We start from the raw sequence: 53014 nt of genomic DNA on the forward strand, positions 1-53014 counted from the left end.
GGGATCGCGCACGCGGTCACACTGCTCGCCTACGGTCCCGACGTCGCACTGATCCTCATCACCGGCGGCGTCGTGTCCCGGAACCCCGCGCTGCGCGCAGCAGTCGCCGCCCGGCTCGAGCACGACGACCGCCCCCTCGTCGCCCGTGCCGTCCCGGTCGCGGACCGCGTGCGCTGGCTGCCCGAGGACGTCGCCGTCGGCACCCGCGGTGCGGCGCTGCTCGTCTCGGAAGGAGTGACCGACTGATGGAGGTCGTCGTCACCACGTCCCCCGGCGAGGTCGCCGCGGACGCGATCGCCCAGCACGTCCGCCCGGGCGCCGTGCTCGGCCTCGCGACCGGCTCCTCCCCCCTGCCGGTCTACGACTCGCTGCTGCGCTGGCGCGACGCCGGGCTGCTGTCGTTCGCAGGGGTGCGCGCGTTCACGCTCGACGAGTACCTCGGCCTGCCCCGCTCGCATCCGCAGAGCTATCACTCGGTGATCCGCCGCGACTTCACCGACCGTGCCGGCATCGAGGTCGACGGACCGGACGGCGAGGCGGCGGACGTCCCCGCCGAGGCCGCTCGCTACGAGGCGGCCATCGCGGCCGCCGGCGGGATCGACGTGCAGCTGCTCGGGATCGGCACCGACGGCCACATCGGCTTCAACGAGCCGAGCTCGTCGCTCGCCTCGCGCACCCGGACCAAGACGCTGACGCCCCAGACCCGCGCGGACAACGCCCGGTTCTTCGGCTCGATCGACAAGGTGCCGATCCACGTGCTGACGCAGGGACTCGGCACCATCCTCGAGGCCCGCCACGTCGTGCTCGTCGCCGGCGGATCCGCCAAGGCAGCGGCCGTGGCCGCCGCGGTCGAGGGCCCGGTGAGCGCGTCCTGCCCCGCCTCCGTGCTGCAACTGCACCCGCACGTGACGTGCGTCGTGGATCCGGACGCGGCGGCCGACCTGAGGCTGACCGACTACTACCGCTTCACCATGGCTCACAAGCCGGACGGGCAGCAGTGGTGACCATGACCGCAGTGACCATGACCCCAGTGAACGGAGCACCACCGTGGCATCGGTGACCATCGACAAGGCGACCCGGACCTTCGACGGCCAGGAGCGCCCGACCGTGGACGCGATCGACCTCGCGATCGAGGACGGCGAGTTCCTCGTGCTGGTCGGGCCCTCGGGCTGCGGCAAGTCCACGACGCTGCGGATGCTGGCGGGACTGGAGGACGTGGACTCCGGTCGCGTCCTGATCGCCGACCGCGACGTGACGCGCCTGGCGCCCAAGGACAGGGACATCGCGATGGTGTTCCAGAACTACGCGCTCTACCCACACATGACCGTGGCCGAGAACATGGGCTTCGCGCTCAAGGTCGCGCGAGTCCCCAAGGCCGAGATCCGCACCCGGGTCGAGGAGGCCGCCGCGATCCTGGATCTCGTGCCCTACCTGGACCGCAAGCCCAAGGCGCTCTCCGGCGGTCAGCGGCAGCGGGTCGCGATGGGGCGCGCGATCGTCCGGTCGCCGAAGGTGTTCCTGATGGACGAGCCGCTGTCGAACCTCGACGCGAAGCTGCGCGTCCAGACCCGCACCCAGATCGCGGCGCTGCAACGCCGGCTCGGGACGACGACCGTCTACGTCACCCACGACCAGGTCGAGGCCATGACCATGGGTGACCGCGTCGCCGTGATGGACGCCGGAGTGCTGCAGCAGGTCGCCACCCCTCGCGAGATCTACGACCACCCCGCCAACGTGTTCGTGGCGGGCTTCCTGGGCTCTCCCGCGATGAACCTGCTGGACCTTCCCGTCGTCGACGGCGGGGTACGGCTCGGCGACGCCGTGATCCCGCTCGAGCGGTCCGTGCTCGACCTGGCGGGTCCGGTCGTCACGCTCGGGGTCCGTCCCGAGAACCTCGGCATCGCCGAGCACGGGATGCCGATCACCGTCTCGGTCGTCGAGGAGACCGGAGCGGACGCGTACCTGTACGGGCACACCGAGAACCTGACCGAGAACCTCGTCGCCCGCACCGACTGGCGCCGTCCTCCCGAGAAGGGCAGCCGAATTCACCTGGCACCGCTGGACCCGGCGGACGTCCACGTCTTCGACCCCACGACCGGCAACCGACTCTGATTTGACAATCGTTGTCAACCGTCTTGAGAATGGTTGTCATGAAGCTGCTCGCCGGCGCCGCATGCGCCGCCCTCCTCGCCGGAACCCTCGTCGCCTGTGCCGGGGACGGCGGTGACGAGGGAGGAACCCAGGTCGTCGCCTCGTTCTATCCCGCACAGTTCCTCGCGGAGCGCATCGGCGGGGACGACGTCTCGGTGAAGACGCTGACCTCCCCCGGCGCCGAGGCCCACGACCTCGAGCTCACCGCCAAGCAGGTCGTGGACGTCAACGAGGCCGATGTCGTCGTGTACCTGTCCAACTTCCAGGAGGCCGTCGACCACGCGGTCGAGGATGCCGACCGTGATGCCGGCTCCACCGTCGACATGGCCGAGGGAGCTGTCGAGGTGGAGGGTGGCCACGACCACGACCACGACCACGGCGACGAGGGCCACGACCACGAGGGTCACGACCACGACCACGGCGGCGTCGACCCGCACGTGTGGCTGAACCCGGCCAACATGGTGACGGCCGCCGCCGGCGTGCGCGACGCGCTCGTCGAGGCCGATCCCGACGGCGCCTCCACGTACGAGGCGAACGCCGACGAGCTGATCGCCGAGCTCGAGGACCTCGACGCCGACTTCACGAGCGGCCTCGCCTCGTGCGAGCAGACCGAGTTCGTCACGTCGCACGCCGCGTTCGGGCACCTCGCCGCGGCCTACGGCCTGACGCAGGTCCCGATCAGCGGCATCGACCCGCAGTCCGAGCCCAGCACCGCCGCCCTGGCCGAGATCACCGAGCAGGTCAAGGAGCACGGCATCACCACCATCTTCACCGAGCGACTGGCGTCCTCGGCCCTGGCCGAGACGGTGGCACGCGAGACCGGCGCGACCACGGCCGTGCTCGATCCGCTCGAGGGCCTGTCGGACGAGACGACCGGGGAGGACTACGTTTCCCTCATGCGACAGAACCTCGACGCGCTGACGAAGGCGAACGGCTGCTCGTGACGTCCACCCCCATCACGCCCGTCATCGACGCTCACGGCGTCACGGTCGACCTCGGCGGCACTCCGGTGCTTCGCGGGGTCGACCTGCGTGTGCTGCCCGGTGAGTTCGTGACGATCCTGGGCGCGAACGGCTCGGGCAAGTCCACGCTGGTGCGCGCCCTGGTGGGCCTGCTGCCGCATCGCGGCTCGATCGAGCTGTTCGGCACGCCGCTCGGGCGCTTCACCGACCATCAGCGGATCGGGTACATGGCGCAGCGGCCGGAGGTGTTCTCGGGCGTCCCCGCCACGGTCACCGAGGTCGTGGTGAGCGGTGCGCTCTCGCGCCGGCCCCGCTTCGGCTGGCCGACCCGCGCCGACCGCGCCGCCGCCGCGGACCTGATCGAACGCGTCGGGCTGGCCAGGCTCGCCAAGCGACCGATCACCCACCTGTCAGGCGGCCAGCAGCAGCGCGCGCACATCGCGCGGGCCCTGGTGGCCGATCCCGAGCTCGTCGTGATGGACGAGCCGATGGCCGGCATCGACGCGCACAGCGCCGAGGTCTTCGCGGGCCTGCTGGGCGAGCTCGACCAGCGCGGGACCGCGATCGTCATGGTGGCCCACGAGCTGGGCCCGATGGCGCCGCTGGTGGACCGCGCGGTCCACCTCGACAGTGGGCTGGTCGAGTACGAGGGTCCTGCCCAGGGTCCGGGCACCCATGACCACGCGCACGATCACGCGCACAGCAGCGAGCCTGCCGTGACCCGGCCGGTGCCCTCCGAGGGCCCGCTCCCGGGAGGCAGCGCATGAGCATCCTGTCCTACGAGTTCATGCAGTACGCGCTGGTCGCCGCGGTCATCACCGGCCTGTCGGCACCGGCCGTCGGCACCTTCGTGGTGCAGCGGCGGCTGGCCCTGCTGGGCGACGGGCTGGGTCACGTGGCGCTCACCGGCGTCGCGCTGGGCCTGCTGACGAACGTCGCCCCGCTCGCCACGGCCGTCGTCGTCGCGGTCGGTGGCGCGATCCTGCTCGAGGTCCTGCGCAGCGTCGGTCGCACCAGCGGCGATCTCGCCCTGGCGATGCTGTTCTACGGCGGGCTCGCCGGCGGCGTCATGCTGACCAACCTCGCGGGCGAGAACGCCGCGACGCTCAATCAGTACCTGTTCGGCTCCATCATCACGATGAGCGGCGTCGACCTGGCTGTCGTGGTCGTGCTGGGCCTCGTGGTGATCGCGACGACGATCGCCCTGCGGCCGCAGCTGTTCGCGCTCTGCCAGGACGAGTCCCAGGCCCGGGTCATGGGCATCCCCGTGCGGCTGTACGGGATGCTGATCGCCGTGCTCGCGGCGGTGACGATCACGGTCGCGATGCGCACGGTCGGCCTGCTGCTGGTCTCGGCGCTCATGGTGGTGCCGGTCGCGGCGGCCCAGCAGCTGACGCGCAGCTTCCGCTCCACCCACCTCGCAGCGATGGGCATCGGCCTGTTCTCGGCCGTCTCGGGCCTGCTGGCGAGCGTCCAGATCGACACCCAGCCGGGGCCCACGATCGTCGTGATCGCCCTCGGCGTGTTCATCGTGGCGGCGTTGGCGCACGGGCTGACGCACGTCCGTTCCCGACAGGAGGCACCTCGTGGTTGAGGCACCCCGCAACACCCGCCAGCGGCGCGCCGTCGCCGACCTCATGGAGGACCTCGACGGGTTCCGGTCCGCGCAGCAGATCCACGCGCTGCTCGAGGACCGCGACCAGAACGTGGGCCTGTCCACGGTGTACCGGACGCTGCAGGCGCTGGCCGACGCCGACGAGGTCGACGCGCTGCGCGCCGACGACGGCGAGACGCTCTACCGGCGCTGCAGCCGCGGCCACCATCACCACCTGGTGTGCCGGGCGTGTGGGCGCACGGTCGAGGTCGAGGGCCCGACCGTCGAGCGCTGGGCCGATCGCGTCGCCGAGGAGAACGGCTTCGCGGACATCGCGCACACGCTCGAGATCTTCGGCACCTGTGGGTCATGCAGGTCCTGAGCCGAGCCGAGTGGAAGCCGCTGGCGGACGCGCATCGCGAGCGGGCCCGCCAGTACACGCAGCCGCACGTCGAACGTCGTGAGCGGGGCGAGAAGCACCCCGTCGCGGACTTCCTGTTCGAGTACTACAACCTCTCCCCCGGCGCGCTCGAGCGCTGGCACCCGGGGCTCGGTGCCGGGCTCGCCGATGCTCCGGAGTACGCGGCGCTGGGCGCGTACGTCGAGGTCGACGGGGTTTCCTCCGTCGATGAGGCTCGGTTGGAGAAGCGGCTGAACGGACTGCGCTGGACGCGTGAGCTGCTCTCGCGGACGGCTTCGCGACCGGCGCGGACCGGCTGCTTCGGCCTGCACGAGTGGGCGATGGTCTACCGCGACGCGGACGACCGCCGGCACCCCGCTCCCCTACGCCTGGGCGCCGAGGGCACGGACCAGGTCGTCGAGTCACACAAGCTGGCGTGCACCCACGTCGATGCGTTCCGGTTCTTCACCGACCCTGCGCGCCCCTTGAACATCGAGGAGCTCGGCCGCGAGCACCAGCTCGACCGTGAGCAGCCGGGCTGTCTGCACGCGACGATGGACCTGTACCGGATCGCGTTCCGGCTGCTGCCGTTCATCGAGGCCACGATCGTCCTCGACACCTTCGAGCTGGCGCTCGCCGTGCGCGAGGTCGACATGATGGCCTCGCCGTACGACCTGAGCGACCTGGGCTACGAGCCGATCCCCATCGAGACTGCCGACGGCAAGGCTGAATACGTCCGCCGCCAGCGCGGCTTCACCGAAGCCGCCACTCCCCTGCGGGCTCGGCTCCTCGAGTCGATCGAGAGTCTGCTCGCAGTTCCCGCTTCCAACTAGGCAGTGCGCTGGTCGAGTGCCGGCGAGCGAAGCGAGACGGTGTATCGAGACCAGATGACCGACGTGACGCGAACTCCGCAGGATCCGCGACTCCCTCCACAAGGAAGCGGTCACCAACGGCAGGGAGGCCGAGTGACCGCAGGGTGCGCTGACTAAAGTCGACCCGTGACGATCACCGCCCGCACGGGAGCCGAGCTCACGGCCCGCGAGGTCTACGAGATATGGCGCATCCGCGACGTCGTGTTCGCCGTCGAGCAGCAGTGCGACGAGCCTGACGTCGACGGCGTCGACATGCGCGAGGACTGCACCCACCTCTGGATCGCAGACGAGTCCGGAGTCATCCAGTCCTACCTTCGCACCTACGTCGCCGATGGAGACCGCAAGATCGGTCGCGTCGCGACGCTCAAGGAGGCCCGCGGCCGGGGCCTCTCGGGCCAACTGCTGCGCGACGTCATCGCCCGCTGGGGCGTTCAGGAGCTGAAGCTCGGCGCCCAGGCCTACCTCGAGAACTGGTACGGATCCTTCGGCTTCGTCACCACCGGCCCGCACTACATCGAGGCCGGCATCGACCACGTCCCCATGACTCGTAAGCCCTCTGCGTAGGCCGGGCCCTGCGGCATTCCGCCCACAGAGACGTGTCTCGAGCAGTCACTGAGCCGCGCGCCCTAGATAGCCGCTGTCGAGCGAGAGGAGCCAATCGAGCGCGCCTCGCTTCGCTCATGATGCGGGTCCATGCACGGACATCCGCCCCTCTGTTCACGCCCCGAAGAGTCGCCGCTTCTTTTTCGGCGGCGGCGCGTTCAGCAACCTGAGATCGACAAGCCTTTGGGTGACTGACTGCGGGAGCGCCTTACGGTGTCCTTCGGGTGCGGCGTTCAACTTCTGGCGCAGCGTTTGTGTATGTCCGTGTCCTGCTCCACCGGCCCACAGCACAAGTTCGGCTGCGGTGCGGAAGTCGCCGACCGTGTTCTTGCCAATGAGGTCCGAAGCGAGCGCGCTCACGGCCTTCCTTACGTTCCCGTCGACATCCGCAGCCGCCTTCGCGGCCGTCAGCTGACCCGCCAACGCCGAGCGGTCGGGCTCGCGCGTGGCGACGCCGATATCTTCGGCGACCTTCTCCACGGCCTCTACGCCCAGACCGCCCGAACCGGCAACACGGAGCGCTCCATCGGAGGCGTCAGAGCGACGGAGTGCCAGCCACAGGGCGGTGCGCTCTTCAGTGTTAAGCGCGGTGGAGTACCGAAGCATGGCGGCCGAAGTGAACTGTGCCGCAGGCAAGACGGCGCAGGCGTCCTCTGAGCTCGGCTCGAGGGAGAGCCATGCGTCGGTCAGCGCTGTCGTTCGCTGGTCGAGGGCGAGATCGGTAAACGCCGATGCCGCTGGAGCGGGCCCCCCGAAGGCACTTCGGATAGCGAGTCGAAGTCCGAGCACTGCGGGCTTTTCGGCTTCGCTGGGCTCGTACTCGTCAACCGTCTCCGAGAGGGCCTCAGCGGCGCCCTTCGGGAGCTGACCTGCGAGGTTCCGCCATCCCGACGTCGCGAACGGGGTGAGGCTGATTTCGTGGAGCATGTCGCCGAGATCGGTTACGAATGCGTGGAAGAGTGGCGAGTCGTCCCCGGTGGCGAGCTTGGCGGACATAGCAAGTAGCGCCTCCTTGCGGTCCCACAGGAGTTGCCCCGCGGTGTCGTCGGCGCTCGCGTCGTCCCAGCCGATGTCCTGTAGTGCCGACGCAACGCTGGCGGCAATGCTCTCATCGGACGCCGCGCCCCACCCGGCGACCGTAACAGTCAGGTTCGGAAGCGTACGTAGCCTCGAGTCGGCCGCCGTTGCGAAGGCACCTACTAGGTCGTGGAGAAGTTGTTCAGCGACGTCGGCGACGTCGGAATCCCATTGGGTCGAGTCGTCCAGCGCCGGGCCCGCGTCTCCGTCGCCGACGTCGGCAGGGTTGGGCAAGACCGCGGCCCAAGAGTCCCTGTGCTGGCCGCTGCAGCGCTTCATACCCAGGAGCGCGTGCCTGGCGCGACGCGTTGGAGAGGACATCGTGCCGACCAGGCTGTCAATGTTCTCGACGACCCAACCGCGCAGTTGGTCGTTCGCGGCCTCCGACTGGGCGGTCGCGATGACTGCCGAGAGCAGCGGCTCGTGGTCGGTCCGACTTCGGACGACGTCGACGAGCTCGGCGAGGAGCGAGACGCCGTCTCCGGTCGGCTTGGGATCTGCCGCGACGGCGGCCTGCGAGGCTCTTGCGGAAGTCGTGGCGGCACCGTTGTCTTCGTTGTCCTCCGTCAGCTCGAGGTGGTTCAGCACTTCCAGGACTCGATCGGAGACGCTGCTCCACAATTCGACGGCGCTGTCGACGGGGGCGTCTCGCAGCGCGCGAAGAAGGGGTTGCTGGTGCTCCCCAAACGAGTCGGCGAGCATCGCGACGAGAAGGAGTCGGCCATCGTCATCGAGGTGAGGCAGGAGCACGGTAAGAGCGGCGAGGAGCTTCTCGGATGGTCCGCGCCTCGCAGCGCTCCCCAGGGTCTCGTGGACGACGTCGTGCGCGCCGGACCACGACGAGACGAGCAGTGCACCCGGCAGCGACAGGTCGGACAGGGTGCCGGATGTCACGGCGGCGATGAGCGAAGGCGCGACCTGCTGCGCGACTGCGGCTCGGTCCTCCGGGTCGAGGCGTTCGATGAGCCTGCAGGCGGCCTCGAAGGCGAACTTCTGACCCGGGCCTGTCTCGTTGTCGGCTTCTGTGACCAGGAGCGGGATCGCGACCGTGAGGGTGGACGACGACTCGTCATCGAACGCCGCCACAACGGAGTCCGGGGCAGTGTCGGTGGCGAAGTCGATGGCATCGCCAAGTTTCGGGTCGGCTAGTGCCTCGCGACCCCCGGCAGCTTGGAGGTAAAGCAGGTCCGGTCGAGGGTCGCGGATTCCGGCCGCGGCAACCTTCGCGAGGTAGTTGGCCAAGTGGCGGCGCAGCGTCTCCCCGGCAACCTCGAGGTCCCGGGCGCCGGTGGTCGTACCGTCGTCGGAGAGCAAACGGCCGGCAGCTGTGTTCGCTGGGTCGTCCTCGTCAACTGCTCCTATGGTGGCCGCCTTGGTCGGTTCCGTAGTTGCGCTGGCGCGATAGCGTGCGACCACGTCGGAGAGTTCCCCGGTGGGTGTCTCGTCGCCCCGGAGGTAGACCAAGAGCCGGGGCGCTCGATGCAGCTCGTCGGCAACGTTTGGGAACTCGGTCTGGAGTACGGTCAGGACTGCGACTTCGTGGGCTCGGTCGAGCCAGTCGAGGCCGCGCGAGTGGGCGATTCGCGCGTTGGTCGCGAAGTTGTTCAGCAGGACTTTCACGCGGCGGGGGCTGCGAACGTGGACGGGAACGAGAGCGAAGACAGTTCGGTCGAACGTGTCCTTGCCGTCGGCGCGCAGTTCCTCCCAGATGCCGCCTTGATCATCGACCAGGTCATGAGCGAACTTGGTCAGCGCTCTCGACCGCAGCGGCGGCAGCGCGAGTTGGTGCTGGAAGATCTTGTCGAGGAACGCCCCCGGGGTCGCGTAGTACGGCTCATCTTCCCTAACCGGTTTCGCCTGGGGCACCTGGCGCAGAGCGCGTTCGATGACCTCACGGTCTGCCGCCACGATGAACGCGCAGTTTTCCTCGTCGAGAAACGTCTTGAGGTCGATGAGGGTCGCGACGACATCCTTTGGATCACATCTATCGAGTTCGTCGATGAAGACCACTAGACGCTCGTGCTTGCCCCGAAGCGCGGACTTGACGAGGTCCTTGAACCGCTTGGCGAACTGATCGGAGCCCTCCGGTGCGGCGGTGGTGTTGGTGATGACCGCCCCTTCGAAGGCCTTTGGGCCGACCAGCGACGCCACAAGCGCCAGTCCGAAGACCGTGCCTGCCTGCGGCAGGAGCAGTTTGGATGTGACTTTGAAGTTGCCGTCGGTGAACGCCCACGCGATGCCCGCCTGGACGAGGACCCACAAGGCGGCTAGGGCGGCTGCGAGACCGATGCCGACGAGGAGGGAGAGCCAGTTCTTCCGCACCCACCCGAGGGTGTCCATCTTGGTGTCGACCTGGTCACTCTCCAGACCGTTGGAAAACTCGGGCTTGTCCTCGAGGTCCAGCTCGTGCGCAAGGCTGTTGATGAAGTTACGCTTCAACTCGCGGCCGCCGTACTTCCAAGCGTCGTAGCGGGCGATGCGAACCTTCTTAGGCGCGATGCGTGCCAGGTGCTTGTCAATCATTGAGTACACGCTGGATTTGCCAGAACCCCAGGGTCCGAAAAGGGCGATGTTGACCGGGGCGTCGGCGGACCAGGCAATCTCGGCGACGCCGCGGGCGATGGCGTCGTGCTCGAGGAGGTCCGGTGCGTCGGACGGAAGCCGGTTGTCCGGGATGAGGTCGCCAGGACGCACAATCTCCAACGCCTGCGGCGGCGGCAACTTCCCCAACACGTTCGGCTCCTCAGCGGTGGTTGTCTCGGTAGAACCCTAGGTGGCGACACCGACATCACATGACGTTTTGCTTTGGCGCGTCGTGCGAGTGCGCATTTACCGCCATCATCTTGAGTGCGACCGTGCCAGTTCCGGCAGGTCATCCCAAACTCGCCGCTGGTCCGTGCCATCTTTCACTGGCTCCTCGGCTCTCATTTCGGGAAGTGGCCATGAGCGCCGATGAGCTGGCCGACGCCTGCGGCGAGCCGCTGAACGACGGTCTCGCCCCACCCGAGCTCTGTACGTACGCGTGCGCCGTGACTCCTTCGACCCGATGCGAAGCACTGTCTTGAGGTGGCTCCTCCCGCAGCCTTCGACGGCGGCGTCGGGCGCATTGTGCAAGATGGAGTTGTTACGTGGCTGAGTTCCATCCCAAGCACATCAAGCCCGGGGTGCTTACTCAGCAGTCGTCGAGAGCCCGTCCCCTCCGCATCCCCGGGCCGGTCGATTACAGCGCTCCGGCCGATCCTTAGGCATCTGGAACCGAACGCCGTTTCGCTCAACGGCTCACGGCGCCCTGGATACGAGAGAGCGGCCAGGTCGGATCAACCAGGTTGAGCGTCGTCGTCGGCCAGTCCGACGATTCGCACTGTCGGTCGTACTCTGCTTGGAACGCAGGATGATCCTCCTCGGGCGCGAGTACCGCGACGGTCTCTTGAGGCAGGAACGACACACTCCCAACTCTTCTCCACTCACGTTCCCATGAGAAGTCCTTGCCCACGCCCGCCGTTTCGATGAATGGGAGGATCTTCGCGATTTGAGAGTCGCGGAATCGGACATCCTTCAGCTCGCCGTTGCCGTCCCAAGCCCGGGCTTTTCCGTTCGAGGCGATCTGCGCAAGTTCGTTTAGCGGCGTCGTAAGCCACGATTGCCCGGGCACTGTGTTCAGGTACCAGACGGGGTTGAATCCGTATCCACGTGCCCAGTCCTTGGTGAACACCAATCCGTACGGTGCGAACCGCCATGAACGGCCAGGGATCTCCGAGCAGAACATTGACCAGTGGGCCATAGGGGCTTCGGACATGCACACCACAGAGAGCTGATCTAGCACTTCCTGCGGCGCCGCTTTCTCCTCTAGGAGAGCCTTTCCGATCCCGTGCACCCGACTTGCTTTGAGAACTTGGCCATTCAGTATCTTCAGCAGAACCTCGCGAGCAGAAGTCCCGTCGGCTTGACCTCGGGTGAAGTGCACGAAGAAGGTACTCAGGTCAGATCGACCTGCAAGTAGGTCTTTCACGTCCGGCATGTGCTGATGCTAGTGAGTAGCGCTCCTCTGTCGCAGACCCATGAGCGAAGTCGAGAGGTGCGTCATCCCGCCACTCATGGCAATAAGGCCCTGCGCCTAACGCCTAGGCCGGCTCCAGCGCACCGAACGGGAACTTGATAAGCCTCAGTCGCCGGCCGGCATGCCCGATCGGTCCTTCGGTTCCCTCCAACCATCAGGAACCGAGTCTGCCGCGATACCGGCGTTAGGCGACGGAAGGTGACGCTCTTCGATGTTCACCACGTATCGGTTCCACCCGACGCCAGCTTGAAATCGAGCGAGCCAGACCTTCGTCGATCCTTGACGATCATCCGGATCTCGCCAAGCTCGGCCGCGGAACCACACGTCAGAGATGCCCTCAGGTAGTTCCAGGTCCTCGACCTTTTCCCCCGGCGCATCGTCGTAGGTGTCGGAGAGTCGATAGAAGTAGTGATTCACGTCGTGACCCCGTCCGAAAAGAAACAGGTGTCTTTCATCTGCGGGTTGCGCCAAGAGCTTGTCCACGTTTCCCTTAGCCCAGTTCGTCTCAAGCATCTCGTTACACACTTGCGCGAGCTCGCCGAGACGTGTCGGGACGGATCCGCTTTCACTTTGAGTACGCCCCTCGCGCTTCGCTGCCGCCCACTCCTTCATCAGGTCCTCCGCTGGGGGCGAGGTGATTTCGACGATCCCTCGACGGCGCTGGCCATCGGGGTAGAGCCAGATGCCATCCGGCATCTTGTTGCCGCCGCCGGCATCCGCCAGCCGGATATCGACCCCAAGGACCTCCTCCATAGCGAGGAAGGCGATCTCCTCTTCCCGCTTTGCCTGCGCGCCCACTGCGTTGCTCATGACCGGAGGCTACCCGGCCGGCGCAGGCTTCGTTGTGCCTTCCCGCAGGTGGGCTGGTAATTCGCCCGAATGAACCAACGACCTGATGGTGGCGCCATTCCGCCGCGTCGAGGTCGTCCGGACTGCCGATGAGCAGGCACAGCTCCGTTCGAAGTCGAGTGAGAGATCAGGCTGGCTCCTCAGTCTCCGATTTCTCAAGTTAGGAGAAGGGGCTTTCGAAACGACGACCGCCGGCGGCCGTCGTTGCCCTTCCGACGATACGTCCGCATCCGCCGCCGATGGCTGCGTCCTACCGCCGCGATTGACGTGCTGCTGCCACATGGGTCCCAATTGCAGCGCAGGCCTTTCCCAATTTCACCGCTCAGACGTTTCCGAGCGGCTTCTCAGCGACCCTCGCTCCCAACCTGGCCGAGCAGTGCCTCGAGAAGGTTGTTCACACGACGATCAAGCCCCACGTTGTGGCCGCAATGCTCACATTCGTCGAGACTCGCAGGAACGGAAAGGTTGCACTGCTTGCAAATGTCCAAGACTGCTTGGCTTGACCTCCGCGTCCTGCTGCCCTCTCTCGCATCGACAGCACGTGACTTTGACAGTTCGATCCGTACGTCCCCAGCCACGTCCGCATTGTTCGGCCATGCCCATATGAATGTGGCATGCAGGAGGAGTCCGTTGATTGGCATGTCTCGAAACGAACTCCGATTGGGGCCGCCATGCCCTGCGACGTATCCGCCCGATGGGGGCACGTAGAACTCGGTTACGCCTGTCTCGTCAATCCAGGTTCGCGCGATCGCTCGGTCTGCTGCAGACCACTGCGGAAAGTACTCGAGAGCTTCTTTGCGCGTGAGAATCAGCGCATCGATGGGGATGGATGCCACACGCGATTATCCCAAGTGGGAACCCTGGTTCACAGGTACTGCATGCGGCGAGCCGAACGCAGATTCACGCGTTCTTTCACCGCGAGTGACGGTCGAGTCTCAGATGAGAACCGCCGCATAGGCAACACCAAAGGCGATCGCCAACGCGGCAGTTCGTACTTCGCTGGTCGTCCTCGAGGCCATGGGGTACCGAGCGTCGAGCCATCGGACGAACCCCGAGAAGCCCAGCAGGAGGACGAACAGCACGCCGACATGCACGACAAAGTCCACGCTGCCAGTGTGACGGACGACTTAAGTCAGCGAAGCGAAACTCGGCCAGCCCGCCATCTAGACGGAGGCTGGCGGGACACCGTCCGTCCGTTCGCGCTTTTGGCATCGTGATTTCCGCCGCGAGCGGTCGCCAGCGTCGCCTCGCGAGTGCTGCCGAGGCCTGTCAGGCTCGAGACATGTTGGTTGAGGCCAGCGGGCCCGCGCATCCGGACGCGGTCTGGCGATTGTTCGCAGATCCCTCGCAGTGGTCGTCCTGGGCGCCACAGATCCGACACGTGGAGCCCACCCGAACCAGCCTGCAACCGGGCGACGTCGGCCGCGTGCACGGGCCGGGACCGCTCGCCGTCGACTATGAGGTCACCGAGGTCGACGCTGGTCTCCGGACCTGGTCATGGGAACTGCTCATCCGGCGGAGGCGCATCCGGATGCACCACTGCGTGCTCCCGACCGCGGACGGCGGCAGCCGTGCGCTCATGCAATTGAACGGTCCGCTCGCCCTCCCGGCTCAGGCTTACCGTCCCGTGGCAGGTGCAGCACTCCGTCGACTCGTCGCCATGGCTTCGGACGCGCCGGACGCCGACGAGGCGATGGTCGAGCCGGATCGGCCCACCGGGCTCGTCCGCGAGTTCGACTTCGCCTTCTCCCCCGCGTACGCCAAGGCTGCCCGCCCGTTCGGCATCAGCGCCGCCACGACGTCGGTCGAGGTCGGCCCCCGCTGGCTGTACGTCCGCTACGGACCGTGGAAGCTGCTGACCCCGCGCACCAACGTCATCGCCGCTCACGTCACGGGCGACTTCAAGTTCGTCAAGACTGCCGGTCCGCCCCACCTGTCGTTGAGCGACCGCGGCGTGTCGATGACCAGCAACGGCGACAGGGCACTGTGCCTGGAGTTCGCTCGACCGGTGATCGCGATCGACACCACGGGCAGCATCCGACATCCCGGCGCGACGCTCTCCGTCTCCGACCCCGAAGGCTTGGCGGCGGCGCTGGACCTCGATCACTGATCGCGGCCACCAGACAATCCAGACGCCTCAGTTCGCACGGCCCCCTCGATCAGGCGCCGAACTCCCCCTGCAGCGCCGCCAGGATCTCGGGTGCCGCCTCGAAGAACTGGTCCTGTCCGTCGTCGCCGATCTGCAGCAGCGCGAGGTCGGTGAAGCCGGCATCGGCGAACGGGCGCACTGCCTCGACCAGCGCGTCGATGTCGTTGCCACAGGCGATCTGATCGGCAACGTCCTCGGGGCGGACGAACTGGGTGGCCGCGTCGAACGCCGACGGGCCGGGAAGCTCGGCGTTGACCTTCCATCCACCGGCGAACCAGCGGAACTGCTCGTGAGCGCGGGCGACGGACTTGTCCCGGTCGGCGTCCCACGAGATCGGCAGCTGACCGACCTTGCGTGCCGGCGTGTTCGTCTGGACAGCCTCGTCGAAGGACTTGACGGCGTCACCGTTCGGCTCAACCGCAATCATGAAGTCGGCCCACGGGGCAGCGACCTCGATCGACTGCGGACCACTGACCGCGACACCGATCGGCACCCGCTGCTCCGGCAGGTCCCAGAGCTTCGCGGAGTCGACCCGGTAGTGATCGCCGACGAAGTTGACGTACCCGCCGTCGAGGAGCTCGCTGATGATCTGCAGCGCCTCGGTGAACCGCTCGTGACGGACGTTGACGGGGTCCCAGCCCTCACCGATCACGTGCTCGTTGAGGTTCTCCCCCGCGCCCAGGCCGAGCGAGAAGCGCCCCTCGCTCAGCACACCGAGGGTCGCGGCCTGCTGCGCCACCACCGTCGGGTGATAGCGCCCGATCGGGCACGTCACGTACGTCATCAGCTCCAGCGTCTGCGTCGCGTTGGCGACCGCGCCCAACGTCACCCACGCGTTCGGGCTGTGCCCCTGCTCGTCCAGCCACGGGTTGAAGTGGTCGCTCATGACGGCGAAGGGGAAGCCCGCCTGCTCGGCGGCCTGGGCGTACTTCACCAGGCTCGACGGCGGGGACTGCTCACACATGAGTGTGCATCCGATGGAGAGGCTCATGGTGCTCCGGTACCCGTGACGGCACGGTTCATTCCCGGTCGTCAGTGTCAGGTCACGTCAGCGCGGAGGTGGCCAGCGCGTGCACCAGCGACTTCCCGTCCTGCTCCACCTCGGACTCGCAGACGGTGAGGTTGTCGCCGCGCTTGCGCACCGTGGCAGTGACCGTGAGCGGGCCAGGCTTGCCGGGGCGGAGGTAGGTGACCGTGAGCTGACTGGTGGCAGGCGTCTCGTCCTCCACGACGCTGAGGATGGCTGCGCCCATCGTCGTGTCGACCAGGGTGGCCAGCAGTCCGCCGTGGATGGTGCCGGCCTCGTTGAGGTGCCGCTCGTCGGCATCCAACGTGAGCGTCGCTCGTCCGTCGGTTGCCTCGGGCGAAGAAGCGCCGATCGTCGCGAGGAAGCTGTGTTCGGTGTCAGTCACGAGGTCTTTGTACCCCTCGCCGCCACAACGATGCGTTCGCCATACTCAGCGCATGAGCAGTGACCGGGCCGACAGCCTGCGAGGCCTGTACCAGTCGTTCAATGACCGAGACCTCGACGCTGTCCTCGCGGCCATGGCACCCGACGTCGACTGGCCCAACGGCTGGGAGGGCGGCCGGTTGCTCGGGCGAGACGAGGTCCGCGAGTACTGGGAGCGCCAGTGGCGCGAGATCCGCCCGGCGATGATCGTCCGGAGCATCGTGGATCGCCCCGACGGAACAGTCGAGGCACGCGTCCGCCTCGTCGTTCGCGACCCGGCCGGGACCGTCCTGGAGCGCTCCGAAGTCAGCCACGTCTACGAGTTCGACGGGCCTCACGTCCGACGCATGACGCTCGGATAGTCGTGCGGCCGGCTCGGCAGCGTCGCGGCCGGTGAGGCGACCTCGTCCGGCAGACTGCAGGGGTGTCCGACCCGCTGCGCAGGCTGCTCGCCGCACCGCCCGACCTCCCGGTCACCGCGGGCCTGGCGGCTCTCGACGAGGCGCTTCGCACCCGCGGCGTCGCGGTGGTCCACGCACCGCCGGGCACCGGCAAGACGACCTTGGTCCCACCCGCGGTCGCCAACCTCGTCCCCGGGCGGGTCGTCGTCACTCAACCCAGTCGCATCGCGGCTCGCGCGGCAGCTCGTCGACTGGCGCACCTGCTGGGTGAGCAGGTCGGCGAGACGGTCGGCTACTCCGTCCGCGGAGACCGCCGCACCAGTCGCCGCACGCGGATCGAGGTCGTCACGACCGGACTGCTGCTCCGACGGATCCAGCACGACCCCGAACTGGCGGGCGTCGGCGCGGTCGTGCTCGACGAGGTGCACGAGCGCCACCTCGACGCCGACCTGACGCTCGCCCTGCTCATCGACATCCGAGCCAACCTGCGCGAGGACCTGTCCCTGGTGGCGATGTCGGCCACGATCGAGGCCGAGCGAACGGCCGCGCTCATCGGTGGCGACGAGGCGGCCCCGGTGATCAGCGTGCCCGGAGCGCTGCACCCCGTCCAAGCCGTCTGGTGTCCGCTGCCACCGGGAGCGCGCCGCACCGACGACCGCGGGATCACCCCGGCGTTCCACGACCACGTCGCCGCGACCGTCCATCGCGCGCTCGCCGAGCACGAGGGCGACGTCCTGGTCTTCGTGCCCGGTATCGCGGAGGTCGACGCGACCATCCGGCGCCTGACCGGCGTGGACGCGGACGTGCACGCGCTGCACGGACGCCTGCCCGGCACCGAACAGGACCGTGCGCTCAGCGAGGGCCCTCGTCGCCGCGTGATCGTCTCCACCGCGGTCGCCGAGTCGTCGCTGACGGTGCCGGGCGTGCGCGTCGTCGTGGACGCCGGGTTCTCGCGCGAGCCCCGCACCGATCACCGCCGCGGGCTGGCTTCCCTCGTCACCGTCGCCGTGAGCCGAGCCGCCGCCGAGCAGCGAGCAGGCCGGGCCGGCCGTCTGGGACCGGGCGCCGTGCTGCGTTGCTGGTCCGAGGCGGAGCACGCCCACCTCGACGCCCACCCCGAGCCCGAGATCGCCACCGCCGACCTGACGGCCTTCACCCTCGAGGTCGCCTGCTGGGGCAGCCAAGACGTCCGCGACCTGGCGCTGCTCGACCAGCCCCCGGCGCACGCCATGTCCGCCGCCAGGCAGGTGCTCCTGGAGCTGGAGGCGATCACCGAGGACGGCACGGCAACCCCACGGGGCCGTGTTTTCGCGGGCGTGCCGGTCGACCCGAGACTGGCGCGAGCCCTGATCGACGGCGCCGGCCTGGTCGGGACCAAGCGCGCCGCCGAGGTGGTCGCGATGCTCAGCGAGGACATCCGCGCTCCCGGCGGAGACCTGGTGGCTGCGCTCCGTTCCCTGCGCGGTGGCCAGCGGGCCGGCTCGTGGCGCACCCAGGTCAAGCGGCTGGAGTCCATCGTGAAGGAGCAGTCCGAGCCGCAGCGCACGCATGACGCTCGAACGTTGACCGACGACGTGGCGGTCGGGCTGGTCGTGGCGTTGGCACACCCCGACCGGATCGCGCGCAAGCGCTCCGGTTCCTCGAGCTACCTGATGACGTCGGGGACGGGCGCGGCTCTCGATCCCCGCGACCCGGGCCCCTTGACCGGCCTCGAGTGGCTCGCCATCGGCGATGCGGATCGGCGGTCCGGGGCACGCGAAGCCCGCATCCGGGCGGCGGCCCCGCTCACCGAGGACCTCGCCCTGGAGGCCGCGGGCTCACTGTGGACCGAGGTGGACGAGGTCAGCTGGACGGCAGGGCGCGTGCTGGCTCGCCGGCGCACCCTGCTGGGCGCGATCGAGCTCAGCTCCGTCCCGCTCAGCGACCCGCCGGCGGAGGCCGTCACCGCGGCCATCCGCGACGCCGTGGAGACCGAGGGGATCAGCCTGTTCACCTGGTCGGAGTCGGCCACGGCACTGCGTGCTCGGCTCGACTTCCTGCACCGGGCGCTCGGTGACCCCTGGCCCGACGTGAGCGACGCGGCACTGACGCAGAACCTGCAGTCGTGGCTCGGACCGCAGCTGGCGCGGGTCCGCTCGGCCCAGCACCTCCGGCGCATCGACATCGGAGCCGCGCTGCGGGCACTGTTGCCGTGGCCCGAGGCGGGCCGGCTCGACGAGCTCGCTCCCGAGCGGGTCGAGGTCCCCAGCGGCTCGATCGTGCGGATCGACTACTCGCAGGAGCAACCGGTGCTCGCCGTCCGGCTGCAGGAGGTCTTCGGGTGGTCCGACGTGCCGGTCCTCGCCGGTGGCAGGGTCCCGCTCCTGCTGCACCTGCTCTCTCCCGCTCGGCGCCCCGCAGCGGTCACGGCCGATCTCGAGTCCTTCTGGGACAACGGCTACCCGGGCGTGCGCGCCGACCTGCGCGGGCGCTACCCCAAGCACGCCTGGCCCGACGATCCCCGCAGCGCGCCGGCGACGCGCCGGATCAACACGCCCCGCACGCGACGCTGACCGGCGTGTTGCTCCTACGCATTCCAAAAAGGTCGAGGATTCCAGTCACCTGGTGACTGGAATCCTCGACGTTGGCCCACCCAGGCGTCGATCGACAACAGCGCCCGTACTCTGACCGAGACATGACCAAGCGAACCAACCGTGACGCGCAGCTCCAGTTCATCGTGGTGGCGCGGACGGAACCCGGGCCCTATCCACACCCGGTCGAGGTGGCCGTCCATCCGAACGGCGCCAACTCGCGCATGTCGTTCTCGGTCGGACCCCACGCCGCGAACGCGGGCGGACAGGTTGCGTTGTCGCGCGTCCTCGACGAACAGCAGACCGGCCTCAACCCGATGTTCGACCTCGAGTTCGACGCCGGCGACCTGCACTGGCTCGTGCCCCACCTGGTCCGGCTCCAAGCCGGCGAGGACGTGACCGAGGAGATCGTGCAGGCCTACGCGGACAAGCACGGTCGAGCTCCCGGCTGGATGGAACAGGCACGCTTCGGCGAGTGACTCAGAGGGGCGCGGAGTCCTTGAACTGCGCGAGCTGCAGGAGGTTGCCGCACCCGTCCTCGAACACGGCGATGATCACCGGGCCCACGTCGGTCGGCGGCTGGCTGAAGGTGACGCCCGCGCCGACGAGTCGGTCGTGCTCGCGCTGCACGTCGTCGACGCCGAGCACGCAGAACGGGATCCCGTCCTCGAGCAGGGCATCGGTGAAGGTCGCTGCGGCCGGATGCGCCTTGGGCTCGAGCGACACCTCCGTGGCATCCGCGCTGTCTCCGAGGCGGACCGTCAACCACCGGTGCTCCCCGAGGGGCACGTCCGCGGTCACCTCGAACCCGAGCGTGGACGTGTAGAAGTCGCGTGCCTTCTGCTGGTCGTCGACGAAGATGCTGACCGTCTGCAGTTTCATTGCCGTTCCTCTCGTGGTGGCCACCGCTCGATGATCTGGGCGAGCGGAGCCGTGTTGATCGTGTGGAGCTTGTAGCGGCCTCGCCGTTGGGTCCGCACCAGGTCCGCCGACTCCAGGACGTCGAGGTGCTGCGAGACCGCCTGCCGGCTCGGTGTGAGGTCGTGGTTCATCGCCAGTCGCGAGCACAACTCGAACAGGGTCTGCTCGTCCCGCTGGATGAGCTCGTCGAGGAGCGCACGCCGGGTGGCGTCCCCGATGGCCTTGAAGACGTCACCCACACCGTCATGTTAGGCAAGTGATCACTTGCCTGTCAACGCCGGGGCTATGGACTCGCCCCCGGCCGTGAGTCATCCTGACGATGTCGAGCGCCGCCGATCCCGTGGCGTGTGACAGGGAAGCTGGCTGACGACATGGACCGCTCACCCGAGGCATCGGAAGCACTCGCCCGCGCTCACGAACACGCCCTGCGCTGGCTCGCCTCCCTGCCCGACCGCGCCGTCCCTCCGAAGGCCCCGGTGGCCCAGGTCGCCGAAGCCCTCGGCACCGAGCTCCCCGACGGCCCGACCGATCCGGTCGAGGTCATCGACCTGCTGGCCGAGGCCGCGGAGCCGGGACTGACGGCGATGCCGTCGGGTCGGTTCTTCGGGTTCGTGATCGGAGGCACCCACCCCGCCGCGTTGGCGGCGGACTGGCTGACATCGGCGTGGGACCAGAACGCCGGGATGCGCACGGTGACTCCCGCGACCACCGCGCTCGACGACATCGCCGAGGGATGGGTCCTGGAGCTACTCGGCCTGCCCGCGGACGGCGCAGTCGGGTTCGTGACCGGCGGCACCACGGCCAACTTCACCTGCCTGGCCGCCGGCCGCGACGCCGTGCTCACCCGGGTCGGCTGGGATGTCGCCACCCGCGGACTGGCCGGCTCGCCGGGGATCCGCGTGCTGGCCGGGGCCGAGACCCACGGCTCGGTCGACCTGGCCCTGCGCTACCTCGGACTGGGCGCGCCCGAGCTCGTCCCGGTGGACACTCAGGGACGGATCGACCCCGCGGCACTGCGAGAAGCTCTCGAGTCGGGGGACGACCGGCCGGCGATCGTGGTGCTCCAGGCCGGCAACATCCACTCGGGTGCGTTCGACCCGTTCGCCGAGGCGATCGCCGCCGCCCACGACCACGGCGCCTGGGTGCACATCGACGGCGCGTTCGGGCTGTTCGCGGGTGCCTCCCCCGCCTTCCGGCACCTCGTCGACGGCTACGAGTCGGCCGACTCGTGGGCGACGGACGCCCACAAGACGCTCAACGTGCCCTACGACTGCGGGCTGGCGATCGTGCGTGACCCGGCAGCCCTGCGGGCGGCGATGTCGATGCAGGGCGCCTACCTCATCCAGGACGCGGCCGGCGACCCCTTCGAGAAGGTCCCCGAGCTGTCCCGCCGCGCCCGCGCCGTCGCGGTCTGGGCCGTGCTGCGGTCGCTGGGCCGCACCGGGGTCGCCGAGCTGGCGGAGCGGCTGGCCCGCCACGCGCGAGCGTTCGCCGACGGCATCGACGGCATCGACGGCGCCGAGGTGCTCAACGACGTGGTCTTCACCCAGGTCTGCGCCTCGTTCGGCGACGACGACCGCACGCGCGACGTCGTCCGCAGGATGCTGCAGGACGGCACCGCCTGGACCACCGGCTCGGTGTGGCACGACCGGGCCGTCCTGCGCATCTCGGTCAGCAACTGGTCGACCACCGAGACCGACGTCGAGCGCACTCTCGAGGCGCTGCGCGCAGCCGTCGTCAGTTGATGATCTCGGCGCGTCCGTCCGCGTGGAGCTCCGCCAGCCGGTCGCGCCAGTCCTGCAGCCCCTCCGGGCTCAGTCGAGGCCAGTCATCCACCTCGCCGACGACCCGGATCGGCTCGGTGCTGCGGTAGGAGCGCGTCGGGTTGCCCGGGAACTTCTTGTCCGTCACGTTCGGATCGTCCTCGAAGCTGCCGGTCGGCTCGACGAGGTAGACGCGCGGGTCGGCATCGCCGGGCGCCAGCTCGGCCGCGAGGCCCGCTCCGTTGATCGTCGCCGTGAAGTACACGTGGTTCATGACGATCTCGGGTCGATAGTTCGACCGGAAGCCCGCCGTGAGCAGGTCGCCGACCCGCAGGTCGGCCTTGGTGCCGTGGTAGAATGGCCCGTCGTCCAGTGGATTTTCCATTCGCGACAGCCTAGATCCCGAGGGCACTCATGGGCGAGAGTTGCCCCATGACTGCGAACCCCACCGGGATCCGAGAGACCCGCCAGGGACGCGACAGCGTCGTGTTCACCCGCACCTTCCGTGCCCCGATCGAGGACGTCTGGGCGGCGGTCACCGAGAGCGGCCGGCTCGAGCGCTGGATCGGCACGTGGACCGGGGACCCGTCCACGGGCACGGTCGTGTTCCGCATGAACGCCGAGGGCGATGACGTCCAGGACGAGGCGTTCACCATCCACCGGTGCGAGCCTCCGCGCGTCCTCGCGGTCTCCTCCCCCGCCGCAGCCGACGAGGCGCCCTTCGACGTGCTGCTGGAGCTGAGCGAGGACGCGGGCACCACCACGTTGACGTTCAGTCAGGTCATGACGGACCCCGAGGTCGCCGCCGGTGTCGGTCCGGGCTGGGACTACTACCTCGACCGGCTCGTCGCCGCGGAGACCGGGGCAGACGTCGCCGCGATCGACTTCGACGACTACCACCCGTCGCAGAGCGACCACTACCGTGCGCTGTTCACCTGAGCGCGTTTCGGCTCAGACGCTGAGCACCGGCTCGAAGTGCTCGACCGTGGGGAACGGCTCGTAGAAGTGGTGCAGGAGCCGTCGCCACTGCTGGTACTGCTCTGAGCCCCGGAAGCCCTCGGAGTGGTCCTCCAAGGTCTCCCACTGCACGAGCAGCAGGTAGGTGCCGGGCCGCTCGATGCACCGGGACAGCGTCAGGCCGAGGAATCCGGGCATGGCGGAGATGATCTGCTTCGCCTCGTCGAACGCCTCGACGAACCGCGCCTCGGTTCCGGGCTTCACGGGAAGGAGCGCGTGCTCGAGGATCATGCCCGCAGCCTACGGACCGCCGAGGGGCCTCAGTCGATCAGCCGGTCGAGCAGATCGAACGAGTCGTACGGCTGGTCGATGTCGCCGAAGTGGCCGTCGTCGCGGACGATCAGGGTGCCACCGAGTCGTTCGTGCATCGCCCGGCCCTGCCGTGCGTCGCAGCCGTACGGGTCCTCGCGGGAGTTGATGAAGTACAGGTCGCGGACGTGCTCCCGGATGGCCGCCCAGTCGTAGGAGTCCTGCAGCACGGGCTCGTACCCGGCGTTCGGCGCCGTGCAGTAGCCGGCGACGAGGAGTGCCTGGTCCACCCGCGTGTCGATGTGCTCGAGGATCGACAGCAGGAGCGCGGCCCCGCCCGAGTGGCCGACCAGCACGGTGTCCGCGTCGAAGGTGTGCTGGGCCAGCACCTTCGGCAGGAAACTGGCGATGGGCTCGACATTCAGGTCCCGGTGGTGCGGTGCCTCGACGGCGTACCCGCGCTCCACCAGCCGCTTGCGCAACCACGGCAGCCACACGACGTCCGGGTTCGCCCCGGTGCCGTGGAAGATGATCGCCTTGCGGGTCATCAATCGTCCTCTCGTCGTGCTGACTGCTGCTCCGTCGCGCGCTGTCGGCGTCCCTGACTATCCTCCACCCATGCCCGACCAGGCCTTGGAACTCAGCTTCGACCCTGCCTCCGCATCCTCCGTGGAGGCGCAGTGGGAGGCGCTGAAGGCCGCCGGTCTCCCGTCGCAGGCCGACCACCGGTCGATGACCAATGCACCGCACGTGACGCTGGTGGCGGCCGTCGAGGTCGCCCCCGAGGTCGTGTCGGCGGCCCGCGTGGCGATCGCGCCCCTGCTGCCCGCCCGGATCGAGGTGCGGGGGCTGGTCCTGTTCGGCCAGGGTCCCCGCGTGACCATCGCCCACCTGGTCGAGCCAGACCGGATGCTGGCGGCCGCCGTCGAGCGGATCCGCGCGATGGTCCCGGCCCTGCGCCACCCGGTCTGGACCCCGCACGTCACCGTGGCGCGACGCGTCCCGCGACGCCTGCTCCCGCAGGCCCTCGAGGTCCTGCACGCCACCGAGACTCCGCAGGAGCTGGGCTGCGACCGCCTCCGCTGGTGGGACCCCGCGCAGGACCTCATCGAGGACGTCGCGACCGTCAGGTGACGGCGATCGGCTCCGGTACCGCGTCGGTGACGCGAGGCTCGGGGCGCCGCACCCACACCCGGTCCCCCAGCAGCACCAGCACGGCGGGGAGCACGACGAGCCGGATCACCGTGGCGTCGATCAGGATGGCGGCCGAGAGCCCCACCCCCAGCATCTTCATCTCCATCATCGAGAGCGTGGCGAAGATCGCGAAGACGGAGACCATGACGGCAGCGGCACTGGTGATGACGCCGGCGGTGTCCGCGATCCCGCGGTGCACGGCCTCGCGAGCCGGCAGGCCCGCGTCGACGAGCTCGCGGATCCGGCTCAGGACGAACACGTGGTAGTCCATGGAGAGCCCGACCAGGACGACGAAGACGAAGATCGGGATCCAGTCGATCACGAACCCCGGGCTGGTGAAGTCGAGCAGCCCCTCGCCGACTCCGTGCTGGAAGACGACGGCCAGCAGTCCGAAGGCCACAGCGACGGACGCCAGGTTGAGCACCGTCGAGACCAGCCCGAGCAGGACGCTGCGGAAGGCGAGCACCATCATCACCATCGTCGACAGCAGGACGAACCCGAGCAGGATGGGCAGCCGCTGGTCCTGCTTGTTGCCGTAGTCGAGCGAGGCGGCCGCGCCGCCGCCGACCGCCCACGCGCTGTCGTCGCCGAGGTCGCCGAGAGCTGCCGGAGCGAGGCTCCCGCGCAGCCGCTCGATCGCCTGGGTCGCGCGGTCGTCGGCCTCCTCGTACGGCAGGGCCAGGTCGATGACCGACGTGTCGCCGTCCTGCGAGGTGCGCACCTCGGCTCCGTCCGCGACGAAGTCGTCGGTGCGCTCAGCGTCCGAGGCGAGCCTCTCGAGGGCCGCACGTGCCGCGGCGGGCTCCGCACCGGTCACGACGACCTGGGCGGAGGTCCCCTCCGCCGGGAAGGCGCGGGTGATGTCGCGCAACGTCTGCACGGCGGGGATGTCGGCGGGCAGCGTCTCGATGCTGGCCTGGTGCGTCTTCATCGTGACGGCCGGCACCGCGAGGGCGATGATGCCGATCGAGGACACCGCGAGCGCGGCGACGGGATGCCGGACCACCGGGCCGATGAGGCGCCCACTGATCGTGCCGGTGCCCACTCGACGGTTGAGCCGCCACAACAGCGGGATGCGGGGCCGGTCCACCCAGCGACCGAGCTTGACCAGCAGGGCGGGAAGCACCGTGATCGAGCCCAGCACCGCGACCGCCACCACGATGATCGAGCCCGCGGCGAGTGAGTTGAAGGTGACGTCGGTGAGGACGAACAGGCCGGCCAGCGCGGTGATGACGGCCGCGCCGGACACGAGGATCGCGTGGCCCGAGGTCTCGGCCGCGATCGCCACCGCGTCGAGTGTCGTCCGGCCCTCGGCCCGCTCCCGGCGCTCGCGTTTAAGGTAGAAGAGCGAGTAGTCGACTCCCACGGCCATGCCGATCAGCACGATCATGCTGAGCACCGTCGGCTCGGCCGGGACCAGCCAGGAGACGGCGGCGCTGATGCCGACCGTCGCGGCGACGCTCGTGGCCGCCAGCAGGACCGGCAGCCCCGCGGCGATGACCGCCCCGAAGGCGATCAGCATGAGGACCAGCGTGATCGGGAGGCTGATGAACTCCGCGGAGTGCAGGTCCTCCCCCACGCGCTCGTCGATGGCGTCCCCGATCGTCACGTCACCCGCCTGAGCGACGACGAGGTCCGGGTGCGATGCCTGGACCGCGGCTGTCTCGTCCAGGAGCGGACCGATGTCGACCTCCTCGGACGTGAGCTCGACCGACACCAGCAGGGCTTCTCCATCCGCACTCGGCACGGGTCCCTCGACCGCCGCGACGCCGGGAGCGGCCCGCATCCGGTCGGTCACGTCTCGCGCGGCGGCCTGCGCCTCACCTTGGTCGAGCTGGCCCGCTCGGCTGCGGATCAGGACGCTCTCGTACGGGGACGGCGCCAGCCCGGAGGCCTCGACCCACTGGTCCGCCCGGCCGGACTCGCCCACGCGATAGTCCGCGTCCTCGGTCTCGTTCGTGGGGATGGTGGCGGCGAGGCCGACGGCGATCGCGACGAACGTCAGCCAGGCGCCGATGGCGCGCCAGGGATGGGTGGCGCTCCAGCGCGCGGCACGGGCGGGCAGGGCACTCAGGCCTGTGGACATGACGACTCCTGTGGGGCGGGACGGTGATGGATCCAGCCTCGCGACGCGCGCCCTCACCGTCAGGGGTGGAGCGTCCCGTCCGGTGGTGGTGCCTGCACCACTGCGCCGGACCCGCGGGTTCGGGCAGACTGACGCCGTGAGCCGGCTCGAGGGTGACCCCATCCACGACGGCGAGGGACCTGCCGGTCGCTGGGCCGTCACCGGGTACGCGGCCCTGCACGGGTTGCTGTTCGTCCCCGTCCTGCTCGTCCTCGTGCTGGTCCTGGTCGGATCGATCCTGACGGTCGTGTGGGTCGGCATCCTGCTGTTGGTCGGCCTCCTGCCCGTGGTCCGGACCCTGACCGGCGTGCACCGGAACCTGGCCGGGCGCATCCTCGGGACTCACGTGCCCGCGCCCTACCTCCCGTCCACCGGCGCCCCCTTCGCCGACCTGCGCATCGCCCTGGGCGACTCCATGACGTGGCGCGACCTGCTCTGGCTGCTCTGGGGCGCGACGCTGGGCTTCGTGGCCTCGCTGCTGGCGGTGTTGCTCCTCCTCGGGGTGGTGACCCTGCCCGTGTGGTGGTTCGGCGTCGTCCCCCTCATGCGAGGGCGCGCGACCGTGGACCGGGCGATCCTCACCATCGGCCGCACCGAGCGGCTCGAGCAGCGGGTGCAGGCCCTCGCGAGGTCACGCGCCATGGTCGTCGACCACTCCGCCAACGAGCTGCGCCGGATCGAGCGGGACCTGCACGACGGGCCGCAGGCGCGCCTGGCCTCCGTCTCGCTCAGCCTCGGCCTGGCCGACGACCTCTTCGACACCGATCCCGAGGTCGCCCGCCGACTCGTCGGCGAGGCACGCAGCGCATCGTCCACCGCGATCGGGGAACTGCGCGACATCGTGCGGGGCATCCACCCGCCCGTGCTCGCCGACCGAGGCCTCGCCGGAGCCGTCTCGGCCCTCGCGCTCGACATGGCCGTCCCGGTCGACCTCGACCTCGACCTGCCGGACCGGCTGCCGGCACCGATCGAGTCGGCGGTCTACTTCGCGGTGGCCGAGTGCCTGGCCAACACCGCCAAGCACGCCGCGGCCCCGCGGTCGTGGATCAGCCTGCGTCACGACGGCGTTCTCCTGCGCGGTCTCGTCGGCGACGACGGACGCGGAGGCGCTCACCCCGACGAGGGCACCGGGCTGCGTGGCGTCGTCGCCCGGCTCGCCGCCTTCGACGGCATCGTGTCGATCTCGAGCCCGGTCGGCGGGCCCACAGTCGTGAGTTGGGAGGTCCCGTGCGCATCGTCCTCGCCGAGGATCACGCTCTCCTGAGGGCTGGTCTCACCCAGCTGCTCGAGATCAAGGGCTTCGAGGTGATCGCCGCGGTCGACAGCTTCAGTGCGCTGGAGCGGGCCCTCGACGACCCCTCGGCGCAGGCTGCCGTCGTCGACGTCCGGATGCCGCCCACGTTCACCGACGAGGGACTTCGCGCCGCGATCGCCGCGCGCGAGCGGCGCCCCGGCTTCCCCGTCCTGGTGCTGTCGCAGTACGTCGAGCAGCTGTACGCCCGCGAGCTCCTCGCGAGCGGCGAGGGCGCCGTGGGCTACCTGCTCAAGGACCGCGTCTCGGACGTCGCCGAGTTCGTCGACGCACTGCACCGTGTCGTCGACGGCGGCACCGTCCTCGACCCGTCCGTGGTCGCGGCCGTCCTCGATCGCCGGCGCGACACCCCCGTCGACCGACTCACCGAGCGCGAGCGCCAGGTGCTGGCCCTGATGGCCGAAGGCCGGGCCAACGCCGGCATCGCGCGGGCGCTGGTAGTCACCGAGAAGGCCGTCGCGAAGCACATCAACAGCATCTTCACGAAGCTCGACCTGCCCGTCGACACCGACGACCACCGCCGGGTCCGGGCCGTGCTCGAATGGCTGCGCTTCTGACTGACCTGCGGGGCTACCGTGGAGAGGTGGAGTTCGTCGAGACCGCTGGTCTCACCATCGCCTACCACCGTGTCGGCGAGGGGCCTGCCCTGCTCTTCGTCCACGGGGCGGCGGAGGACGGCCGGGTCTGGGCGCCGCAGTTTGCCGGTCTGTCCGACGAGTTCACCGTGATCGCTTGGGACGAGCCTGGAGCCGGACAGTCCTCGGACCTACCCGGCCACGTCGACTTGGCGGACTTCGCCGACGGCCTCGCCGCGGTGATCGGAGCCCTCGACCTCGGCCCGGTCCATCTCGCTGGGCTGTCGTGGGGTGGCACCGTCATGCTCGAGCTCTACCGCCGGCATCCGTCGCTCGTCGCCACCTTGATCTTCATCGACAGCTACGCCGGCTGGAGGGGATCGTTGCCCGTCGAGGAGGTGGACGCGCGGGTGGCCGGCACGCGAAGGATGCTCGCGGACGGGGAGCCGTTCGACCCCACCCTCCCGGGCCTCTTCGCCCACGGTCCGCCCGCGCGATTCGTCTCCCTGCTCGCGGAGATCGCGAGCAGCGTCCGGCCTTCCACGCTCGGCATCGAGCTGGGAATCATGGCCGAGGCCGACCTCAGCAACGTGCTGCCCCGGATCACCGTCCCGACCCTGCTGGTCTGGGGCCGCGAGGACGCACGCTCACCGCTGTTCGTCGCGCGTCAGTTCCACGAGGCGATCGCGGACTCGTCGCTCGTCGTGATCGACGATGCCGGGCACATGAGTCACCTGGAGCGACCCGAGCAGGTGAACGCGGCGATCCGGGAGTTCTGCCGTGCCCATGCGGCTCAGACCCGCGTGACCATCCGCTCGGACTCCTCCCACAGGCGCCGTCCCAGCTCGCCGTCGTGAGCCTCCCGGGCGGACTTCGCGGGCTTCTTCCGCTCGTAGTACTGGCCGCGCTGCCAGTCCGTGCCGGGCGTCGACGTCGCCAGCCAGACGAGCTGCTTCGCACCCCGCTCGGGCGACAGCGTGAGGAGGTTGCTCACCACCGGCGTGTGGTACAGGAAGTTCAGCGGGTCCTTCGTCCCGTGCGCGAAGTTGGAGCCGACCAGGCCCGGATGGAACGCGGCTGCCGAGATCCCCTCGCCGGCGAAGCGGCGGTCCAGCTCACGGGTGAACAGGATGTTCTCCAGCTTGGCGTTGCCGTACGCGACCTGTCCTCCGTCGTGCTTCGTGTTCTGCAGGTCGTCGATGTCGAACCTGCTGAACAGCCTCGCGGCGACCGAGGCGGTCTGGATCACGGTCGCCCGGCTCTCGATCAGCTTCGGCAGGAGCAGCTGTGTGAGCAGGAATCCGGCCAGGTGATTGACCTGGAAGGTCTTCTCGAACCCGTCGACGGTCAGGTTCCGGCTGTCCATCAGGGCGCCGGCGTTGTTCGCCAGCACGTCGATGCGCGGGTAGGCCTCGTCCAGCTCCTGCGCGAGGCGGCGCACCTGAGACAGCTCGGCGTAGTCGGCGAGGTGGAACGGCGCTCCCAGCTCCTGGGCGACGGCGCGCGTCTTCTGCGCGTTCCGGCCCACGACCACGACGCGGGCGCCTCGGGCACTGAGCTCTCGCGCGGCCGCCGCACCGATGCCGTCACTGGCACCCGTGATGACGATCGTCTTCTGGTCCATGCGTGTTCCTCCCGTCGTCCGCGGCTCGACGCGCGGTCACGGAGGACGTACCCGGATCTGCAGGATCGACGCCGGGTCAGGGCCTCAGCGCGTCGCTGAGTGCTGCGAGCGTGTCCTCGACGACGCGGTAGAAAGCCCAGCGGCCGCGCTGCTCGCGGACGACGAGCCCGGCGTCGACCAGCTGCTTCATGTGGTGCGAGACGGTCGGTTGCGAGAGCCCGACCGGCTCGGTGAGGTCGCAGATGCAGGCCTCGCGCTCGGGCTGGGCTGCGATCATCGACAGCAGGCGGACCCGGGTCGGGTCACCCAGCGCCTTGAACATCCGTGCCAGCCGCTCGGCCTCGTCGGCCGCGAGCTCACCGCCGGTGACGGTCGAGCAGCACTCGGTCGTGTCGATCACCGGGAGAGAGGTGCGCGTGGACATGCGATCAGTCTGCCAGACGTATTGACAATCGTCGATAGATAGATGACTCTCGATGCATTGAGATCCGTCGATCAATCCGAGGAGCACGCCATGACCACCACCGAGACGTCGGACACGAACGACCAGCTCATCGAGGAGGTCCGCCATCGCTACGCCCAGGCTGCCAACGCGGTGACCCGAGGCACCACCAACGTCGAGCTGAACGATGAGCTCCAGGTCGTGGACCAGGGGTGCGGGTCGTCGGACTGCTGCGGCGGTGGCGCGACCGTGGACGAGTCCTTCGGCGCGGCGCTGTACGACAGCGACGACCAGGCATCGCTGCCTGCCGAGGCGATCGCCGCCAGCCTCGGCTGCGGCAACCCGACCGCAGTGGCCGACCTGCGTGCCGGCGAGAAGGTCCTCGACCTCGGCTCCGGCGGCGGCATCGACGTGCTGCTGTCCGCGCGACGCGTCGGCGAGACCGGCTTCGCCTACGGGGTCGACATGACCGACGAGATGCTCGAGCTGGCGCGCGCCAACGCCGCCAAGGCCGGTGCCACCAACGTGGAGTTCCTCAAGGGCACGATCGAGGACGTCCCGCTGCCCGACGCCTCCGTCGACGTCGTGATCTCCAACTGCGTCATCAATCTCTCGGTCGACAAGCCCAAGGTGCTGGCCGAGATGTTCCGCGTCCTCTCCCCCGGCGGCCGCATCGGGATCTCCGACGTCGTCGCCGAGGACCACCTGACGGCCGACGACCGCGCGGACCGCGGTTCGTACGTCGGCTGCATCGCCGGTGCCCTCTCGCGCACGGAGTACCTCGAGGGCCTCGCCGGGGCGGGGTTCGTCGACGCCGAGGTCGAGTTCACGCACGAGGCCGCGCCCGGCATGCACGGTGCCATCGTCCGCGCCACGAAGCCGACCGCGTGACGGCGACCGCGGACGGTCACGTCGCCCAGCGACTGTCCACCCTCGACCGGTTCCTGCCCGTCTGGATCGGCGTCGCGATGCTCGTGGGCCTGCTGGCCGGCCGGTGGGTCCCGGGCATCGCGGAGGCGCTCGACGCGATCACGATCGGCTCGGTCTCCGTGCCGATCGCGCTCGGCCTGCTCGTGATGATGTACCCCGTGCTGGCGAAGGTCCGGTACGACGAGGTCGGGCACGTCGCCCGCGACCGCCGGATGATGGTGCTCTCGCTGGTGCTCAACTGGCTCATCGGCCCGGCCCTGATGTTCGCGCTGGCCTGGATCTTCCTGCCCGACCTGCCGGAGTACCGCACCGGTCTCATCATCGTCGGCCTCGCCCGCTGCATCGCGATGGTCATCATCTGGAACGACCTCGCCTGCGGCGATCGCGAGGCGGCCGCCGTGCTGGTCGCGGTCAACTCCGTCTTCCAGGTCGGCGCCTTCGCGGTCCTCGGCTGGTTCTACCTCGACGTCCTGCCCGGCTGGCTCGGCCTGTCCACGACGGGGCTCGACGTGTCCCCCTGGGAGATCGCCCAGAGCGTCATCATCTTCCTGGGCATCCCGCTGGCCGCCGGCTACCTGACCCGCCGCATCGGCGAGGCCCGCCGCGGCCGCGACTGGTACGAGGACCGCTTCCTGCCGCGGCTGGGACCCTGGGCCCTGTACGGGCTGCTCTTCACGATCGTCCTGCTCTTCGCGTTGCAGGGCGAGACGATCACCAACGAGCCGTGGGACGTGGCGCGCATCGCCGTGCCGCTGGTCGTCTACTTCGCCGTGATGTGGGCAGGCTCCCTGCTGCTCGCCCGGAAGGTCGGGCTGGGCTACGCCCGTGCCACGACCGTCGCGTTCACCGCGGCGGGCAACAACTTCGAGCTCGCCATCGCCGTCGCCATCGCCGTCTTCGGCGTGACCAGCGGACAGGCCCTCGCGGGTGTCGTCGGCCCGCTCATCGAGGTGCCCATTCTCGTCGGACTCGTCTACGTGAGCCTGTGGGCCCGCCGCTACTTCCCCGACACCGCAGAAGGAGTCCGCCCATGACCGCAGAGACCAATGAGCGTGTTCCGCAGGTGATCTTCGCCTGCGTCCGCAACGGTGGCCGCTCCGTCGCCGCCCGGCTGCTCACCGAGCACTACGCCGAGGGTCGCGTCGTCGCGCTGTCGGCCGGCACGCAGCCCGGCGAGCACATCCATGCCGAGGTCGCTGCCGTGCTGGAGCAGCTCGGACTCGACACCTCCCGGGAACGACCGAAGCACCTCACCACCGAGATGATCGCCGCCAGCGACCTGGCCATCACGCTGGGCTGCGGCGAGGAGTGCCCCTACGTGCCGGGGGTCCGGTACCGGGACTGGCCGGTCGACGACCCGGGCGGCCAGGACGAGCCCGAGGTGCGACGCATCATCGCCGACCTCGACCAGCGCGTCCGCGACCTGCTGCACGAGCTCGCTCCCGACCTTGAGTTGAGGCCGAGCGTCCTGGCCGGCTGAGTCCGCCCGGCCCCGGCCCATGGCGCTCGAGGGCATGGCGTGCGTAGCGTGCACCCATGCCCATCAAGCTCGAGAACGTCGCCATCGCGGTCCGTGACCTCGACGCGACCATCGCCTTCTTCACCGATCTCGGACTGGAGGTCCTGGGTCGCGACACCGTCAGCGGCGAGTGGACCGACACCGCCGTCGGCCTCGACGGCAACCACGCCAGGATCGCGATGCTCCAGACGCCCGACGGCCATGGACGCCTCGAGCTGTTCGAGTACATCCACCCCGACGCGATCGAGACCGAGCCGACGCAGCCGAACGAGATCGGGATGCACCGTGTCGCCTTCTCGGTCGACGACCTCGACGCGGCGCTCGAGATCGCCGCGCGCCACGGCTGCCATCCCCTGCGCGGCGTGGGCACCTACGAGGACATCTACAGGCTGACGTACGTCCGCGGCCCGAGCGGCATCATCGTCATGCTCGCGCAGGACCTGCGCAACGGCTGAGCGACGAGCGTCATGCCCCGATGCGCCGCAGCGCCCGCTTCGCGTACCGCTTGGCCTTCTTGTTCTTGACGATCTCGTAGTAGCCGTCCTTGGCCTTCTTCGCCGGGCAGACGTTGACGACCGAGTCGTCCCAGCTCGAGTCCCAGTACGGGTCATCGAGTTGCCAGTCCTCCATGCCGTCGTCGCCGTAGTCGTCGAAGAAGCCGAAGGTGCAGTACCCGGTCTTCTCCGGATAGAGATCGTCGAACGTGTCCTCGAGGTCGTCGTAGTCGTCGCGTGTGATGACGTAGAACTTGGTGCCGGCCTTCTTCGGGTGCTTCACCTTGACCACCCGCGTGTTGAGCCCGAGCGCCGACCTCTTGCGGACGACCTTCTTGATCTTCAGCGTCTTCTGGACCTTCTTCATCGTTCCCGACGGACTGGCCTGTGCGGCGGGCGGATGGCCGACCAGGCCCAGCGTCATGACGGCCGCGACGAGGGTGACGAGGATCTTGCGCACTGCTGCTCCGATGTCCGAGACGAGCCTCCGCTCATTCATGCGCGGGGCGTCGCGAGTCTAGCGACGCGCTGGCCTGGCTGTCCGTCATTCCAGCCGATTCCGGGCTCTCTCATCAGCCGGGACCTATGTCGGTGGGGCCCACTACGTTGGTTTCATGACCTCGGAGCTCACAGCCCGCGCGCTCGATGCGGCTCGCCGCGCCCGCGCGCTGGCCGAGTTCGAGGAGTGGAAGCTCATCGCCGCGCACCACCGCCGGCGGGTCGCCGAGATCGACCGTTCCGATCAGATCGTCCTGGGCAAGGAATTGGCTCGTCGCGAGGTCACCCTCGAGATCGCCCAGGCACTCCACGTCACCGAGCATCGCGTCTGGGCGATCGTGTCCGAGGCCGAGATCCTGCGCGAGCGCACCCCCGCCGTCTGGGCGGCTTTCCGCACCGGCGACCTCGACGCCGCCCGCGCCACGGCCATCGCCGACACGGCCGAGCGTCTCGTCCAGCCCGAGAGCTGGAAGAAGCTTGAAGGGGCCGCGGTCGCGTACGCGGTCACCCACACCGTCAACGAGCTGAGGTGCTGGCTACGTCGCTTCCGTGCGCGGACCGAGCCCGAGCAGACCGCGATCGAGACGGCCCAGGCGGTCGAGAAGCGGCACGTGTCCGTCACCCACAACGGCGACGGCACCAGCTGGCTCAACGCGCTGCTGCCCACCGGGGTGGCCATCGCCGCGGGCGAGCGCCTCCGCCGGGCCGCGAAGGACCTGCCCGCCATCGACCCCGAGAGCGGCGAGAAGGACCGCCGCACCCGCGACCAGAAGCAGGCCGACCTGCTCGCGCACTGGCTCACGTCCTGCACCGGCACCGCCACCGACATCCGCGCCGAGATCGCCATCAGCATCGCGGCCACCGACCTGATCGGCCTCACCGAAGGGCCGGGAGTGACCCGCGCCGGCGAGCCGCTCGACCAGGCGTGGGTCCGCGAACTCGCCGCCGGTGAGCACACGATCTTCCGAAGGCTGGTGCTCGACCCACTCGGCCGAGTCCTCGACACGAAGATCATCGGCTACCGGCCCACCGAGGCACTACGCAGAGCACTCCACTGGAGGGACGGCACCTGCAGGGTCATGGGCTGCCTCGCCCCCGTGCGCGAAACCGACCTCGACCATGCGATCGACTACGACTCAGGCGGAGAGACGTCGGCCCGGAATCTCAGATGCCTGTGCCGCAAGCACCACAACATGAAGTCCCACGGTCACCTCGGCGACCGCTATCTCGGCGAGCCCGCGACCTACGGGGCCTCCACCCCGTGAGACCGCAGGCCGTACGTCAGCGCGTCCACGAGGGCCTCGAACGACGCCTCGATCATGTTCGGTCCGACGCCGACGGTCACCCACGAGCTCTTGCCGTCGGTGGTCTCGATCAGCACGCGCGTCACGGCGTCCGTGCCGTGCCCCTGGTCGAGGATGCGCACGCGGAAGTCGATCAGGTGGAACTGCGCGACGTCCGGGTAGATCCTCTCGATCGCCTCACGCAGGGCATGGTCGAGCGCGTTGACCGGCCCGTTGCCCTCTCCCACCACCGCGGTGCGACGCCCACCGGCGACGACCTTCACGATCGCCTCGGCACCGTCGTCCCGGGCGGAGCCGGCGATGACGCGCCACGACTCGACGTCGAAGTACTCGGGACGCCTGCCGGTCACGGCCTCGGTCAGCAGCAGCTCGAACGACGCGTCGGCCGCCTCGAACGTGTAGCCCTCCTGCTCCATCCGCTTCACACGCTCGGTGATCGTCGTCAGCAGCTCGTTGTCGCCCGAGAGGTCGAAGCCCAGCTCGCGACCCTTCAGCTCGATCGTCGCGCGGCCCGCCATCTCCGAGACCAGCAGGCGCATGTCGTTGCCGACCAGCGCGGGGTCCATGTGCTGGTAGAGGTCGGGATCGACCCGGATCGCACTGGCGTGCAGGCCCGCCTTGTGGGCGAACGCCGAGACGCCCGTGTACGGCTGGCGCGCGACCGGCGGATAGTTGGTGATCTCGCTGATCGCGTGCGAGATGCGGGTGGCATCGCCCAGCGCACCGTCGGGCATGACGTCCATGCCCAGCTTGAACTCGAGGTTCGCGACGCTCGTGACCAGGTCGGCGTTGCCCGTCCGCTCGCCGTAGCCGTTGATGCAGCCCTGCAGGTGCGTCGCTCCGGCACGGACGGCCTCGATGGAGTTCGCCACGGCGCAACCCGTGTCGTTGTGCGCATGGATGCCCAGCCGGGCGCCCGTCGAGGCCAGCACGTCGGCCACGATCTCGCCCACCTGGTGCGGCAGCATGCCGCCGTTCGTGTCGCACAGGACCGCGACCTCGGCGCCGGCCTCGGTCGCGACCCGCACGACCTCCAGCGCGTAGTCGCGGTTGTCGAGGTACCCGTTGAAGAAGTGCTCGCAGTCCAGGAAGACGCGCTGGCCCTCGGCGCGCAGGTGGCTGACGGTGTCGCGCACCATCGCCAGGTTCTCGTCCAGCGTCGTGCGCAGGGCCTTCAGCACGTGCTGGTCGTGGCTCTTGGCCACGACGGTCGCCACCGAGGCGCCCGAGTCGCGCAGGGCGGCCACCAGGGCGTCGTCCGCGGCGACCGAGCCGGCACGGCGCGTCGAGCCGAAGGCCGCCAGCGTCGCGTGCCTGAGGTCCAGCTCCTTGGCCGCGAGCGCGAAGAACTCGGTGTCCTTCGGGTTCGAGCCGGGCCAACCGCCCTCGATGTAGCCGACGCCGAGCTCGTCCAGGTGCTGGGCGATCGCCAGCTTGTCCTGCACCGAGAGGTTGAGCCCCTCCTGCTGGGCGCCGTCGCGCATCGTCGTGTCGTAGACGTGGAAGTCCGTGGGTTCGTGCTTCCCGAAGCTCGTGCTCATGATCGTCCTGTGTGTGTCGTGCCCGTGGTCATTCATGAAAAAAGCCCCCCGGGTACGGGAGGCGGCGCGTCTGACGAATGGTCCAGACGCGCTGTCAAATGATGATCACGAAGGTGGTCATGCTCACAGGGTACACCGCCCCTCGGGCGCCCTCACACGCCTCCGGACCGGTCGGCGGGCTTGGGTCCGAGGTGGGCCAGCGTCTCGGGGCGCAGGATGCGCTCCAGCTCGTCCGGGGGCAGCAGACCGCGCTCCAGCACGATCTCGGCGACGCCGCGGCCCGTCAGCAGCGCCTCCTGGGCCAGCTCGGTCGCGATCTGGTAGCCGACGTACGGGTTGAGTGCGGTGACCAGGCCGATGGAGTTCGCCACCTCGGCCGCGAGGCGCTCGCTGTTGGCCGTGATGCCCTTGACGCAGTACTCCGTCAGCGACTCGATCGAGGTCCGCAGCCGGTACAGCCCCGCGGACAGCGAGTAGCAGATGACCGGCTCGAACGCGTTCAGCTGCAGCTGCCCCGCCTCGGCCGCCATGGACACCGTCACGTCGTGCCCGATGATCTGGAACGCCACCTGGTTCACGACCTCGGGGATCACCGGGTTCACCTTGCCCGGCATGATGCTCGACCCCGCCTGGCGCGGGGGCAGGTTGATCTCGCCCAGGCCGGCGCGCGGGCCCGACGACAGCAGCCGCAGGTCGTTGCAGATCTTCGACAGCTTCACCGCGACCCGCTTCAGCACGCCCGACATCTGCACGAACGAGCCGCAGTCCTGCGTCGCCTCGATCAGGTCGATGGCCGTGCGCAGCGGCAGCCCGGTGATGCGCGACAGGTGCTCGCGTGCCAGCGGCACGTACCCGTTTGGGGCGTTCAGCTGGGTGCCGATCGCCGTCGCCCCGAGGTTGATCTCGTGCAGCAACAGGACGGCCTCTCGCAGCCTCGCACGGTCCTCGGCGATCATCAGCGCGTAGGTGTTGAACTCCTGGCCCAGCGTCATCGGGACGGCGTCCTGCAGCTGCGTGCGGCCCATCTTCAGGACGCTGTGGAACTCGACGGCCTTCTCGGCGAAGGCCTCCTCGAGCTTCTCCATCGCCGCGCCCAGGTCGTGCGTCGCGTTGATCACCGCGATCTTCACCGCGGTCGGGTAGACGTCGTTCGTCGACTGGCTGAGGTTGACGTGCTCGTTCGGGTGCAGGAACTCGTACTCGCCCAGCTCGTGGCCGAGGATCTCCAGCGCGCGGTTCGCGATGACCTCGTTGGCGTTCATGTTGGTCGAGGTCCCGGCACCGCCCTGGATCACGTCGACCACGAACTGGTCGTGCAGCTTGCCCGCGCGGATCTCGCGGCACGCCTTGATGATCGCGGCGTGCCGCACGTCGTCGAGCAGCCCGAGGTCGTGGTTGGCATCGGCCGCCGCCTCCTTCACCGCGGCCAGCGCCTCGGGCAGGTACGGGCTGATCGCGATGGGAACACCGGTGATCGGGAAGTTCTCCAACGCTCGCAGCGTGTGCACGCCCCAGTAGACGTCGGCAGGCACCTCGCGGTCGCCGAGGAGGTCGTGCTCGATCCGGACGGACGTCTTTCCCGAGGTCATGGGCCCCATGTAACCACTCGCGGGGCCCAACTGCCGGTCAGCGCAGCTCTGCTCCGAGTGTCGCGGCCGCGGACACGATCTGCTCACGGGCCGCCTTGATCTCGGCGTCCTTGAGCGTGTGGTCCTGGGCCCGCAGGCGCACCTTGAAGGCCAGGGACTTGCGACCCTCGCCGACCTGGTCGCCCGTGTAGACGTCGAACAGGCGCGCCGACTCGAGCAGGTCGCTGGCCGCCTCGATGACGGACTGCAGGTCGCCCGCGGCCAGCCCCTCGTCCACGATGAACGCGAAATCCTCCTTCGCGACCGGGAAGGCCGAGAAGTCGGGCTTCGGCCCGATCGCGGGCGCGGCCGCGATGAGGGCGTCGAGGTCCAGCTCGCCGGCGGCCACCCGACCGGGCAGACCGTAGGCCTCCGCGACCTTGGGGTGCAGCTCGCCGACGTGTCCCACGACCTGCTCCCCCACGCGCAGCTGGGCGCAGCGGCCGGGGTGGAAGGGCGCGATCGCGTCAGCGAAGACCTCGAGGTCCACGTGCAGGGTCTCGGCGACCCGACGCGCGATCCCCAACGCATCCGTCCACGCGACGGGGCGGCCGGCACCGGTCCATCCCGAGCGCGCCCGCTCGCCCACCAGGACGAAGCCGACGTGGCGCGGCTGGTCGGGCAGGGCCGCGTCCAGCGCGGCCAGCTCGTCGGCGGTCGGACGACGGTCGACCCCGAGGATAGGAGCCGTCGGATTGCCCGGCTTCGGTGCGAAGACCCGGCCGATCTCGTTGATCTGGACCGAGTCGTGCCCGCGGCCCACGTTGAGCGAGGCGGCGCGCAGCAGCCCGACGAGCAGCGTCGGCGTCAGGGCCGGCTCCTCGGCGGACAGCGGGTTGGCCAGCCGGACGAGGTTGCGGCGCTCGTCGTCCTGCGGCAGGCCGAGCTTGTCGAGGTCGGCGGTACCGACGAACGGCAGGGTCGTGACCTCGACGAGGCCCGCTCCGGCCAGCACGTGGCCGATACGGCGGCGCAGCTCCTGCTCGCGGGTGAGCCCGCGGCCACCCGTGGGCGTCGGCAGCACCGAGGGCACGTTCTCGTAGCCCGCGGACCGCAGCGCCTCCTCCACGAAGTCGTACGGGTCGTTGAGGTCGAAGCGCCACGACGGCGGCGTCACGGTGAACGTGCCGTCCACGAGGTCGACCGTGCAGCCGTTGCGCTCGTAGGTCTCTCGCGCCTGCTCCGCCGAGATCTCGACACCGCTGATGCGGGCCGGGAGGTCGGCCGGGAACGACACGGGCGTCCGCTGGGGAGCCGTGCCCACGACGGTGGCGCCGGGTGCCAGCGTGCCGCCGGCCAGCTCGACGAGCAGCTCGGCGACGCGGGCGGCCGCGCGCAGCGGCAGCTCGGGATCGACGCCGCGCTCGAAGCGCTTGGCCGCCTCGGTGGGCAGCTTGTGGCGCTTCTGCGAGCGGAAGATCGTGACCGGGTCGAAGTGCGCGGCCTCGATCACGACGTCGGTGCTTGAGCCGTCGATCTCGACGCGGTCCCCGCCCATGACGCCCGCGATGCCGATCGGGCCCGCGTCGTCGGTGATCAGCAGGTCCGCGGCGTTCAGCGTTCGGGTGACGTCGTCGAGCGTGACGATCTGCTCGCCCTCGGTCGCCCGGCGCACGACGATATCGCCGCTCAGCTTGGCGCGGTCGTAGCAGTGGTTCGGCTGGCCCAGCTCGAGCATCACGTAGTTGCTGATGTCGACCGTGAGCGAGATCGGGCGCATGCCGGCGTCCGTGATGCGCTTCGCCATCCACGCCGGCGTGGTGGCGGCGGGGTCGATCCCCGTCACGACCAGCGTCGCGAACACGGGGCAGCCCTCGGGATCGTCCACCCGCACGGGGTACGCGGAGTCATCGGTCGCCGGGACCTCACGGTCGGCCGGGTCCCGGAACGGGACGCCGAACGCCAGCGCGGCGTCACGCGCGACACCGCGCAGGCTCAGGGCGTAGGCGCGGTCGGGGTTGACCTCGAGATCGAGCGTCTGGTCGCCCAGGCCCAGCACCGCGACCGCGTCGTCGCCGGGCTGCGCACCCGTCGCCGGGTCCAGCACGAGGATGCCGCTGGCGGTGGTCTCGTCGTCGGGCATGCCGAGCTCGCTCGTCGAGCAGATCATGCCGTCCGAGACGTGCCCGTAGGTCTTGCGCGAGCCGATCTCGAAGTTCAGTGCGGGCAGGAACGTGCCCGGCAGCGAGACGACCACGAGGTCGCCGACGCGGAAGTTGTGCGCGCCGCAGACGATGCCGCGCGAGGGCACGTCCTCACCCGGGGCATCCGGCACGGACGGATCGTTCTGGGCACCGACGTCGACGCGGCACCAGTTGATCGTCTTGCCGTTCTTCTGCTCCTCCGGCGAGATCGCCAGGACGCGGCCGACCGTCAGCGGGCCGGTGATGCCGCCACCGATGATCTCCTCGAGCTTGAGGTCGTACATCGTGAGGCGCTCGGCCAGCTGCTCGGTGGTGACGCCGTCCGGCAACTCGACGAGCGACCGCAGCCATTCGATGGGAACACGCATGTCAGAGACCAACTCCGAAGGGCTCGGTGAAACGGACGTCGCCGTCCCACAGGTCGCGCAGGTCCGCGATGTCGTAACGGCTGGTGATCGTGCGGTCCAGGCCCATGCCGAACGCGAAGCCGGAGTACTCGTCCGGGTCCACGCCGCACGCCACCAGGACGCGCGGGTTGACGACGCCGCAGCCACCCCACTCGACCCAGCCCTCGCCGCCGCACGTGCGGCACGAGGCGACCTCGGCCGGGTCGTTGTGGCAGACGTAGCAGAGCAGGTCGACCTCGGCGCTCGGCTCGGTGAACGGGAAGTACGACGGACGGAAGCGTGTCGTGATCTCGGTGCCGTAGATGGCCCGCGCGAAGTGGTCGAGCGTGCCCTTGAGGTGCGCCATCGACAGGCCCTTGTCGATCGCCAGGCCCTCGACCTGGTGGAAGACGGGCATGTGCGTCGCGTCGGCCTCGTCGGTGCGGTAGACGCGTCCGGGGCAGACGATGTAGATCGGCGGCTCGTTGGTGAGCATGGTGCGCGCCTGGACGGGCGAGGTGTGCGTGCGCAGCACCATCGCGGCCGACTCGGGGTCGAGCCAGAACGTGTCCTGCATCGTGCGCGCGGGGTGGTCCGGGCCCAGGTTCAGGGCATCGAAGTTGAGCCACTCCGCCTCGACCTCGGGGCCCTCGGCGACCTCCCAGCCCATCGCGACGAAGATGTCGGCGACGTGCTCCTGGATCGTGGTGATCGGATGGCGGGCACCCAGGGGCTCGACCTCGGTCGGCAGCGTGACGTCGACGGCCTCGGCGGCGAGGCGGTGCTCGAACTCCACGGCCTCGACCTCGGCCGTCCGGGCGGCGAGGGCCTGGTTGACCGCGCCACGGGCCTGGCCCACGCGCTGGCCGGCGTCCTTGCGGGCGGCCGGCGGCAGCGCGCCGATCTCGCGGTTGGCCAGCGCCAGCGGGGAGCGATCACCCGCGTGGTCGATGCGGACCTGCTTGATCGCATCGAGGGAATCGGCGGCGGCGATGGCCTCGAGGGCCTCGTCGCGCATGCGGGCGACCTCGTCGGCACGCAAGGGCGTGACCTCGACCGGGTCGTAGTCGGAATTGGGCGCAGACACGCCTTGAAGTCTATCGGCGCGTCAGGAGGTCATCGTGTCCGGCTCGTTGACCGGCAGCCACACGCCGATCGACGCTCCCCCGCCCTCGGCGTCGTCGATCGTGATCGTGCCGCCGTGCTGGTCGACGACCCCCCGGACGATGAACATGCCTAGGCCGCTGCCCGCCCCGGGACCCGACCGCCAGAAGCGGCTGAAGATCCGCATCCGCGACTCGGGCGCGATGCCCGGGCCGTTGTCGATGACGCGCACGGAGACGCCGGCCGCGCCGTCACGATCCTCGGGACCCACGACGATCTCGCGCAGGCCCTCGCCGTGACGCATGGCGTTCTCGAGCAGGTTGGTGAACACCTGCGTGATCCGGTCGGCGTCGCCCCACACGATCGGGACCTCGGCCGTGACCCGCGGCAACGGCGGCTCGTCGGCGGTCGAGAAGACCGAGGCGAGCACGCGCTCGGTGAGCTCATCGAGCCGCACGGGCTCGGTCCGCAGCGACAACCGCCCTGCGTCGATCCGCGCCGCGTCGAGCAGCTCGGTGATGAGCCGGCTCAGGCGGTCGGCGTCGGCGTCGATGGTCTGCAGCATGAAGACGCGCTGGTCCTCGGTGAACGCGTCCCACCGGCTCAGCAGCGTGGCACTGAAGCCTTTGATGCCCGTGAGCGGCGAGCGCAGCTCGTGCGCGACGGTGGCGACCATGTCGGACTTCTCGCGGTCGCGCTGCAGGCGCACGCGAGCGTTGCGGATGCTCACGATGACCTTCATGACCTTGCCGGCCGGCTGGTCGCGCACGAGCGATGCGGTGATCAGGTACTCACTGCCGCGCGGGGAGTACCACGAGGACTCGCTGATGCGGGTGCGGATGTTGAGTCCGTCGTACGGGTGCACGCAGTCGAACCAGCTGTTGCCGCCGAGGTCGTCGAACGGCAGCGTGTCGTTGAGGTGCATGCCGAGCAGCTCGTCGCCCTCGGCGCGAGCCCAGTACTTGATCCAGCGGTTGACGTACGTCACGCGCCCGTCGGCATCCGCCACGACGATGCCGTCGGGAAAGTGGTCGAAGGGCACGAGCCCGAGCCTAGCCCTGCTCGCGGGCCGACGTGTAGAGACAGACCGCCGCCGCCGTCGCGAGGTTGAGGCTCTCGGCGCGGCCCAGGATCGGCACGTGCACGGCTCGGTCCGCCGCGGCGACCAGGGAGTCGGGCAGGCCGTGCGCCTCGTTGCCCATGAGCCAGGCGGTGGGTGCGACGAGGTCGAGGTCGTCGTCGAACAGCCCGGTCTCACCGGCGCCGTCGGCGGCCAGCACCTGCATCCCGCGCGACTGCAGCTCGGCGATGACGGACTCGACGTCGTCCTCGACCGCGATCGGCAGGTGGAACAGCGAGCCGGCCGTGGCCCGCACGACCTTGGGGTTCAGGGGATCGACGCTCTCGCCGGCGACCACGACGGCGGCGGCACCGGCGGCGTCCGCACAGCGGATGACGGCGCCGAGATTGCCGGGATCGCGGATCTCGGCGCACACCACGACGAGGCGGGCGTCGGCCGGCACGTCGGTCAGGGTGCCGAGCACCGAGTGGCACCGCGCGACGAGGCCCTGCGGGGTCACCGAGTCGGCGATCGCCTCGACGACGTCGTCGGTGACGACGTGCCAGGTCTCGGCCTGCGCCTCGAGCTCGGGGTACCGCTCCGTCGCCTCGACGGTGGCGAAGACCTCGATGACGACGTCGCGCTCGGCAAGCGCCTCACGGACCGCCTGGGGTCCCTCGGCGACGAACTCGCCGGTCTTGACCCGGAACGCACGCGTGGCGAGCCGCCGCACGATCTTGACACGTCCGGAACGGACGGTGAGATCGCCGGGGCTCGCCACGAGTGGGGTTGAGCTGGTGCTCAGACGGCCTGGTCGGCCTTGGGCGCGTTGACGTCCTCGGGGAGGTTCGCCTTGGCGAGGTCCACGAGAGCGGTGAACGCGGCCGGGTCGTTGACGGCGAGATCGGCGAGGATCTTGCGGTCGACCTCGACCTCGGCGGCCTTGAGGCCCTGGATGAAGCGGTTGTACGTCATGCCCTGCGCGCGGACCGCAGCGTTGATGCGCTGGATCCAGAGGCGACGGAAGTCGCCCTTCTTGGTCTTGCGGTCGTTGTAGCTGTAGACCAGCGAGTGGGTGACCTGCTCCTTGGCCTTGCGGTACAGGCGCGAGCGCTGGCCACGGTAGCCGGAGGCGCGCTCGAGGATCTCGCGGCGCTTCTTCTGGGCGTTCACTGAACGCTTGACGCGTGCCACAGTCTTACTCCTTCAAGTTCTTCAAAAAACGGGGGGTGGGGCGCTCAGAGACCGAGCAGCTTCTTGACCTGCTTGGTGTCGGCCTTCGACACCTCGGTCGTGCCGTCGAGACGGCGCTTCCGGGTCGAGGACTTGACCTCGAGCAGGTGGCGGCGGTTGGTCTGCTCGCGGCGGAGCTTGCCCTTGCCGGTGATCTTGATGCGCTTCTTCATCCCCGAGTGGGGCTTGAACTTCGGCACGGTTATGCCTCCATGTCTGGGTCGAGGTTCTCGGAGCGACGGCGCGGCTTCTTCGCTGTCGCGGTCTTGTGGTGTTCTTCGCGATGCGCCTTCTCGGCCTCGGCCTCGGCTTCGCGCTCAGCCTCGCGGGCGGCGGTGGTCACGGCCTTCTCGGCCTTGACCTCGGCCTGCGCCTCGGACTTCTTCTTGTGAGGAGCGAGCACCATCGTCATGTTGCGACCGTCCTGGCGGGCGTTCGACTCGATGAAGCCGAGATCCTCGACATCGGCGGCCAGCTTCTGCAGCAGGCGGTACCCCAGCTCGGGGCGGTGCTGCTCGCGGCCGCGGAACATGATCGTGATCTTGACCTTGTCGCCCGCCTTCAGGAAGCGCACGACGTGACCCTTCTTGGTGTCGTAGTCGTGGCCGTCGATCTTCGGGCGGAGCTTCATCTCCTTGATGATCGTGTTCGTCTGGTTGCGTCGAGATTCGCGGGCCTTCTGGGCAGCCTCGTACTTGAACTTGCCGAAGTCCATGAGACGGCAGACGGGCGGGCGTGCCTGAGGAGCGACCTCGACGAGATCGAGGTCGGCCTCGGCGGCCAGACGCAGGGCATCTTCGATGCGAACGATGCCGACCTGTTCACCGCTGGGTCCGACGAGTCGGACCTCCGGGACGCGAATGCGCTCGTTGACGCGCAGATCTGTGCTGATGGATCCTCCTGAGATCGGTGGTGGAGGACACGAAAAAGGTGGCCTCCGTCGAAGCGAAAGCCACCCGTGCACACATCGCGACGCCGACGGCATCGCGTGCCGGGAACGAGTCCCAGCAGGTGACCCCCGGATCCAAGAACCCGGCAGGTGGGAGTGACCTCCACTTCGATCAACCATGCTAACAGCCAGATCCTTCCCGAGGGAAATCGGGGCGCCGGTACGCTGGCGCGCATGCAAAGTGAGCTCTTCGCCCAGGCCAACCTTGAGAAGCAGACCACCGAGCGGTTCGTCGTGCAGAATCCCCAGATGCTGCGGGTGTCCCTCGGCTCCGACGTGCTCGCGGTCAAGGGCGCGATGGTCGCCTACCAAGGTGCGGTGACCTTCAACCACGAGAGCGCCGGCTCCATGGGACGCCTGCTGAAGAAGGCCGTCAGCGGAGACGACGTGCCGCTCATGCGCGTCGCGGGCCAGGGCGAGGTGTTCTTCGCCGACACGGCCGGGTTCGTGTTCCTGGTCCACCTCGACGGCGACTCGCTCAGCGTCAGCGGTCACAACCTGCTCGCCTTCGACGCGTCCCTGAACTGGGACATCAAGCGGCTCAAGGGCGCGAACATGATGGCCGGCGGCCTGTTCAACATGGAGCTCTCGGGCACCGGCACGGTCGCGCTCCACGCCGTGGGACAGCCGGTCGTGCTCGACTGCTCGCAGCAGCCCACCCACGTCGACGTCAACGCTGCCGTCGCGTGGTCGTCGGCGCTCCAGCCCCAGGTCGTGAACTCGATGAACATGAAGTCGATGCTGCGCGGCGGATCGGGCGAGGCGTTCCAGTACCGGTACCACGGCCAGGGTTTCGTCGTCGTGCAGCCGAGCGAGTGGGACAGCGGCGTCAGCGGCTCGTCCGGCGGGTCCTCCGGCGGCGGGGGCATCCTCGGCGACCTGTTCAACTAACCCGCCCACTTGTAACTATCAGTTGCGGAGAGGCCGGCGGTGGGGACAGCGGCGGTCCGGTGTACACCAACGTTTCAGGCGGCGTGCAGGCGCGTGGAGTGATCCTCGGTGGCTTCAATGCCACAGCTATCGCGTGCGGTTCAAAGAACCCGGACGTCAACACGACGTGCTTCCGGGACATCGCCTATGCTCCGATCAGCGTCGTCCTCAACTCTTGGGGTTACTCGCTGGAGTTGGGATAGGCATGATCGAGCCACGCAAGGATCGCCGCTCAAGAGCATGGCTGCTCGTCACCGCTTCCGTCGCAACAGCCGTCGTGGCGGCCATCAGTGCAGCCCACGCGGCGGACCGGCCTCCGCGGCCCCCCGATCACTCGGTCGAACTCACCACCAGCCCACCCACCACCGCCGAGGCATCCGCCTCCGCCTCCGCCGAGGCGCTCTCTTCGGTCGCCGATCAGGTCGCAGCCTTGAGCGATGAGGACTTCGCTGGGCTCGTCACCGACGAGGCACAGGGACGCATCGCCTCCTACTGGGTCAACGACGCGCCGCAGGCTGTGCACGACCTGGCCGCGGCGACACCACACGGGGTCCGCCTCGACGTCCTGACCGGCGCCTCCTACAGCCGCTCGGACCTGAAAGCGGCCGGGGACCGCATCATGCGCGATCCGATCTGGCGCGCCATCGACCTGTCCTCGGTCGCTGTGAATCCCGATGGGTCCGGCCTCAAAGTGAATCTGGTCGGCGCCCTGCCTTCGGCGAGTCAGCGTGCCGCGGTCGCCGATGCGGCTCGAATGCCCGCCTCAGCACTGGAGTTCCGTCCCGATGAGGGCTCCATCGTCCAGTTGCCGGCCAAGATCGTCGCTCCGGACTGACTCCTTTGGTCAATCGGGACGAAATTCGACCGTAACCTACACCGCGCAGACTGACCGCATGATGTGGCGAGTGCGGACGACGTTGGAGGACCGGCCCGGGATCCTGGCCGAGATCGCCCTGGCGTGCGGCAAGGCGGGGCTCAACATCGAGAGCATGCAGGTGTTCCCCGGCGACCCGGCGGTCGTCGACGAGTTCGTCGTCACCGCGCCGGACGGGTTCACCGACCTCCAACTGGCCGAGGTGTTCGACGACGCCGGCGGCACCGGTGTCGCCGTCACCCGCACCGACCCGCGCGAGGTCGTCGACGAGCCGACGAAGTGGCTCGACGGCGTGCACGAGGTGCTCGAAGGATGCCGCGACGTCGACGAGGTGCTGCGCGAGCTGTTGAGCACCACTCCCCCGGACGTCGCGGACTACTCGGGTCACGACGTGCTCGACCTGCAGCGTCGCAACGGCTCCAGCCTGCGGATCAGCCGGGCCGTCCCGTTCACACCCGTCGAGAAGGCTCGCGCCCAGGCACTGCTGTCGCTCGTGAGCGACGCCGGCGCAGACGTGCCGCCCGTGCAGCCCGCGGCGCTGCACCCGCTCCCCCTCGTCCGCCGGGCCACGCTGGCCGACATCGACTCCGTGGCGGCACTGCACCAGCGCTGCAGCGCCGAGACGCTCTACCACCGCTACCAGGTGCCGCTGCGCATGCCGATGACGACGCGGCTGGTCAGGCGCCTCGTGATGCCCGAGTCCGGCGTCGCCGTCGTGGTGCAGTCCGGCCTCGACGTCGTCGGCCACGGCGTCATCGAGCGAGACGACGGCAACTGGTACTTCCACGTGCTGGTGGAGGACGCGTGGCAGGGTCGTGGCGTCGGGTCGCTGCTGGTGCGCCAGGGCGCGGGGCGCGCCAAGGCCCTCGGCGCAGAGCGGCTGACGTTCGTCACGGCCGGCTCCAACGACAAGCTGCTGCGAACGGTCGGCAGCGCCGGTTTCGCCGCCCGCGTGGAGCGCCACGACGGCAACATCCACATCACCGTGCCGCTGGCGACGATGGCACCGATCGAGGACTGAGTCAGGCCGGCTCGACCCAGGCGGTGCCGCCGGGGGTGCGCACCAGGACGTGCTCGGCCGCCACGTGCTCGAGGTCGTCGGTCTCGACCACGTGGAACGTGGCCTGCCCGACGTCCAGCAACAGCGCCGTCGCGCCGTCGGCGATCGCCGCGCGAGCGGCGTCGCGGCCGTACACGGGCACGGGACGCGACGTGGGGTTCCAGCGGCTCATCGTCTCGACCGAGCTGAACGCCAGCAGTGCCGTGCGCCCGTCGGCACCGGTCATCAGGACCGCCGCCATGTCGGAGTTCTTGTCGCTGCCGTCGGTCGCGCGCTCGCCCAGCACCGCCACCACGGGCACGAACACGCGCGCCGAGCCGATCGTCGCCAGCATCGTGGCATCGTCGGACAGGTCGAGCTTCGGGTCCGGCAGCCCGTCGTCGTCGGGGAACGCGGGCTCGGCCAGCGAGCGGCCCTCGCCGTGCGTCATCGCAGGTGCCCCACGAGCCAGCCCACGGCGCTGCGGGCCGAGTCGCCCTCGCTGCCCTGGATGGCGAACAGGATGAAGCGCCGCTCGTCACGCGTGACCATGGTCGGCCACGGGGCGCCGGGGCGCATCGAGATCATCGCGACCTCGTCCCACCCGAACCGGCGGCGGCGGAAGGCGTTGACGATCACGATCCCGTCCTCGTCGGCGGTGACCTTGCTCAGGCTGCAGGCCAGCGCGAGCACCGCCACGACGCCGATGAGCGCCCACAGCGTCGCCGCCTGCGCCGTCGAGAACCGGTAGTCCTGCGGCAACCGCGCGCCGATCGCCACGATCAGCACGACGAGGACGACGACCACGGCCCACATCACGGCGATGACGCCGGTGGGACGGAACGTGCGGCTGGTCGAGGTCACGGCACTCAGATCCGGCACGACAGGATGTCGGTCACCAGGATGCCGCGGCCGCCGAGCGCGTACAGGTCGTCCATGATCCGCTGGGTGGCACGCGCCGGGACCATCGCCCGGACCGCGACCCACCCTTCGCGATGAAGCGGGGACACCGTCGGCGACTCGATGCCGGGGGTCAGCTGGACGGCCTTCTCGACGTTCTCGACGCGGATGTCGTAGTCCATCATCACGTAGGTGCGCGCGACGATGACGCTCTCGAGCCGGCGCTGGAAGATGTCCAGGCCCGCGGGACGCTCGGCGCCCGCGCGGGTGATCAGCAGCGCCTCGGAGTTCAGGATCGCGTCACCGAAGACCTCGAGACCGGCCTGGCGCAGCGTCGTGCCCGTCTCGACCACGTCCGCGATGGCATCGGCGACACCGAGCCGGATCGAGGTCTCGACGGCACCGTCGAGGCGGACGACCTGCGCGCTGATGCCGAGCTTCTCGAGGTGGGCGCGGACGATGCCCGGGTACGACGTGGCGATCCGGCGGCCCTCCAGCTCGGACTCCGACGTCATCGCACCCTGGGGAGCCGCGAAGCGGAACGTGGAGCCGGCGAAGCCGAGCTCGATGACCTCGTCGGCCTTGGCCTCGGAGTCGAGCAGCAGGTCGCGGCCGGTGATGCCGGCGTCGAGCGTGCCCTCACCGACGTAGATCGCGATGTCGCGCGGGCGCAGGTAGAAGAACTCGACGTCGTTGTCGGCGTCGACGCTGACGAGGTCCTTGGCGTGGCGGCGCTGGCGGTAGCCGGCCTCCGCCAGCATCTCGGCAGCGGCTTCGGAGAGGGCCCCCTTGTTGGGGACGGCGACCTTGAGCATGTGGTTCCTAGAGGTGGGAGTAGACGTCGTCGAGGGAGATGCCAGCGGCGATCATCATCACCTGCGCGTGGTACAGCAGCTGGCTGATCTCCTCGGCCGCACGCGCAGGTCCCTCATGCTCGGCGGCCATCCAGGACTCGGCGGCCTCCTCGACGAGCTTCTTGCCGATCGCGTGGACGCCCGCGTCGAGCTCGGCGACCGTGCGCGAGCCCTCGGGGCGGGAGGCGGCCTTCTCGGACAGTTCCGCGAACAGGCCTTCGAACGTCTTCATCGGGTCGATCCTATCGGCGGGTGCTGAGGTCACGGACGGTCACCCACGTCGCGAGCGCGGCCTCGGCCGCCTCCCGGCCCTTGTCCTCGCGCGAACCGGGCAGTCCGGCACGGTCGAGGGCCTGCTCGTCGTCGTCGCAGGTGAGCAGACCGAAGCCGACGGGGACGCCCGTGTCGAGCGCGACGCGGGCCAGGCCGTCGGTCGCCGCGGCGGAGACGTACTCGAAGTGCGGCGTGCCACCGCGGATGATGACGCCCAGGGCCACCACGACGTCGTAGCCGGCCCGGGCGCACGCCTGCGCGACGAGCGGCAGCTCGAACGACCCGGCTGCCCGGATGAGGGTCGGGTCGGTCACGCCGGCCGCCTCGAGGGTGCGCTCGGCACCGGCGATCAGTCCGTCCATCACCTCGGTGTGCCAGCTGGACGCGACGATCGCGACCTTCGCGCCCGCCGCGTCGACGCTCAGCTCGGGGGCTCCGTGTCCGGCCATGTCAGATCTCCTCGTCCAGCGCCAGCTCGGGCAGGTCGTGGCCCATGCGGGCCGCCTTCGTCTGCAGGTAGCGCAGGTTGTCCGGGGTGGGCGCGATGATCACGGGCAGGCGCTCGGCGACCTTCACGCCGTACTGCTCCAGCTGGGTCGACTTGTCGGGGTTGTTCGTCAGCAGCCGCACCGACGTGACGCCCAGGTCGCGCAGGATCTGCGCCCCGGCGGCGTAGTCCCGCTCGTCCTCGCCGAAGCCCAGCGAGATGTTGGCGTCGACGGTGTCCTGGCCCTGGTCCTGCAGCTCGTACGCCTGCAGCTTGTGCAGCAGGCCGATGCCGCGGCCCTCGTGGCCGCGCAGGTAGACCACGACGCCGGCCCCCTCGGCGACGACCGAGGCCATCGCGGACTCCAATTGGGGTCCGCAGTCGCAGCGGCGCGACCCGAACACGTCGCCCGTGAGGCACTCGGAGTGCAGGCGCACCATCACGTCCTCGGTGCCGGGCTCGCCGTGGACGAACGCGATGTGCTCGGCCCCGTCGATCCGGTCCCGGTAGCCGAGCGCGCGGAACTCGCCGAACTCGGTGGGCATGCGCGTCTCGGCGAGGCGCTCGACCTGGTTCTCGTGCAGGCGCAGGTGAACCTGCAGGTCCTCGATCGAGACGAGCGCGAGGTCGTGCTCGTCGGCGAACTCGCGCAGGCCGGGGGCGCGCTTGAGCGTGCCGTCGTCGTTCATGACCTCGCCGATGACGCCGGCGGGCGTGAGTCCGGCCAGGCGGGCGAAGTCGACCGCCGCCTCGGTGTGACCGGGACGCTCGAGGACGCCACCGGGCTTCGCGCGCAGCGGCACGATGTGGCCCGGCTGGGTGATCTCGAAGGGCTCGGTCGCGGAGTCCGCGAGAACGCGGCACGTGCGCGCCCGGTCGGACGCCGAGATGCCGGTCGTGACGCCGTCGCGGGCATCGATCGACACGGTGTACGCCGTGCGCAGCCGGTCTCGGTTGTGCGGGGTCATCAGCGGGATCGCCAGGCGGTCGAGGATCTCGCCCGTGACGGGCGCGCAGATCAAGCCGCTGGAGTAACGCACGAGGAACGCCATCAGCGCGGGCGTCGCCTTCGACGCGGCGAAGATGATGTCGCCCTCGTTCTCGCGGCCCTCGTCGTCGACGACCACGATCGCCTTGCCCTCGCGGATGTCGTTGATCGCTCGCTCGATGCTGTCGAGGCGAACCCCGGAATACTGCTCGGTGGTCATGAGTGAGCTCCCTTCTCGAGCAGGCGCTCGACGTACTTGGCGATGACGTCGACCTCGAGGTTGACGCGGTCGCCGGGTTGACGGTTGCCGAGCACGGTGTCGGCCAAGGTGGTGGGGATCAGCGAGACGCTGAACCAGTCGTCGGCGGCCTCGACGACCGTCAGCGACGTGCCGTCGACGGTGATCGAGCCCTTGTCGACGAGGTAGCGGCTGAGGTCCTCGGGCAGGCTGAACCGGACGACCTCCCAGTGCTCACTGGGCGTGCGGTCGATGACGGTGGCGGTGCCGTCGACGTGGCCCTGGACGATGTGGCCGCCCATCCGGGCCCCGGCCGCCATCGCACGCTCCAGGTTGACCTCGTCGCCGGGGACCAGGTCGCCCAGCCCCGTGCGGACGAGCGACTCGCGCATGACGTCGGCGCTGAACGTGTCCTCGGTCGGGTCGATGACGGTCAGGCAGCAGCCGTTGACCGCGATCGAGTCGCCGTGCCCGGCGTCCGACGTGACGAGCGGTCCGCGGACCGTGATCCGTACGGAGTCGCCGAGGTCCTCGAGCGCCGTGACGACGCCCTTCTCCTCCACCAGTCCGGTGAACATCAGTCCATGTCCTCTCTGGGCATGCGGCCGGGGGTCCCGATGATGCGGATGTCGGGCCCGACCATCGTGAGGTCGGTGATCTCGATGGGCCGGATGTCGGCCAGGGTCGTGGCCTCGCCCTCGAGCGCGGCGCGGCCGGAGCCGAGCATCGCCGGCGCGAGGTAGCCGATGACACGGTCGATCAATCCCTCACCCCAGAACGCTCCGGCGAGCCGGGGACCGCCCTCGAGCCACACGTGGTGGATCCCGTCGGCCGCCAGCTGGGCCAGCACCTCGTGCGGGTCGCGGGACTGGATCTGGCGGGTGGGCGCGACGCGGTCGAAGACGCGGTAGTACGCGGGGATCTTGGACTCGCCGACGACGACGCGCAGCGGCTGGCGGTCGTACGGCAGCGGCAGGTCGGCGTCGTCGCGGACGGTCAGGCGCGGGTCGTCGGCCAGGACCGAGTAGGTGCCGGCCATGATCGCGTCGCACTCGGCCCGGAACGACTGCACGTCGCGTCGGGCTGTCTCGCTGGTGATCCACTTGCTCGAGCCGTCGGGTGCGGCGCTCAGCCCGTCGAGGGTGGCGGCGTACTTCCACGTCACGAACGGGCGCCCGTGCAGGTGCCGGTGCGCCCAGAACCGGACCAGGTCGTCGGTCTCGTCGGCCAGCCCCGCGCCTTCGACGTCGAGGCCGGCCGCGACGAGCGCCGCCGCTCCCCCGG

59 protein-coding genes and 1 pseudogene are annotated in these 53014 nt (G+C 69.4%); 28 read left to right on the top strand and 32 right to left on the bottom strand.

Features of this window, described 5'->3' with window-relative positions; genetic code table 11:
- From RT323_RS07115 to RT323_RS07155, 9 genes are all read left to right on the top strand, one after another.
- Positions 1 to 246: hypothetical protein (locus tag RT323_RS07115; RefSeq protein ID WP_313406383.1), on the top strand; the 246-nt coding region annotated here is incomplete at its 5' end.
- Entirely contained in the window at positions 246 to 1004 is a 759-nt protein-coding gene (locus RT323_RS07120) for a glucosamine-6-phosphate deaminase (protein ID WP_313406385.1), read from the top strand. The genes RT323_RS07115 and RT323_RS07120, both read left to right, overlap by 1 nt.
- A gap of 43 nt (positions 1005 to 1047) precedes the next feature.
- The gene (locus tag RT323_RS07125; protein WP_313406386.1) at positions 1048 to 2112 is read left to right on the top strand and encodes a sn-glycerol-3-phosphate ABC transporter ATP-binding protein UgpC; all 1065 of its coding nucleotides are present in this window, start codon (positions 1048 to 1050) and stop codon (positions 2110 to 2112) included.
- A gap of 38 nt (positions 2113 to 2150) precedes the next feature.
- Positions 2151 to 3095 (top strand): metal ABC transporter solute-binding protein, Zn/Mn family, encoded by a 945-nt coding sequence (locus tag RT323_RS07130; RefSeq protein WP_313406388.1) that lies wholly within the window; start codon positions 2151 to 2153, stop codon positions 3093 to 3095.
- A complete protein-coding gene (locus tag RT323_RS07135) occupies positions 3092 to 3880 on the top strand; it encodes a metal ABC transporter ATP-binding protein (protein ID WP_313406392.1) in 789 nt (262 codons plus the stop codon). Before RT323_RS07130 ends, RT323_RS07135 begins: the two co-directional genes overlap by 4 nt.
- Positions 3877 to 4707 (top strand): metal ABC transporter permease, encoded by an 831-nt coding sequence (locus RT323_RS07140; protein WP_313406395.1) that lies wholly within the window; start codon positions 3877 to 3879, stop codon positions 4705 to 4707. Before RT323_RS07135 ends, RT323_RS07140 begins: the two co-directional genes overlap by 4 nt.
- The gene (locus RT323_RS07145) at positions 4700 to 5089 is read left to right on the top strand and encodes a Fur family transcriptional regulator (RefSeq protein ID WP_313406397.1); all 390 of its coding nucleotides are present in this window, start codon (positions 4700 to 4702) and stop codon (positions 5087 to 5089) included. The genes RT323_RS07140 and RT323_RS07145 overlap by 8 nt, the downstream gene beginning before the upstream one ends.
- Positions 5077 to 5940 (top strand): 3-methyladenine DNA glycosylase, encoded by an 864-nt coding sequence (locus tag RT323_RS07150; RefSeq protein ID WP_313406400.1) that lies wholly within the window; start codon positions 5077 to 5079, stop codon positions 5938 to 5940. Before RT323_RS07145 ends, RT323_RS07150 begins: the two co-directional genes overlap by 13 nt.
- A 165-nt stretch (positions 5941 to 6105) precedes the next feature.
- Positions 6106 to 6543 carry a GNAT family N-acetyltransferase gene (locus RT323_RS07155; protein WP_313406403.1) on the top strand — a complete coding sequence of 146 codons (438 nt, stop codon included), beginning with the start codon at positions 6106 to 6108 and terminating at the stop codon, positions 6541 to 6543.
- Between the two features lie 153 nt (positions 6544 to 6696).
- Here RT323_RS07155 and RT323_RS07160 read toward each other — a convergent pair whose 3' ends face one another.
- The 4 genes from RT323_RS07160 to RT323_RS07175 all read right to left on the bottom strand — a co-directional run bounded on the left by RT323_RS07160 (position 6697) and on the right by RT323_RS07175 (position 13671).
- Entirely contained in the window at positions 6697 to 10392 is a 3696-nt protein-coding gene (locus RT323_RS07160; protein ID WP_313406406.1) for a P-loop NTPase fold protein, read from the bottom strand.
- 538 nt (positions 10393 to 10930) lie between these two features.
- On the bottom strand, positions 10931 to 11677 hold the full coding sequence (locus RT323_RS07165; RefSeq protein WP_313406408.1) for an abortive infection system antitoxin AbiGi family protein: 747 nt from the start codon (positions 11675 to 11677) through the stop codon (positions 10931 to 10933).
- 144 nt (positions 11678 to 11821) lie between these two features.
- Complete coding sequence (locus tag RT323_RS07170; protein WP_313406410.1) at positions 11822 to 12526, bottom strand: hypothetical protein; 705 nt, start codon at positions 12524 to 12526, stop codon at positions 11822 to 11824.
- Between the two features lie 974 nt (positions 12527 to 13500).
- Positions 13501 to 13671 (bottom strand): hypothetical protein, encoded by a 171-nt coding sequence (locus RT323_RS07175; RefSeq protein ID WP_313406413.1) that lies wholly within the window; start codon positions 13669 to 13671, stop codon positions 13501 to 13503.
- A gap of 176 nt (positions 13672 to 13847) precedes the next feature.
- Between RT323_RS07175 and RT323_RS16700 the strand changes: the two are divergent.
- Together RT323_RS16700 and RT323_RS07180 are read left to right on the top strand one after the other, a co-directional pair.
- Positions 13848 to 14222 (top strand): annotated as a pseudogene (locus RT323_RS16700) (SRPBCC family protein); the annotation flags it as partial.
- Positions 14223 to 14225: 3 nt separating this feature from the next.
- Positions 14226 to 14675: a hypothetical protein gene (locus RT323_RS07180; RefSeq protein WP_313406415.1), complete on the top strand. Its 450-nt coding sequence runs from the start codon at positions 14226 to 14228 to the stop codon at positions 14673 to 14675.
- Between the two features lie 49 nt (positions 14676 to 14724).
- Here RT323_RS07180 and RT323_RS07185 read toward each other — a convergent pair whose 3' ends face one another.
- Together RT323_RS07185 and RT323_RS07190 are read right to left on the bottom strand one after the other, a co-directional pair.
- Positions 14725 to 15705 (bottom strand): TIGR03557 family F420-dependent LLM class oxidoreductase, encoded by a 981-nt coding sequence (locus tag RT323_RS07185; RefSeq protein ID WP_313406416.1) that lies wholly within the window; start codon positions 15703 to 15705, stop codon positions 14725 to 14727.
- A gap of 52 nt (positions 15706 to 15757) precedes the next feature.
- Positions 15758 to 16126, bottom strand: a complete 369-nt coding sequence (locus RT323_RS07190; protein ID WP_313406419.1) for a PaaI family thioesterase — start codon at positions 16124 to 16126, stop codon at positions 15758 to 15760.
- A 52-nt stretch (positions 16127 to 16178) separates the two neighbouring features.
- Between RT323_RS07190 and RT323_RS07195 the strand changes: the two genes are divergently transcribed.
- The 3 genes from RT323_RS07195 (at position 16179) to RT323_RS07205 (ending at position 19614) form a co-directional block, all read left to right on the top strand.
- Entirely contained in the window at positions 16179 to 16526 is a 348-nt protein-coding gene (locus RT323_RS07195; protein ID WP_313406422.1) for a nuclear transport factor 2 family protein, read from the top strand.
- A gap of 62 nt (positions 16527 to 16588) precedes the next feature.
- The gene (gene hrpB, locus RT323_RS07200) at positions 16589 to 19117 is read left to right on the top strand and encodes an ATP-dependent helicase HrpB (RefSeq protein WP_313406425.1); all 2529 of its coding nucleotides are present in this window, start codon (positions 16589 to 16591) and stop codon (positions 19115 to 19117) included.
- Positions 19118 to 19239: 122 nt separating this feature from the next.
- On the top strand, positions 19240 to 19614 hold the full coding sequence (locus tag RT323_RS07205; protein WP_313406428.1) for a hypothetical protein: 375 nt from the start codon (positions 19240 to 19242) through the stop codon (positions 19612 to 19614).
- A 1-nt stretch (position 19615) separates the two neighbouring features.
- Here the strand turns inward: RT323_RS07205 and RT323_RS07210 are convergent, their stop codons facing one another.
- Positions 19616 to 20017: a VOC family protein gene (locus RT323_RS07210; protein ID WP_313406430.1), complete on the bottom strand. Its 402-nt coding sequence runs from the start codon at positions 20015 to 20017 to the stop codon at positions 19616 to 19618.
- A complete protein-coding gene (locus RT323_RS07215) occupies positions 20014 to 20295 on the bottom strand; it encodes a metalloregulator ArsR/SmtB family transcription factor (protein WP_313406433.1) in 282 nt (93 codons plus the stop codon). Before RT323_RS07215 ends, RT323_RS07210 begins: the two co-directional genes overlap by 4 nt.
- Positions 20296 to 20427: 132 nt before the next feature.
- Between RT323_RS07215 and RT323_RS07220 the strand changes: the two genes are divergently transcribed.
- Positions 20428 to 21801 (top strand): aminotransferase class V-fold PLP-dependent enzyme, encoded by a 1374-nt coding sequence (locus tag RT323_RS07220; protein WP_313406436.1) that lies wholly within the window; start codon positions 20428 to 20430, stop codon positions 21799 to 21801.
- Here RT323_RS07220 and arr read toward each other — a convergent pair.
- Complete coding sequence (gene arr / locus RT323_RS07225) at positions 21794 to 22204, bottom strand: NAD(+)--rifampin ADP-ribosyltransferase (RefSeq protein ID WP_313406438.1); 411 nt, start codon at positions 22202 to 22204, stop codon at positions 21794 to 21796. The genes RT323_RS07220 and arr overlap by 8 nt on opposite strands.
- Positions 22205 to 22251: 47 nt before the next feature.
- Between arr and RT323_RS07230 the strand changes: the two genes are divergently transcribed.
- On the top strand, positions 22252 to 22758 hold the full coding sequence (locus RT323_RS07230) for an SRPBCC family protein (protein WP_313406440.1): 507 nt from the start codon (positions 22252 to 22254) through the stop codon (positions 22756 to 22758).
- Positions 22759 to 22770: 12 nt separating this feature from the next.
- Here RT323_RS07230 and RT323_RS07235 read toward each other — a convergent pair whose 3' ends face one another.
- Both RT323_RS07235 and RT323_RS07240 read right to left on the bottom strand, forming a co-directional pair.
- The gene (locus tag RT323_RS07235) at positions 22771 to 23067 is read right to left on the bottom strand and encodes an antibiotic biosynthesis monooxygenase (protein ID WP_313406442.1); all 297 of its coding nucleotides are present in this window, start codon (positions 23065 to 23067) and stop codon (positions 22771 to 22773) included.
- Between the two features lie 29 nt (positions 23068 to 23096).
- A complete protein-coding gene (locus tag RT323_RS07240) occupies positions 23097 to 23633 on the bottom strand; it encodes an alpha/beta hydrolase (protein WP_313406445.1) in 537 nt (178 codons plus the stop codon).
- Positions 23634 to 23703: 70 nt separating this feature from the next.
- On the opposite strand from RT323_RS07240, the gene RT323_RS07245 reads away from it, so the two are divergent.
- Complete coding sequence (locus tag RT323_RS07245) at positions 23704 to 24219, top strand: 2'-5' RNA ligase family protein (protein WP_313406448.1); 516 nt, start codon at positions 23704 to 23706, stop codon at positions 24217 to 24219.
- Here RT323_RS07245 and RT323_RS07250 read toward each other — a convergent pair.
- Positions 24212 to 26365: an MMPL family transporter gene (locus tag RT323_RS07250; protein ID WP_313406451.1), complete on the bottom strand. Its 2154-nt coding sequence runs from the start codon at positions 26363 to 26365 to the stop codon at positions 24212 to 24214. The two genes, RT323_RS07245 and RT323_RS07250, sit on opposite strands and share 8 nt — an antisense overlap.
- Positions 26366 to 26501: 136 nt before the next feature.
- On the opposite strand from RT323_RS07250, the gene RT323_RS07255 reads away from it, so the two are divergent.
- From RT323_RS07255 to RT323_RS07265, 3 genes are read left to right on the top strand one after another with little or no spacing between them, the layout of a single operon-like run.
- A complete protein-coding gene (locus RT323_RS07255; RefSeq protein ID WP_313406453.1) occupies positions 26502 to 27668 on the top strand; it encodes a sensor domain-containing protein in 1167 nt (388 codons plus the stop codon).
- Positions 27632 to 28273: a response regulator transcription factor gene (locus RT323_RS07260; RefSeq protein WP_313406454.1), complete on the top strand. Its 642-nt coding sequence runs from the start codon at positions 27632 to 27634 to the stop codon at positions 28271 to 28273. The genes RT323_RS07255 and RT323_RS07260 overlap by 37 nt, the downstream gene beginning before the upstream one ends.
- A gap of 26 nt (positions 28274 to 28299) precedes the next feature.
- Positions 28300 to 29148 (top strand): alpha/beta hydrolase, encoded by an 849-nt coding sequence (locus RT323_RS07265; RefSeq protein ID WP_313406456.1) that lies wholly within the window; start codon positions 28300 to 28302, stop codon positions 29146 to 29148.
- Here the strand turns inward: RT323_RS07265 and RT323_RS07270 are convergent.
- Together RT323_RS07270 and RT323_RS07275 are read right to left on the bottom strand one after the other, a co-directional pair.
- A complete protein-coding gene (locus RT323_RS07270) occupies positions 29085 to 29915 on the bottom strand; it encodes an SDR family NAD(P)-dependent oxidoreductase (RefSeq protein WP_313406458.1) in 831 nt (276 codons plus the stop codon). The two genes, RT323_RS07265 and RT323_RS07270, sit on opposite strands and share 64 nt — an antisense overlap.
- A 76-nt stretch (positions 29916 to 29991) precedes the next feature.
- Positions 29992 to 30339, bottom strand: a complete 348-nt coding sequence (locus RT323_RS07275) for a metalloregulator ArsR/SmtB family transcription factor (protein WP_313406461.1) — start codon at positions 30337 to 30339, stop codon at positions 29992 to 29994.
- A gap of 90 nt (positions 30340 to 30429) precedes the next feature.
- Between RT323_RS07275 and arsM the strand changes: the two genes are divergently transcribed.
- Genes arsM through RT323_RS07295 form a run of 4 tightly spaced genes read left to right on the top strand, consistent with a single transcriptional unit; the run spans position 30430 to position 33261 of the window.
- On the top strand, positions 30430 to 31248 hold the full coding sequence (gene arsM, locus RT323_RS07280; protein WP_313406464.1) for an arsenite methyltransferase: 819 nt from the start codon (positions 30430 to 30432) through the stop codon (positions 31246 to 31248).
- A complete protein-coding gene (arsB, locus tag RT323_RS07285; RefSeq protein WP_313406467.1) occupies positions 31245 to 32321 on the top strand; it encodes an ACR3 family arsenite efflux transporter in 1077 nt (358 codons plus the stop codon). The genes arsM and arsB overlap by 4 nt, the downstream gene beginning before the upstream one ends.
- The gene (locus RT323_RS07290) at positions 32318 to 32767 is read left to right on the top strand and encodes a heat-shock protein HtpX (RefSeq protein ID WP_313406469.1); all 450 of its coding nucleotides are present in this window, start codon (positions 32318 to 32320) and stop codon (positions 32765 to 32767) included. Before arsB ends, RT323_RS07290 begins: the two co-directional genes overlap by 4 nt.
- Positions 32768 to 32823: 56 nt before the next feature.
- Complete coding sequence (locus tag RT323_RS07295) at positions 32824 to 33261, top strand: VOC family protein (protein ID WP_313406472.1); 438 nt, start codon at positions 32824 to 32826, stop codon at positions 33259 to 33261.
- Between the two features lie 10 nt (positions 33262 to 33271).
- Here the strand turns inward: RT323_RS07295 and RT323_RS07300 are convergent, their stop codons facing one another.
- On the bottom strand, positions 33272 to 33799 hold the full coding sequence (locus tag RT323_RS07300; RefSeq protein ID WP_313406475.1) for a hypothetical protein: 528 nt from the start codon (positions 33797 to 33799) through the stop codon (positions 33272 to 33274).
- Positions 33800 to 33914: 115 nt separating this feature from the next.
- On the opposite strand from RT323_RS07300, the gene RT323_RS07305 reads away from it, so the two are divergent.
- Positions 33915 to 35063 carry a DUF222 domain-containing protein gene (locus RT323_RS07305; protein ID WP_313406478.1) on the top strand — a complete coding sequence of 383 codons (1149 nt, stop codon included), beginning with the start codon at positions 33915 to 33917 and terminating at the stop codon, positions 35061 to 35063.
- Here RT323_RS07305 and cimA read toward each other — a convergent pair.
- From cimA to infC, 9 genes are all read right to left on the bottom strand, one after another.
- The gene (gene cimA / locus RT323_RS07310; protein ID WP_313406480.1) at positions 35042 to 36643 is read right to left on the bottom strand and encodes a citramalate synthase; all 1602 of its coding nucleotides are present in this window, start codon (positions 36641 to 36643) and stop codon (positions 35042 to 35044) included. The genes RT323_RS07305 and cimA overlap by 22 nt on opposite strands.
- Positions 36644 to 36795: 152 nt before the next feature.
- Positions 36796 to 38232, bottom strand: a complete 1437-nt coding sequence (locus RT323_RS07315; protein WP_313406482.1) for an aspartate ammonia-lyase — start codon at positions 38230 to 38232, stop codon at positions 36796 to 36798.
- A gap of 37 nt (positions 38233 to 38269) precedes the next feature.
- On the bottom strand, positions 38270 to 40783 hold the full coding sequence (pheT, locus tag RT323_RS07320) for a phenylalanine--tRNA ligase subunit beta (RefSeq protein WP_313406485.1): 2514 nt from the start codon (positions 40781 to 40783) through the stop codon (positions 38270 to 38272).
- Between the two features lies 1 nt (position 40784).
- The gene (gene pheS / locus RT323_RS07325) at positions 40785 to 41888 is read right to left on the bottom strand and encodes a phenylalanine--tRNA ligase subunit alpha (protein WP_313406486.1); all 1104 of its coding nucleotides are present in this window, start codon (positions 41886 to 41888) and stop codon (positions 40785 to 40787) included.
- Positions 41889 to 41909: 21 nt separating this feature from the next.
- A complete protein-coding gene (locus RT323_RS07330; RefSeq protein WP_313406488.1) occupies positions 41910 to 42947 on the bottom strand; it encodes an ATP-binding protein in 1038 nt (345 codons plus the stop codon).
- A gap of 10 nt (positions 42948 to 42957) precedes the next feature.
- Positions 42958 to 43746: an RNA methyltransferase gene (locus RT323_RS07335; RefSeq protein ID WP_313406490.1), complete on the bottom strand. Its 789-nt coding sequence runs from the start codon at positions 43744 to 43746 to the stop codon at positions 42958 to 42960.
- Between the two features lie 20 nt (positions 43747 to 43766).
- On the bottom strand, positions 43767 to 44159 hold the full coding sequence (rplT, locus tag RT323_RS07340; protein ID WP_313406492.1) for a 50S ribosomal protein L20: 393 nt from the start codon (positions 44157 to 44159) through the stop codon (positions 43767 to 43769).
- A gap of 44 nt (positions 44160 to 44203) precedes the next feature.
- Positions 44204 to 44398, bottom strand: a complete 195-nt coding sequence (rpmI, locus tag RT323_RS07345) for a 50S ribosomal protein L35 (protein WP_313406495.1) — start codon at positions 44396 to 44398, stop codon at positions 44204 to 44206.
- A 2-nt stretch (positions 44399 to 44400) separates the two neighbouring features.
- Positions 44401 to 45267, bottom strand: coding sequence for a translation initiation factor IF-3 (gene infC / locus RT323_RS07350; RefSeq protein WP_313406528.1), 867 nt, complete (start codon positions 45265 to 45267; stop codon positions 44401 to 44403).
- Between the two features lie 54 nt (positions 45268 to 45321).
- Between infC and RT323_RS07355 the strand changes: the two genes are divergently transcribed.
- The 3 genes from RT323_RS07355 (at position 45322) to RT323_RS07365 (ending at position 47972) form a co-directional block, all read left to right on the top strand.
- Positions 45322 to 46038: an AIM24 family protein gene (locus tag RT323_RS07355; RefSeq protein WP_313406498.1), complete on the top strand. Its 717-nt coding sequence runs from the start codon at positions 45322 to 45324 to the stop codon at positions 46036 to 46038.
- Positions 46039 to 46282: 244 nt separating this feature from the next.
- Positions 46283 to 46912 carry a hypothetical protein gene (locus tag RT323_RS07360; RefSeq protein WP_313406500.1) on the top strand — a complete coding sequence of 210 codons (630 nt, stop codon included), beginning with the start codon at positions 46283 to 46285 and terminating at the stop codon, positions 46910 to 46912.
- 58 nt (positions 46913 to 46970) lie between these two features.
- Entirely contained in the window at positions 46971 to 47972 is a 1002-nt protein-coding gene (locus tag RT323_RS07365) for a GNAT family N-acetyltransferase (RefSeq protein ID WP_313406503.1), read from the top strand.
- 1 nt (position 47973) lies between these two features.
- Here the strand turns inward: RT323_RS07365 and RT323_RS07370 are convergent, their stop codons facing one another.
- From RT323_RS07370 to RT323_RS07405, 8 genes are all read right to left on the bottom strand, one after another.
- Entirely contained in the window at positions 47974 to 48441 is a 468-nt protein-coding gene (locus RT323_RS07370; RefSeq protein ID WP_313406506.1) for an SseB family protein, read from the bottom strand.
- Positions 48438 to 48854 (bottom strand): PH domain-containing protein, encoded by a 417-nt coding sequence (locus RT323_RS07375; protein WP_313406508.1) that lies wholly within the window; start codon positions 48852 to 48854, stop codon positions 48438 to 48440. The genes RT323_RS07370 and RT323_RS07375 overlap by 4 nt, the downstream gene beginning before the upstream one ends.
- Before the next feature lie 5 nt (positions 48855 to 48859).
- Entirely contained in the window at positions 48860 to 49705 is an 846-nt protein-coding gene (gene hisG / locus RT323_RS07380) for an ATP phosphoribosyltransferase (protein ID WP_313406511.1), read from the bottom strand.
- Positions 49706 to 49712: 7 nt separating this feature from the next.
- Positions 49713 to 49976 carry a phosphoribosyl-ATP diphosphatase gene (locus RT323_RS07385; protein ID WP_313406514.1) on the bottom strand — a complete coding sequence of 88 codons (264 nt, stop codon included), beginning with the start codon at positions 49974 to 49976 and terminating at the stop codon, positions 49713 to 49715.
- 10 nt (positions 49977 to 49986) lie between these two features.
- The gene (ribH, locus tag RT323_RS07390) at positions 49987 to 50466 is read right to left on the bottom strand and encodes a 6,7-dimethyl-8-ribityllumazine synthase (RefSeq protein ID WP_313406517.1); all 480 of its coding nucleotides are present in this window, start codon (positions 50464 to 50466) and stop codon (positions 49987 to 49989) included.
- Position 50467: 1 nt separating this feature from the next.
- Positions 50468 to 51712 carry a bifunctional 3,4-dihydroxy-2-butanone-4-phosphate synthase/GTP cyclohydrolase II gene (locus RT323_RS07395; RefSeq protein ID WP_313406520.1) on the bottom strand — a complete coding sequence of 415 codons (1245 nt, stop codon included), beginning with the start codon at positions 51710 to 51712 and terminating at the stop codon, positions 50468 to 50470.
- Positions 51709 to 52308 (bottom strand): riboflavin synthase, encoded by a 600-nt coding sequence (locus tag RT323_RS07400; RefSeq protein WP_313406523.1) that lies wholly within the window; start codon positions 52306 to 52308, stop codon positions 51709 to 51711. Before RT323_RS07400 ends, RT323_RS07395 begins: the two co-directional genes overlap by 4 nt.
- A partial coding sequence (locus RT323_RS07405) for a RibD family protein (protein ID WP_313406526.1) occupies positions 52308 to 53014 on the bottom strand: 707 nt, incomplete at its 5' end. The genes RT323_RS07400 and RT323_RS07405, both read right to left, overlap by 1 nt.

Source organism: Aeromicrobium sp., assembly GCF_032084975.1.
Lineage (GTDB): Bacteria > Actinomycetota > Actinomycetes > Propionibacteriales > Nocardioidaceae > Aeromicrobium.

What these genes read in the sequence shown, in the direction of transcription:
- RT323_RS07120 (WP_313406385.1), top strand. Translation starts at nt 246, where the DNA reads ATGGAGGTCGTCGTCACCACGTCCCCCGGCGAGGTCGCCGCGGACGCG.
- RT323_RS07130 (WP_313406388.1), top strand. Translation starts at nt 2,151, where the DNA reads ATGAAGCTGCTCGCCGGCGCCGCATGCGCCGCCCTCCTCGCCGGAACC.
- RT323_RS07140 (WP_313406395.1), top strand. Translation starts at nt 3,877, where the DNA reads ATGAGCATCCTGTCCTACGAGTTCATGCAGTACGCGCTGGTCGCCGCG.
- RT323_RS07150 (WP_313406400.1), top strand. Translation starts at nt 5,077, where the DNA reads ATGCAGGTCCTGAGCCGAGCCGAGTGGAAGCCGCTGGCGGACGCGCAT.
- RT323_RS07165 (WP_313406408.1), bottom strand. Translation starts at nt 11,677, where the DNA reads ATGCCGGACGTGAAAGACCTACTTGCAGGTCGATCTGACCTGAGTACC.
- RT323_RS07170 (WP_313406410.1), bottom strand. Translation starts at nt 12,526, where the DNA reads ATGAGCAACGCAGTGGGCGCGCAGGCAAAGCGGGAAGAGGAGATCGCC.
- RT323_RS07180 (WP_313406415.1), top strand. Translation starts at nt 14,226, where the DNA reads ATGGCTTCGGACGCGCCGGACGCCGACGAGGCGATGGTCGAGCCGGAT.
- RT323_RS07185 (WP_313406416.1), bottom strand. Translation starts at nt 15,705, where the DNA reads ATGAGCCTCTCCATCGGATGCACACTCATGTGTGAGCAGTCCCCGCCG.
- RT323_RS07195 (WP_313406422.1), top strand. Translation starts at nt 16,179, where the DNA reads ATGAGCAGTGACCGGGCCGACAGCCTGCGAGGCCTGTACCAGTCGTTC.
- RT323_RS07205 (WP_313406428.1), top strand. Translation starts at nt 19,240, where the DNA reads ATGACCAAGCGAACCAACCGTGACGCGCAGCTCCAGTTCATCGTGGTG.
- RT323_RS07210 (WP_313406430.1), bottom strand. Translation starts at nt 20,017, where the DNA reads ATGAAACTGCAGACGGTCAGCATCTTCGTCGACGACCAGCAGAAGGCA.
- RT323_RS07220 (WP_313406436.1), top strand. Translation starts at nt 20,428, where the DNA reads ATGGACCGCTCACCCGAGGCATCGGAAGCACTCGCCCGCGCTCACGAA.
- arr (WP_313406438.1), bottom strand. Translation starts at nt 22,204, where the DNA reads ATGGAAAATCCACTGGACGACGGGCCATTCTACCACGGCACCAAGGCC.
- RT323_RS07230 (WP_313406440.1), top strand. Translation starts at nt 22,252, where the DNA reads ATGACTGCGAACCCCACCGGGATCCGAGAGACCCGCCAGGGACGCGAC.
- RT323_RS07235 (WP_313406442.1), bottom strand. Translation starts at nt 23,067, where the DNA reads ATGATCCTCGAGCACGCGCTCCTTCCCGTGAAGCCCGGAACCGAGGCG.
- RT323_RS07240 (WP_313406445.1), bottom strand. Translation starts at nt 23,633, where the DNA reads ATGACCCGCAAGGCGATCATCTTCCACGGCACCGGGGCGAACCCGGAC.
- RT323_RS07245 (WP_313406448.1), top strand. Translation starts at nt 23,704, where the DNA reads ATGCCCGACCAGGCCTTGGAACTCAGCTTCGACCCTGCCTCCGCATCC.
- RT323_RS07250 (WP_313406451.1), bottom strand. Translation starts at nt 26,365, where the DNA reads ATGTCCACAGGCCTGAGTGCCCTGCCCGCCCGTGCCGCGCGCTGGAGC.
- RT323_RS07270 (WP_313406458.1), bottom strand. Translation starts at nt 29,915, where the DNA reads ATGGACCAGAAGACGATCGTCATCACGGGTGCCAGTGACGGCATCGGT.
- RT323_RS07275 (WP_313406461.1), bottom strand. Translation starts at nt 30,339, where the DNA reads ATGTCCACGCGCACCTCTCTCCCGGTGATCGACACGACCGAGTGCTGC.
- arsM (WP_313406464.1), top strand. Translation starts at nt 30,430, where the DNA reads ATGACCACCACCGAGACGTCGGACACGAACGACCAGCTCATCGAGGAG.
- RT323_RS07290 (WP_313406469.1), top strand. Translation starts at nt 32,318, where the DNA reads ATGACCGCAGAGACCAATGAGCGTGTTCCGCAGGTGATCTTCGCCTGC.
- RT323_RS07295 (WP_313406472.1), top strand. Translation starts at nt 32,824, where the DNA reads ATGCCCATCAAGCTCGAGAACGTCGCCATCGCGGTCCGTGACCTCGAC.
- RT323_RS07300 (WP_313406475.1), bottom strand. Translation starts at nt 33,799, where the DNA reads ATGAATGAGCGGAGGCTCGTCTCGGACATCGGAGCAGCAGTGCGCAAG.
- RT323_RS07305 (WP_313406478.1), top strand. Translation starts at nt 33,915, where the DNA reads ATGACCTCGGAGCTCACAGCCCGCGCGCTCGATGCGGCTCGCCGCGCC.
- cimA (WP_313406480.1), bottom strand. Translation starts at nt 36,643, where the DNA reads ATGAGCACGAGCTTCGGGAAGCACGAACCCACGGACTTCCACGTCTAC.
- RT323_RS07315 (WP_313406482.1), bottom strand. Translation starts at nt 38,232, where the DNA reads ATGACCTCGGGAAAGACGTCCGTCCGGATCGAGCACGACCTCCTCGGC.
- pheT (WP_313406485.1), bottom strand. Translation starts at nt 40,783, where the DNA reads ATGCGTGTTCCCATCGAATGGCTGCGGTCGCTCGTCGAGTTGCCGGAC.
- infC (WP_313406528.1), bottom strand. Translation starts at nt 45,267, where the DNA reads ATGGTTGATCGAAGTGGAGGTCACTCCCACCTGCCGGGTTCTTGGATC.
- RT323_RS07355 (WP_313406498.1), top strand. Translation starts at nt 45,322, where the DNA reads ATGCAAAGTGAGCTCTTCGCCCAGGCCAACCTTGAGAAGCAGACCACC.
- RT323_RS07360 (WP_313406500.1), top strand. Translation starts at nt 46,283, where the DNA reads ATGATCGAGCCACGCAAGGATCGCCGCTCAAGAGCATGGCTGCTCGTC.
- RT323_RS07365 (WP_313406503.1), top strand. Translation starts at nt 46,971, where the DNA reads ATGATGTGGCGAGTGCGGACGACGTTGGAGGACCGGCCCGGGATCCTG.
- RT323_RS07370 (WP_313406506.1), bottom strand. Translation starts at nt 48,441, where the DNA reads ATGACGCACGGCGAGGGCCGCTCGCTGGCCGAGCCCGCGTTCCCCGAC.
- hisG (WP_313406511.1), bottom strand. Translation starts at nt 49,705, where the DNA reads ATGCTCAAGGTCGCCGTCCCCAACAAGGGGGCCCTCTCCGAAGCCGCT.
- RT323_RS07385 (WP_313406514.1), bottom strand. Translation starts at nt 49,976, where the DNA reads ATGAAGACGTTCGAAGGCCTGTTCGCGGAACTGTCCGAGAAGGCCGCC.
- ribH (WP_313406517.1), bottom strand. Translation starts at nt 50,466, where the DNA reads ATGGCCGGACACGGAGCCCCCGAGCTGAGCGTCGACGCGGCGGGCGCG.
- RT323_RS07395 (WP_313406520.1), bottom strand. Translation starts at nt 51,712, where the DNA reads ATGACCACCGAGCAGTATTCCGGGGTTCGCCTCGACAGCATCGAGCGA.
- RT323_RS07400 (WP_313406523.1), bottom strand. Translation starts at nt 52,308, where the DNA reads ATGTTCACCGGACTGGTGGAGGAGAAGGGCGTCGTCACGGCGCTCGAG.